Origin of the sequence: Leifsonia sp. 115AMFTsu3.1 (genome assembly GCF_004362795.1) — a bacterium.
In the GTDB taxonomy this organism is placed as follows: Bacteria; Actinomycetota; Actinomycetes; order Actinomycetales; family Microbacteriaceae; genus Leifsonia.
Window position 1 is genome coordinate 219,753 of the sequence record NZ_SNYB01000001.1, and the last position, 56,245, is coordinate 275,997.

General features: G+C 68.0%; 52 protein-coding genes and 3 rRNA genes (2 of these 55 only partly in view). 37 read left to right on the plus strand and 18 right to left on the minus strand.

Translation table 11 applies throughout. From position 1 onward, the window contains the following. Nucleotides 1–554 carry the 5' portion of a glutamyl-tRNA reductase gene (locus tag AXZ95_RS01175; protein ID WP_018189160.1) on the minus strand. It extends 751 nt beyond the left edge of the window, so 554 of the gene's 1,305 nt are visible here — the first part of the coding sequence; the start codon lies at nt 552–554; the stop codon falls past the left edge of the window. Between the two features lie 98 nt (nt 555–652). Between AXZ95_RS01175 and hemE the strand changes: the two genes are divergently transcribed. From hemE to hemL, 11 genes are all read left to right on the plus strand, one after another. Then, on the plus strand, nt 653–1,801 hold the full coding sequence (hemE, locus tag AXZ95_RS01180) for a uroporphyrinogen decarboxylase (RefSeq protein WP_018189161.1): 1,149 nt from the start codon (nt 653–655) through the stop codon (nt 1,799–1,801). Continuing rightward, nucleotides 1,786–3,447, plus strand: coding sequence for a protoporphyrinogen oxidase (hemG, locus tag AXZ95_RS01185; protein WP_018189162.1), 1,662 nt, complete (start codon nt 1,786–1,788; stop codon nt 3,445–3,447). Before hemE ends, hemG begins: the two co-directional genes overlap by 16 nt. 8 nt (nt 3,448–3,455) lie before the next feature. Next, nucleotides 3,456–3,776 carry a hypothetical protein gene (locus AXZ95_RS01190; protein WP_018189163.1) on the plus strand — a complete coding sequence of 107 codons (321 nt, stop codon included), beginning with the start codon at nt 3,456–3,458 and terminating at the stop codon, nt 3,774–3,776. A 37-nt stretch (nt 3,777–3,813) separates the two neighbouring features. Next, nucleotides 3,814–4,299: a phage holin family protein gene (locus AXZ95_RS01195; RefSeq protein WP_018189164.1), complete on the plus strand. Its 486-nt coding sequence runs from the start codon at nt 3,814–3,816 to the stop codon at nt 4,297–4,299. After that, entirely contained in the window at nt 4,289–4,504 is a 216-nt protein-coding gene (locus AXZ95_RS01200; protein WP_018189165.1) for a DUF3618 domain-containing protein, read from the plus strand. The genes AXZ95_RS01195 and AXZ95_RS01200 overlap by 11 nt, the downstream gene beginning before the upstream one ends. Before the next feature lie 49 nt (nt 4,505–4,553). Continuing rightward, complete coding sequence (gene hemQ, locus AXZ95_RS01205) at nt 4,554–5,285, plus strand: hydrogen peroxide-dependent heme synthase (protein WP_018189166.1); 732 nt, start codon at nt 4,554–4,556, stop codon at nt 5,283–5,285. Further along, nucleotides 5,282–6,463, plus strand: a complete 1,182-nt coding sequence (locus AXZ95_RS01210) for a ferrochelatase (protein WP_018189167.1) — start codon at nt 5,282–5,284, stop codon at nt 6,461–6,463. The genes hemQ and AXZ95_RS01210 overlap by 4 nt, the downstream gene beginning before the upstream one ends. After that, entirely contained in the window at nt 6,460–7,461 is a 1,002-nt protein-coding gene (gene hemC, locus AXZ95_RS01215) for a hydroxymethylbilane synthase (RefSeq protein WP_018189168.1), read from the plus strand. Before AXZ95_RS01210 ends, hemC begins: the two co-directional genes overlap by 4 nt. Continuing rightward, entirely contained in the window at nt 7,458–8,258 is an 801-nt protein-coding gene (locus tag AXZ95_RS01220) for a uroporphyrinogen-III synthase (protein ID WP_018189169.1), read from the plus strand. The genes hemC and AXZ95_RS01220 overlap by 4 nt, the downstream gene beginning before the upstream one ends. 145 nt (nt 8,259–8,403) lie before the next feature. After that, nucleotides 8,404–9,330 carry a porphobilinogen synthase gene (gene hemB / locus AXZ95_RS01225; protein ID WP_018189170.1) on the plus strand — a complete coding sequence of 309 codons (927 nt, stop codon included), beginning with the start codon at nt 8,404–8,406 and terminating at the stop codon, nt 9,328–9,330. Beyond that, nucleotides 9,327–10,634: a glutamate-1-semialdehyde 2,1-aminomutase gene (gene hemL / locus AXZ95_RS01230; protein WP_043742120.1), complete on the plus strand. Its 1,308-nt coding sequence runs from the start codon at nt 9,327–9,329 to the stop codon at nt 10,632–10,634. Before hemB ends, hemL begins: the two co-directional genes overlap by 4 nt. A gap of 116 nt (nt 10,635–10,750) precedes the next feature. Here the strand turns inward: hemL and AXZ95_RS01235 are convergent, their stop codons facing one another. From AXZ95_RS01235 to AXZ95_RS01255, 5 genes are all read right to left on the minus strand, one after another. Then, the gene (locus tag AXZ95_RS01235; RefSeq protein ID WP_018189172.1) at nt 10,751–10,987 is read right to left on the minus strand and encodes a hypothetical protein; all 237 of its coding nucleotides are present in this window, start codon (nt 10,985–10,987) and stop codon (nt 10,751–10,753) included. Nucleotides 10,988–11,031: 44 nt separating this feature from the next. After that, nucleotides 11,032–12,285, minus strand: a complete 1,254-nt coding sequence (locus tag AXZ95_RS01240; RefSeq protein ID WP_018189173.1) for a hypothetical protein — start codon at nt 12,283–12,285, stop codon at nt 11,032–11,034. Then, nucleotides 12,282–13,112, minus strand: coding sequence for an ATP-binding cassette domain-containing protein (locus AXZ95_RS01245; protein ID WP_018189174.1), 831 nt, complete (start codon nt 13,110–13,112; stop codon nt 12,282–12,284). The genes AXZ95_RS01240 and AXZ95_RS01245 overlap by 4 nt, the downstream gene beginning before the upstream one ends. Before the next feature lie 129 nt (nt 13,113–13,241). Continuing rightward, entirely contained in the window at nt 13,242–14,360 is a 1,119-nt protein-coding gene (locus AXZ95_RS01250; protein ID WP_018189175.1) for a sugar ABC transporter substrate-binding protein, read from the minus strand. Nucleotides 14,361–14,498: 138 nt separating this feature from the next. Then, nucleotides 14,499–15,680 (minus strand): ROK family transcriptional regulator, encoded by a 1,182-nt coding sequence (locus AXZ95_RS01255; RefSeq protein WP_018189176.1) that lies wholly within the window; start codon nt 15,678–15,680, stop codon nt 14,499–14,501. A gap of 108 nt (nt 15,681–15,788) precedes the next feature. Between AXZ95_RS01255 and AXZ95_RS01260 the strand changes: the two genes are divergently transcribed. Further along, nucleotides 15,789–16,175 (plus strand): hypothetical protein, encoded by a 387-nt coding sequence (locus AXZ95_RS01260; RefSeq protein WP_018189177.1) that lies wholly within the window; start codon nt 15,789–15,791, stop codon nt 16,173–16,175. 19 nt (nt 16,176–16,194) lie between these two features. Here AXZ95_RS01260 and AXZ95_RS01265 read toward each other — a convergent pair whose 3' ends face one another. Then, nucleotides 16,195–16,584: a DUF1304 domain-containing protein gene (locus tag AXZ95_RS01265; RefSeq protein WP_018189178.1), complete on the minus strand. Its 390-nt coding sequence runs from the start codon at nt 16,582–16,584 to the stop codon at nt 16,195–16,197. A gap of 23 nt (nt 16,585–16,607) precedes the next feature. Here AXZ95_RS01265 and AXZ95_RS01270 point away from each other — a divergent pair, with 23 nt between their 5' ends. Continuing rightward, nucleotides 16,608–17,891 carry an FAD-dependent oxidoreductase gene (locus AXZ95_RS01270; protein WP_018189179.1) on the plus strand — a complete coding sequence of 428 codons (1,284 nt, stop codon included), beginning with the start codon at nt 16,608–16,610 and terminating at the stop codon, nt 17,889–17,891. Nucleotides 17,892–17,936: 45 nt separating this feature from the next. Here the strand turns inward: AXZ95_RS01270 and AXZ95_RS01275 are convergent, their stop codons facing one another. Genes AXZ95_RS01275 through AXZ95_RS01285 form a run of 3 tightly spaced genes read right to left on the minus strand, consistent with a single transcriptional unit; the run spans nt 17,937 to nt 20,219 of the window. Further along, on the minus strand, nt 17,937–18,335 hold the full coding sequence (locus AXZ95_RS01275) for a DUF1304 domain-containing protein (protein ID WP_018189180.1): 399 nt from the start codon (nt 18,333–18,335) through the stop codon (nt 17,937–17,939). A gap of 28 nt (nt 18,336–18,363) precedes the next feature. After that, nucleotides 18,364–19,386 (minus strand): MDR family oxidoreductase, encoded by a 1,023-nt coding sequence (locus AXZ95_RS01280; RefSeq protein WP_018189181.1) that lies wholly within the window; start codon nt 19,384–19,386, stop codon nt 18,364–18,366. A 56-nt stretch (nt 19,387–19,442) separates the two neighbouring features. Next, nucleotides 19,443–20,219, minus strand: a complete 777-nt coding sequence (locus tag AXZ95_RS01285; protein ID WP_018189182.1) for an isocitrate lyase/phosphoenolpyruvate mutase family protein — start codon at nt 20,217–20,219, stop codon at nt 19,443–19,445. A 45-nt stretch (nt 20,220–20,264) separates the two neighbouring features. On the opposite strand from AXZ95_RS01285, the gene AXZ95_RS01290 reads away from it, so the two are divergent. Continuing rightward, nucleotides 20,265–21,743, plus strand: coding sequence for an LssY C-terminal domain-containing protein (locus tag AXZ95_RS01290; RefSeq protein ID WP_018189183.1), 1,479 nt, complete (start codon nt 20,265–20,267; stop codon nt 21,741–21,743). Here the strand turns inward: AXZ95_RS01290 and AXZ95_RS01295 are convergent. Both AXZ95_RS01295 and AXZ95_RS01300 read right to left on the minus strand, forming a co-directional pair. Further along, the gene (locus AXZ95_RS01295; RefSeq protein ID WP_231371145.1) at nt 21,736–23,322 is read right to left on the minus strand and encodes a Na+/H+ antiporter; all 1,587 of its coding nucleotides are present in this window, start codon (nt 23,320–23,322) and stop codon (nt 21,736–21,738) included. The two genes, AXZ95_RS01290 and AXZ95_RS01295, sit on opposite strands and share 8 nt — an antisense overlap. A gap of 100 nt (nt 23,323–23,422) precedes the next feature. Next, nucleotides 23,423–24,310 carry a rhodanese-related sulfurtransferase gene (locus AXZ95_RS01300; RefSeq protein ID WP_018189185.1) on the minus strand — a complete coding sequence of 296 codons (888 nt, stop codon included), beginning with the start codon at nt 24,308–24,310 and terminating at the stop codon, nt 23,423–23,425. A gap of 153 nt (nt 24,311–24,463) precedes the next feature. Between AXZ95_RS01300 and AXZ95_RS01305 the strand changes: the two genes are divergently transcribed. Beyond that, a complete protein-coding gene (locus AXZ95_RS01305; RefSeq protein WP_020076069.1) occupies nt 24,464–25,240 on the plus strand; it encodes a polyprenol monophosphomannose synthase in 777 nt (258 codons plus the stop codon). 9 nt (nt 25,241–25,249) lie between these two features. After that, a complete protein-coding gene (locus AXZ95_RS01310; RefSeq protein ID WP_018189187.1) occupies nt 25,250–25,780 on the plus strand; it encodes a YbhB/YbcL family Raf kinase inhibitor-like protein in 531 nt (176 codons plus the stop codon). A gap of 58 nt (nt 25,781–25,838) precedes the next feature. Here the strand turns inward: AXZ95_RS01310 and AXZ95_RS01315 are convergent, their stop codons facing one another. Beyond that, a complete protein-coding gene (locus AXZ95_RS01315) occupies nt 25,839–26,477 on the minus strand; it encodes a LysE family translocator (RefSeq protein WP_018189188.1) in 639 nt (212 codons plus the stop codon). Between the two features lie 31 nt (nt 26,478–26,508). Between AXZ95_RS01315 and AXZ95_RS01320 the strand changes: the two genes are divergently transcribed. Genes AXZ95_RS01320 through AXZ95_RS01330 form a run of 3 tightly spaced genes read left to right on the plus strand, consistent with a single transcriptional unit; the run spans nt 26,509 to nt 30,165 of the window. Further along, nucleotides 26,509–28,080, plus strand: coding sequence for an MmgE/PrpD family protein (locus AXZ95_RS01320; RefSeq protein ID WP_018189189.1), 1,572 nt, complete (start codon nt 26,509–26,511; stop codon nt 28,078–28,080). Further along, entirely contained in the window at nt 28,081–28,980 is a 900-nt protein-coding gene (gene prpB, locus AXZ95_RS01325; protein WP_018189190.1) for a methylisocitrate lyase, read from the plus strand. Between the two features lie 57 nt (nt 28,981–29,037). Continuing rightward, nucleotides 29,038–30,165, plus strand: coding sequence for a bifunctional 2-methylcitrate synthase/citrate synthase (locus AXZ95_RS01330; protein WP_018189191.1), 1,128 nt, complete (start codon nt 29,038–29,040; stop codon nt 30,163–30,165). A 47-nt stretch (nt 30,166–30,212) separates the two neighbouring features. On the opposite strand, the gene AXZ95_RS01335 is transcribed toward AXZ95_RS01330, so the two are convergent. Further along, on the minus strand, nt 30,213–31,397 hold the full coding sequence (locus tag AXZ95_RS01335) for an acetyl-CoA C-acetyltransferase (RefSeq protein WP_018189192.1): 1,185 nt from the start codon (nt 31,395–31,397) through the stop codon (nt 30,213–30,215). 73 nt (nt 31,398–31,470) lie between these two features. On the opposite strand from AXZ95_RS01335, the gene aspS reads away from it, so the two are divergent. Beyond that, nucleotides 31,471–32,799 (plus strand): aspartate--tRNA(Asn) ligase, encoded by a 1,329-nt coding sequence (gene aspS / locus AXZ95_RS01340; protein ID WP_043742007.1) that lies wholly within the window; start codon nt 31,471–31,473, stop codon nt 32,797–32,799. Here the strand turns inward: aspS and AXZ95_RS01345 are convergent. After that, nucleotides 32,729–33,487: a JAB domain-containing protein gene (locus tag AXZ95_RS01345; RefSeq protein ID WP_051087265.1), complete on the minus strand. Its 759-nt coding sequence runs from the start codon at nt 33,485–33,487 to the stop codon at nt 32,729–32,731. The two genes, aspS and AXZ95_RS01345, sit on opposite strands and share 71 nt — an antisense overlap. A 152-nt stretch (nt 33,488–33,639) precedes the next feature. Between AXZ95_RS01345 and AXZ95_RS01350 the strand changes: the two genes are divergently transcribed. The 10 genes from AXZ95_RS01350 to AXZ95_RS01395 all read left to right on the plus strand — a co-directional run bounded on the left by AXZ95_RS01350 (nt 33,640) and on the right by AXZ95_RS01395 (nt 47,329). Beyond that, nucleotides 33,640–34,365: a histidine phosphatase family protein gene (locus tag AXZ95_RS01350; RefSeq protein ID WP_018189195.1), complete on the plus strand. Its 726-nt coding sequence runs from the start codon at nt 33,640–33,642 to the stop codon at nt 34,363–34,365. Beyond that, the gene (locus AXZ95_RS01355; RefSeq protein WP_018189196.1) at nt 34,362–34,979 is read left to right on the plus strand and encodes a TlpA disulfide reductase family protein; all 618 of its coding nucleotides are present in this window, start codon (nt 34,362–34,364) and stop codon (nt 34,977–34,979) included. The genes AXZ95_RS01350 and AXZ95_RS01355 overlap by 4 nt, the downstream gene beginning before the upstream one ends. Before the next feature lies 1 nt (nt 34,980). Continuing rightward, a complete protein-coding gene (locus tag AXZ95_RS01360) occupies nt 34,981–35,721 on the plus strand; it encodes a cytochrome c biogenesis protein CcdA (RefSeq protein ID WP_018189197.1) in 741 nt (246 codons plus the stop codon). Next, complete coding sequence (locus tag AXZ95_RS01365; protein WP_018189198.1) at nt 35,705–37,333, plus strand: cytochrome c biogenesis protein ResB; 1,629 nt, start codon at nt 35,705–35,707, stop codon at nt 37,331–37,333. Before AXZ95_RS01360 ends, AXZ95_RS01365 begins: the two co-directional genes overlap by 17 nt. A 9-nt stretch (nt 37,334–37,342) precedes the next feature. After that, the gene (gene ccsB / locus AXZ95_RS01370) at nt 37,343–38,413 is read left to right on the plus strand and encodes a c-type cytochrome biogenesis protein CcsB (protein ID WP_018189199.1); all 1,071 of its coding nucleotides are present in this window, start codon (nt 37,343–37,345) and stop codon (nt 38,411–38,413) included. A 696-nt stretch (nt 38,414–39,109) separates the two neighbouring features. After that, nucleotides 39,110–40,633, plus strand: a 16S ribosomal RNA gene (locus AXZ95_RS01375). A gap of 413 nt (nt 40,634–41,046) precedes the next feature. Beyond that, nucleotides 41,047–44,160 (plus strand): 23S ribosomal RNA (locus tag AXZ95_RS01380). A 134-nt stretch (nt 44,161–44,294) separates the two neighbouring features. After that, a 5S ribosomal RNA gene (rrf, locus tag AXZ95_RS01385) occupies nt 44,295–44,411 on the plus strand. Together the 16S, 23S and 5S rRNA genes form the textbook arrangement of a ribosomal RNA operon. Nucleotides 44,412–45,696: 1,285 nt before the next feature. After that, on the plus strand, nt 45,697–46,335 hold the full coding sequence (locus AXZ95_RS19735; RefSeq protein ID WP_231374293.1) for a hypothetical protein: 639 nt from the start codon (nt 45,697–45,699) through the stop codon (nt 46,333–46,335). Further along, nucleotides 46,310–47,329, plus strand: a complete 1,020-nt coding sequence (locus AXZ95_RS01395) for an HAD-IIA family hydrolase (RefSeq protein WP_018189201.1) — start codon at nt 46,310–46,312, stop codon at nt 47,327–47,329. The genes AXZ95_RS19735 and AXZ95_RS01395 overlap by 26 nt, the downstream gene beginning before the upstream one ends. A gap of 7 nt (nt 47,330–47,336) precedes the next feature. On the opposite strand, the gene AXZ95_RS01400 is transcribed toward AXZ95_RS01395, so the two are convergent. Next, the gene (locus AXZ95_RS01400) at nt 47,337–48,329 is read right to left on the minus strand and encodes an o-succinylbenzoate synthase (RefSeq protein ID WP_026306998.1); all 993 of its coding nucleotides are present in this window, start codon (nt 48,327–48,329) and stop codon (nt 47,337–47,339) included. Nucleotides 48,330–48,385: 56 nt separating this feature from the next. Between AXZ95_RS01400 and AXZ95_RS01405 the strand changes: the two genes are divergently transcribed. The 3 genes from AXZ95_RS01405 to AXZ95_RS01415 all read left to right on the plus strand — a co-directional run bounded on the left by AXZ95_RS01405 (nt 48,386) and on the right by AXZ95_RS01415 (nt 51,516). Further along, nucleotides 48,386–49,297, plus strand: coding sequence for a 1,4-dihydroxy-2-naphthoyl-CoA synthase (locus tag AXZ95_RS01405; protein ID WP_018189203.1), 912 nt, complete (start codon nt 48,386–48,388; stop codon nt 49,295–49,297). Between the two features lie 186 nt (nt 49,298–49,483). Then, nucleotides 49,484–50,506 carry an AMP-binding protein gene (locus AXZ95_RS01410; RefSeq protein WP_018189204.1) on the plus strand — a complete coding sequence of 341 codons (1,023 nt, stop codon included), beginning with the start codon at nt 49,484–49,486 and terminating at the stop codon, nt 50,504–50,506. A gap of 26 nt (nt 50,507–50,532) precedes the next feature. Next, nucleotides 50,533–51,516 (plus strand): 1,4-dihydroxy-2-naphthoate polyprenyltransferase, encoded by a 984-nt coding sequence (locus AXZ95_RS01415; protein WP_018189205.1) that lies wholly within the window; start codon nt 50,533–50,535, stop codon nt 51,514–51,516. Between the two features lie 9 nt (nt 51,517–51,525). Here AXZ95_RS01415 and AXZ95_RS01420 read toward each other — a convergent pair whose 3' ends face one another. Continuing rightward, entirely contained in the window at nt 51,526–51,864 is a 339-nt protein-coding gene (locus tag AXZ95_RS01420) for a DUF4229 domain-containing protein (RefSeq protein WP_043742010.1), read from the minus strand. A 42-nt stretch (nt 51,865–51,906) separates the two neighbouring features. On the opposite strand from AXZ95_RS01420, the gene AXZ95_RS01425 reads away from it, so the two are divergent. From AXZ95_RS01425 to AXZ95_RS01440, 4 genes are all read left to right on the plus strand, one after another. Beyond that, nucleotides 51,907–52,263 (plus strand): PLD nuclease N-terminal domain-containing protein, encoded by a 357-nt coding sequence (locus AXZ95_RS01425; RefSeq protein ID WP_018189207.1) that lies wholly within the window; start codon nt 51,907–51,909, stop codon nt 52,261–52,263. Beyond that, a complete protein-coding gene (gene menD / locus AXZ95_RS01430) occupies nt 52,256–54,076 on the plus strand; it encodes a 2-succinyl-5-enolpyruvyl-6-hydroxy-3-cyclohexene-1-carboxylic-acid synthase (protein WP_018189208.1) in 1,821 nt (606 codons plus the stop codon). The genes AXZ95_RS01425 and menD overlap by 8 nt, the downstream gene beginning before the upstream one ends. A 48-nt stretch (nt 54,077–54,124) precedes the next feature. Beyond that, a complete protein-coding gene (locus tag AXZ95_RS01435; RefSeq protein ID WP_018189209.1) occupies nt 54,125–54,451 on the plus strand; it encodes a nuclear transport factor 2 family protein in 327 nt (108 codons plus the stop codon). A 109-nt stretch (nt 54,452–54,560) separates the two neighbouring features. Then, nucleotides 54,561–55,121: an acyl-CoA thioesterase gene (locus tag AXZ95_RS01440; protein ID WP_018189210.1), complete on the plus strand. Its 561-nt coding sequence runs from the start codon at nt 54,561–54,563 to the stop codon at nt 55,119–55,121. A 22-nt stretch (nt 55,122–55,143) separates the two neighbouring features. Here AXZ95_RS01440 and AXZ95_RS01445 read toward each other — a convergent pair whose 3' ends face one another. Continuing rightward, nucleotides 55,144–56,245: the 3' portion of an FAD-binding oxidoreductase gene (locus tag AXZ95_RS01445; RefSeq protein ID WP_018189211.1), read on the minus strand. 269 nt of this gene lie beyond the right edge of the window; only the last 1,102 of its 1,371 coding nucleotides appear in the window; its start codon lies off the right edge, out of view — the gene reads right to left on this strand; it ends in the stop codon at nt 55,144–55,146.

The following is a 56,245-nucleotide window of genomic DNA, read 5'->3' on the forward strand; positions in this document are numbered from 1 at the left end:
GTCTGCGCCCAGTCGCTGATCCGGCTCTCGGCGAGGTCGAGGGCGAGGCGGACGAGGGAGCGGCCGGCGGTCATGATGCCGGTTCGGTTCTTCACCCCGCGGGAGGTGCGCGATGCCACCTGGAACAGGCGCTCCAGCTCGCTCGTCACCGATCCGTCGCGGCGGGCCGACTCCAGTGCGCGTCGCACCTGGCCGGCGATCTCGCCCTCGCCGACGACGACCGACTCGAGGCCGCTGGTGACGGCGAACAGGTGCTCGGCGACCGCGTGGTCGCTGTAGACGGCGCTCGCGCCGCGGAGCAGGTCGGGGTCGATTCCGGCGGCGCTGCTCACCGCATCCAGCACGGCCTCCGTGGAGACGGCGCGGGCGGCCGGGAGCGGCTCGTCGATGTCGAGGTAGGCCTCGAAGCGGTTGCAGGTCGCGAGAACGACCGAGCCCGAGACGATGTCGCTGTGCTCCGAGAGTGCGGCGGTGATGGCCGGAGCGTGACGCTCGAGCCGTTCCAGGAGGTCGAAGTCCGCCGTCCGGTGACTCGACGAGAAGCACAGAAGCACGGAGGAAAGCCTACGCTCGCGTCGGAGCAACCTCGAATCGGGGCCCAGGTTCCCTTCAGCCGGGCGTTCTCGCGGGAGAGCCCTGGCACAATCGTGTAGTGACCACCCTCGCCTCCGACCATCCCCTCGCCGCCGGCCTCACCGCCTCCAGCCCCCTCGTCCGGGCGTACCAGGGCGAACGCCAGGAGGTGACCCCGGTCTGGTTCATGCGTCAGGCGGGGCGCTCTCTGCCCGAGTACCGCGAACTGCGGGTCGGGACGCGGATGCTCGACGCCTGCCTCGACCCGGCGATGGCGAGCGAGATCACCCTGCAGCCGGTGCGGCGCCATGGTGTCGACGCGGGCATCTTCTTCAGCGACATCGTCGTCCCGCTGAAGCTCGCGGGAGTGGATGTGGAGATCGTGCCGGGCAAGGGACCGGTGTTCGCTCAGGCTGTCCGCACGGCGGCGGATGTCGAGCGCCTGACGGCGATCGATCCGGCGTCGCTCGACGAGAGTGTCTTCGCGCCGATCCAGGAGGCCGTGCGCATCACGGTTGCCGAGCTGGGCAGCACCCCGCTGATCGGCTTCGCCGGCGCTCCGTTCACGCTGGCCGCCTACCTCGTCGAGGGCGGTCCGTCGAAGGACCACATCCGCGCACGGACGCTCATGCACGCGGACCCGGAGGCGTGGGCCCGCCTGATGGAGTGGACGGCCGACGTCTCCGGCGCGTTCCTCCGCGCCCAGGTGCTCGCCGGCGCGAGCGCCGCCCAGCTCTTCGACTCGTGGGCCGGGTCGCTCTCGCTCCACGACTACGTGACCCACGTCGCCCCCGCCTCGGCCCGGGCGCTGTCGCACGTCCGCGACCTGGCGTACGAGCTTCCCCGCACCGCGGCGGCCGGCGACGCCGAGCCCGCGCTCGACGACGTCGTGCGGAACGTCCCGCTCGTGCACTTCGGCGTCGGCACCGGCGAGCTGCTCAAGGCGATGCACGAGGTCGGGGCGGATGCCGTGGGCGTCGACTACCGCATCCCGCTCGACGAGGCCAGCCGCCGTCTCGGGCACGTCGTCCCGGTGCAGGGCAACGTCGACCCGGCGATGCTGGACGCGCCGTGGCCGGTGCTCGAAGCACACGTCCGCGACGTGCTCGACCGTGGCCGCGAGGCGCCCGCGCACATCCTGAACCTCGGTCACGGCGTCCCGCCGGAGACCGACCCCACTGTTCTGACGCGCGTCGTCGAGCTGGTGCACGGGTGGCGACCGGAGTGAGCGGCGAGGGCGACGACATCGGCGAGGAGATCCGCCACGCGGTCGAAGCGCCGCCCACGCGCATCGTCGTCGTCGGCGGTGGGATGGCCGGGCTGGTCGTCGCGCGCGAGTGCGCCCGTCCGGGGTTCGAGGTCACCCTCCTCGAGGCCTCCGACCGCGTCGGCGGGAGTGTCGCGCCGCTTCCCCTCGGCGGGATGACGCTGGATGCGGGTGCCGAGAGCTTCGCGACCCGCGGCGGCCACGTCTCCGAGCTGCTCAGCGACCTGGGTCTCGACGACGACGTGGTGCAGCCCAACCCCTCCGGCGCCTGGGTGCGCCACGGGAGCCGCTCGGTTCCTCTCCCGAAGGCCGGGCTCCTCGGCATCCCGAGCTCGCCGCTGGCCAAGGATGTCGTAGCGGCGATCGGCTGGCCAGGAGCTCTGCGCGCGTACCTCGACCGCCTGATGCCAGTGCTCAAGATCGGCAAGGAGCGTCGCCTCGGCACGCTCGTCCGCAAGCGCATGGGAAGCAGAGTGCTCGACCTCCTCGTGGCCCCGGTCGCAACCGGCGTGTACTCGGCCGCACCCGACGAGCTGGATGTCGAGGTCGTCGCCCCGGGGCTCAACTCCGCGCTCACCCGACTGGGCTCGCTGTCCGGCGCGGTCGGCGAACTGCGATCGGCGTCGAAGGCGGGAAGCGCGGTCGGCGGGATCCGCGGCGGGATGTGGCGGCTGCCGGAGGCGCTCGCCGCAGACGTCGAGGCGCGCGGCGGGACGGTTCGCACGGGCGCCGCGGTCGCGGCCATCGACCGGTGGAGCGCGCCGGACGCCGAGGAGACGGCGCGCGCTGTCATCGAGTCGGTGCTGGCCGAGTCGCTCGCGGGCGACGAGGCGACGGCGACCGTCCCGGACGCGGAGGCGTCAAGCCCGGCCCGCTGGGTCGTGCGCACGACCGACGGCCACGAACTCCCGGCCGATGTCGTGGTGCTCGCCGCTCCGGCCGACGCCTCGCTGCGGCTCCTCCCCGCACTCGAGACGGCGCCGGGCGACACGGGCGCTCTCGCCGACCTCGCGGGCCTGGACTGGCCCGCCGCCTCCAGCGTCGAGCTGGTGACCCTCGTGATCGACGACGACCGCCTCTCGACCACCCCGGTCGGGACGGGCGTGCTCGTCGCCGATGTTCCCGGCACGGATGTTCGTGCCAAGGCGATGACCCACGCCAGCGCGAAGTGGGCCTGGGTCGCGGAGGCCGCCGGACCCGGCCGCCATGTGGTCCGGCTCTCCTACGGACGCGCCGGTCGCGCGGCGGAGACGCGGGACCTGGACGACGCCGGACTGCGTGCTCTGGCGGTCGCCGACGCGTCCCGGCTGCTCAATATTCCGATCGCGGAATCCTCTGTGACCGCATTCGCCCGAACCCCCTGGACGAACGCCCTCCCGTATGCGACAGTGGGGCAGCGGGAACGCATCCAGCGGGTCCGCACCGAGGTCGACGGCGTCGAGGGTCTCGAGGTCACCGGGTCCTGGCTGACCGGTACGGGCCTCGCCTCCGTCATCCCGGATGCGCGCCGGGCTGCCGAGCGCGCGCGAGGTCTACGCTGGAGGGCCCTGACGGCCGCTCTCCAGGCGGACGCCTCAGGAACCACCGAACAGGGACTCGACACTTAGGAGACGGAATGCGCGGCAAACTCCTCTTCGTCGCCGGAGCGGCGGTGGGCTACGTGCTCGGCGCCCGCGCCGGACGCGAACGGTACGACCAGATCAAGGCCGCGGCGACGCAGGCGTGGCAGTCTCCGGGCGTGCAGAAGCAGGTGCACGCGGTGGAGGACTTCGTGTCCGCGAAGGTCGGCGAGTTCCCCGAGACCGCGTACATCACCGTGAAGAAGCTCGTCGTGCAGGCGAACCGCCGCCGCCGCGAGTCCCGGGCGCCGTATCCGTCGCCCGCCGCCGAAGCCGCCATCCGCGCGGGAGACGGCAGCAGCGACACGTCGTCCTGACGGGGGTACTGTACGGAAGCGACGAGGGGAGACGCCGATGACCGACCGTGAGCGGGGAGCCGCAGGCGCTGCCGGCGCGTCCGGACCGCAGCAGGTGCGGACACCGGGGGAGCGCGCACGCGCGGAGCGGGCGAAGGCCCGACCACTCGTCCAGCTGATCTCCGACCTTCCCCGGCTGATCGTCGAGCTGCTGAAGGCCGAGCTGAACCACCTCAAGGCCGAGTTCGCCGAGAAGGCGAAGTATGCCGGCGTCGGCATAGGGCTCCTCGCCGGGGCCGCCTTCTTCCTGTTCTTCGCGTTCGGGACACTGGTCGCCGCCGCCATCCTCGGCATCGCGGTCGCGCTGCCCGCCTGGGCGGCCGCGCTCATCGTCTTCGGCGCTCTGGTCGTGATCGCCGTGATCCTGGCGCTGGTCGGCATCCGCTCGTTCAAGAAGATGGACGGCGTCGCCCCCTCGCAGACCATCGACAGCATCAAGGAAGACGCGGACGCGCTGAAGGGACTGGGGAAGTATGACAACTGACCGCAGCGACGTCGACCGGGCGCGGGCCGAGCTCGCCGCCACGGTGGAGGCGATCGAGTACAAGCTGAACGTGCCCAAGCGCGCGGCCGAGACGATCGAGCGGCTCCGTCGGGACAACCCGCTGGGCCTCGCCGGTATCGCGGCCGGGGCGGTCGCCGCGACCGCCCTCGCCGTCTGGGGCGTCGTCCGTCTCATCCGACGGTGAGCGCCTCCCCGTTTTTGGCCTTCTCAGGTTTGAGAGGGAGACTGTGGGTATGAGTACCCCGGCTGCCGTTCCGGCAGAGTCGACCACCCCCGACACCCCCACCGACACCCCGACCGGATTCACGCTCTGGGCTGTGCTGCGCCGCGATCCCGCCCGACCGGACGACCTCGACGGCACGGACGTGCCGACCGCCGTCTCCGAGCTCGAAGGCGTGATCGCCGACATGGAGCTCCAGAACGTCACCACGCGCGGACTCTACGACGTCTCCGGCCTCCGCGCCGACGCCGACGTCATGATCTGGCTGCACGGCCCCGAGGCGGAGGCGCTGCAGTGGGGACTCCGCCAGCTGCGCCGCACGCGACTGCTGAAGGCGCTCCTCCCGACCTGGAACGCCATGGGCGTCCACCGCGACGCCGAGTTCAACAAGGCCCACGTTCCCGGATTCCTCCGGGGCAAGGGCCCGAAGGAGTGGCTCTGCGTCTACCCGTTCGTGCGCAGCTACGAGTGGTACCTGCTGCCGGACGAAGAGCGCTCGAAGATGCTCGCCGAGCACGGCCGGAAGGGCGCCGCGTTCCGGTCAGTCCTCGCGAACACGGTGGCCTCGTTCGCCCTCGGCGACTACGAGTGGATCCTGCCGCTCGAGGCCGACGAGCTCACCGACCTCGTCGACATGATGCGCGAGCTCCGCTACACGGAGGCGCGTCGCCACGTGCGCGAAGAGGTCCCGTTCTTCACCGGTCGCCGCATCCAGCCGGCCGAGGTCGTGGAGGTCCTGCAGTGACGGATGCGCAGACCGCCCAGCGCGTGCTGGGTGCGACCCCGGCTGCTGCCGCGGGTCCGGAGCACGTCACCGAGCCGACCGCGTACGACGCCATCCTGCTCGCCGGTTTCGGCGGTCCGGAGGGGCAGGACGACGTCATCCCCTTCCTGCGCAACGTCACCCGCGGTCGCGGCATCCCGGAGGAGCGGCTCGAAGAGGTCGCCCATCACTACCGACACTTCGGCGGCGTCAGCCCTATCAACGACCAGAACCGCGAGCTCAAGGCGGCCCTGGAGGCGGAGCTCGCCGAGCGCGGCATCGACCTGCCGGTGCTGTGGGGCAACCGCAACTGGGATCCGTACCTCGCCGACGCGCTCCGCGAAGCCGACGAACGCGGCTTCACCAAGCTGATCGCGATCGCGACGAGCGCGTACTCCTCGTATTCGAGCTGCCGCCAGTACCGCGAGGACTTCGCGGGCGCGCTGGAGGCCACGGGACTCGAGGGCCGCATCCAGATCGACAAGGTGCGCCAGTTCTTCGACCACCCGGGCTTCGTCGAGCCGTTCGTCGAGGGCGTGAAGAACGCCATCGACGAGCTGCAGCAGAAGCTTCCGGGCATCGACCCGGCCACCGAGGTGCGCATCCTCTTCTCGACGCACTCCATCCCGTCGACCGACGCGGCGAAGTCCGGGCCGGCCGAGCGCGGCTTCGGTGAGGGCGGCGCCTACGCGGCCCAGCACCTCGCGGTCGCCGAGGTCGTCTCGCACGCTGCGACCGGCGGCACCGTCGGCTGGGATCTGGTCTACCAGTCCCGCTCGGGACCGCCGTCGATGCCGTGGCTGGAGCCGGACATCAACGACCGCATCGCCGAGCTTCCCGCCCTGGGGATCAAGGGTGTCGTCATCGTTCCGCTCGGTTTCGTCAGCGACCACATGGAGGTCCTCTGGGACCTCGACAACGAGGCGATGGAGACCAGCGACGAGAACGGTCTGGTCGCCGTCCGCGTCCCGACCCCCGGCACCCATGCGGCGTACGTGAAGGGCCTGGTCGACCTGGTCTTGGAGCGCCGCGACGCCGTCCCCGTGGACCAGCGCCCGGCGATGACATCGCTCGGCCCCTGGTACGACGTGTGCCGCCCCGGCTGCTGCGAGAACGTCCGGCTCGGGTTCAAGCCCGCCGCTGCGGGGCTCGCGCCGTGAGCGGGACCGTGACGAGGGTCGACGGCGCCGCCGAGCGCCGCGAGGGAGTGCTGCGCATCGGCACCCGCGGCAGCGCGCTGGCGGTCGCACAGACGACGGCGGTCGCCGAGTCCATCGCGCGCGCGACCGGGCTGGATGTCGAACTCGTCACGGTGACCACCCACGGCGACACATCGCGAGAGTCTCTGGCTCAGCTCGGCGGCACGGGCGTGTTCGCGACCGCCCTGCGCGACGCGCTGCGCGCGGGCGAGGTCGACCTGGTCGTGCACTCGCTCAAGGACCTCCCGACTGCGCCCGCTCCCGGGCTCGTCATCGGCGCCGTCCCCAAGCGCGCCGATGCCCGCGACACCCTCGCCGCGCGTGACGGTCTGACGCTCGAGACCCTCCCCGAGGGTGCCCGCGTCGGAACCGGATCGCCACGCCGCGTCGCCCAGCTGAAGTCGCAGCGTCCCGACCTCGACGTCGTCGACCTGCGCGGCAACGTCGACACGCGTCTCCGCATGGTGACCGACGGCGAGCTGGATGCGGTGGTGCTCGCCGCGGCGGGCCTCAGCCGTCTCGGCCGCCTCGACGCCGTGACCGACTACTTCCCGCTGTCGCTCGTCCCGACCGCTCCGGGCCAGGGCGCGCTCGCGCTCGAGGTCCGCGCCGGAGACGAGAAGGGCCGCGGGCCGATCGCCCGGGCGCTCTCAGCGGTCGACCACGTCACCACCCACGCGTCGGTGACCGCCGAGCGCCACGTGCTCGCCGGTCTCGAGGCGGGATGCGCCGCTCCGATCGGTGCCACCGCCCTCGTCGACGACGGCCTGCTCTTCCTCACGGCGACCGTGTACCGCCCCGACGGCACGGAGAAGCTCACCGCATCCCACGCCGCCACTCCCGACTCCCTCAGCGCCGCTCACCTCGACGAGGCCGCACAGGATGTCGGCGCCCGCGTGGTCGCCGAGCTGCTGGAGGCCGGGGCCGCGTCGCTTGCTCCACTCGGGAGCGATCGATGACCACTACCGCTCCGACTCCGAAGCCGCTCGCCGGCTGGCGCGTCCTCGTGCCGCGCGGCGGCCCGTGGGGCGACTCGGTCGCCGCCGACCTGCGGGCGAAGGGCGCATCGCCGGTCGTCGCCGCGATGATCAACTTTGCGCCGACGGCGGACGCCTCGGCGCTCGAGGCCGCCCTCGCCCGGCTCGCGAACGGCGAGTTCGACTGGATGACGGTCACGAGCGCAACGACAGTGGATGTGCTCAGCGCCCAGCGCGCCGTCGTCCCGCCCACGACACGGGTCGCCGCGGTGGGCGAGACGACCGCTGCCGCACTCGCCGCCGCCGGCTATCACGTCGACCTGGTGCCCTCGGAGGACAACTCGGCCCGCGGCCTGCTCGCGGAATGGGAGGCGGCCACCCAGGGCGCCTTCCCTTTGCGCGTCCTCACCCTCCGCTCTGAGATCGCGAAGCCCCTCCTGACCGAGGGGCTGCGTCGCATCGGGCACGATGTCGAGTCGGTCGTCGCCTACCGGACCGTCGGCGTGCCGGTGCCCGAGAAGGTCATCACCGACGTGCGCGACGGGCTCGTGCAGGCGATCCTGGTCACCAGCGGCTCGGTCGCCGAGCAGGTGCAGAAGCAGCTCGGCCCCGTCCCGGAGTCGACGCTGATCGCGGCCATCGGTCCGCAGACCGCGCGCGACGCCCGTTCGTTCGGCCTCCGGGTCGATGTCATCGCGGCCGAGCGCACCGCCGCATCCCTCATCGACGCGGTCGTCCAGGTCGCGCAGGCGCGCGCCCGCGACGCCGACGACTCCTGAGTTTTTCGGCTCCCCGCAGCGCATTCGCGCGAAAAAGTCCGGAGCCGTTTGCTGGGAGGACGCTCAGTTCGCCAGGCGTAGGCTGATGTGAGTGAGTGAACTGCATCCCGTCATCCGGCCCCGACGGCTGCGGCAGTCCCCGGCGATGCGCCGGCTGACCGCCGAGACCCGCCTCCACCCCGCCGAGCTGATTCTCCCGCTCTTCGTCCGAGAAGGCGCCACCGAGGCCGTTCCGATCGCCTCGATGCCCGGTGTCTCCCAGCACAGCCTCGACTCGCTGAAGCGCGTCGCGAACGAGGCTGCTGAGGCCGGCGTCGGCGGTCTGATGCTCTTCGGCGTTCCGGAGGAGCGCGACGCCATCGGCTCCGGAGCGACCGATCCCGACGGCATCCTCAACGTCGCGACGCGGGTGCTCGCCGACGAGGTGGGCGACGCGCTCGTGGTCCAGACCGACCTGTGCCTCGACGAGTTCACCGACCACGGCCACTGCGGGGTTCTGGATGCGCGCGGTCATGTCGACAACGACGCCACCCTCCTCCGCTACCGCGACATGGCGGTCGCGCAGGCGGAGGCCGGCTCGCAGCTCCTCGGCCTCAGCGGGATGATGGACGGCCAGGTCGCCGCCGTCCGCGAGGCCCTCGACGACACCGGGCACACGGACGTCGTCATCCTGGCCTACGCGGCCAAGTACGCCTCCGGCTTCTACGGGCCCTTCCGCGAGGCCGTCGACTCGCAGCTCTCCGGCGACCGCCGCGCCTACCAGCAGGACCCGGCGAACCGCCGCGAGGGCCTGCGCGAGGCGCGTCTCGACCTGGAGGAGGGCGCCGACATCCTCATGGTGAAGCCGGCGCTCAACTACCTCGACGTTCTCAGCGATGTCGCCGCGATCAGCGATGTCCCGGTCTGGGCGTACCAGGTGTCGGGGGAGTACGCGATGGTGGAGGCCGCGGCGGCCAACGGCTGGATCGACCGCGACCGGATCATCGAGGAGACGCTGATCGGCGCACGCCGCGCCGGCGCCGACGCGATCATGACCTACTGGGCGACGGAGGTGGCCGGGTGGCTGCGATGAACGACGAGAACGAGCAGCAGTTCGAGCGGGCGCAGCGCGTCATCCCGGGCGGTGTGAACTCGCCGGTGCGCGCGTTCCGCTCGGTCGGCGGAACCCCGCGCTTCCTGGTGTCTGCTTCCGGCCCGTACGTCACCGACGCGGACGGCCGCGAGTACGTCGACCTGGTCGCGTCGTGGGGTCCGGCGATCCTCGGCCACGCGCATCCCGCCGTCGTGGATGCGGTGCAGCAGGCGGCAGCGCGCGGCCTGTCCTTCGGGGCGTCGACTCCCGCCGAGACCGAGCTCGCCGAGGCCGTGATCGGCCGTGTCCCGTTCATCGAGAAGCTGCGGCTCGTGTCCACCGGCACGGAGGCGACGATGAGCGCCATCCGGCTCGCCCGCGGATTCACGGGCCGGCCGCTGCTCATCAAGTTCGCCGGGCACTATCACGGGCACTCGGACAGCCTTCTGGCCGAGGCCGGCTCGGGCCTTGCGACCCTCGCGCTCCCCGGCTCTGCCGGCGTGACCGAGGCGACGGCTGCCCAGACGATCGTGCTCCCGTACAACGATCTGGATGCGGTGCGCGCGGTCTTCGAGGCACAGGGCCCCGACATCGCCGCCGTCATCACGGAGGCCGCCGCCGCCAACATGGGCGTCGTCCCGCCGGACCCCGGCTTCAACGCGGCGCTGACCGACCTCGCGCACGAATTCGGCGCCTTGCTCATCCTCGACGAGGTGCTGACCGGTTTCCGCGTCAGCGACGCCGGCTTCTGGGGGCTCGACCGCGGCTACACGCCCGACCTGGTGACCTTCGGGAAGGTCATCGGCGGCGGGATGCCGCTGGCGGCCCTCGGCGGACGCGCCGAGCTCATGGACTTCCTCGCGCCGGCCGGTCCGGTGTACCAGGCGGGAACGCTCTCCGGGAACCCCGTCGCGGTCGCCGCCGGTCTCGCCACGCTGGCGAACGCCGACGAGGCCGTCTACGACCGCCTCGACACGGTCGCGGAGACAGTGTCGTCGGGGGTCTCGGATGCGCTCTCGGCCGCCGGAGTCGCCCACCGGGTGCAGCACGCGGGCAACCTGTTCAGCGTCGTCTTCGGCGACTTCGACCGGGCTCCGCGGACGTACGCCGAGGTGCAGCGGCAGGAGGCGTACCGCTACCGTGCGTTCTTCCACGCGATGCTCGACCAGGGCGTCTCGCTGCCGCCGAGCGTCTTCGAGGCGTGGTTCGTCACCGCCGCGCACGACGCGGCAGCTGTCGACCGCATCCTGAACGCCCTCCCCGCCGCCGCCCGCGCAGCGGCCGCCGCCACCCCCACCACCTGACCCGCCCCTCCGCCTCCGCGATCCCCTTCGCCGAGGTGCACCTTGTTGCGCATCCCCACGGCGTGTCGACCGCAACAACGTGCACCTCGACGCCAGGGGAATCCGCGGAAAGAGGCTCAGGCGTCGGGGGCGGCGGGTTCGCGCGAGAGGGATTCCACGTAGGTGTACGTGGCGGATGCGGGCCAACCGTCCGCATCCAGCAGCGCGTAGACGTCGAAGTTGAGCGTCCCGCCTCCGCCGGCCGCGCGTCGAAGCGTGCGCGGAGGGGCGTCCGACGCGGAGCGGACGGTCACCGTCTGCGGTTCCGCGCCCGAACGCAGAAGGCGGGCGCGGAAGGTGGTGGTCCGGGTCATCCCACCACTCTCCCACGCCCGCCCGGAGGACGGGACCGGAGTCCCTAGGCTTGGCCGTGCGACGCCCTCGAGCGCCGCGACAGCGAGTCGATGATCACGGCGAGCAGCAGCACGGCGCCCGTGATCATGAAGCGGTACGACGAGTCCAGGTTGAGGAGCGTCAGACCGTTCGAGATCGACTGGATGACCAGGATGCCGAGCAGCGCCGACCACGCCGAACCGCGTCCACCGAACAGGCTCGTTCCGCCGATCACCGCCGCCGCGATCGCGTTCAGGTTGGTATCGGTTCCACCGGAGCCCGCTCCCACCGACGCCAGGCGGGCGGCGGCGAGCAGGCCGCCGACGGCCGCGAAGGTCGAACACAGGATGAACACGCTGATGAAGACGCGGTTGACGCGGATACCGGCTCGACGGGCCGCCTCCACCGAGCCGCCGACCGCGAAGACCGAGCGGCCCCAGCGGGTGCGGGTGAGGAGGAAGTTCATCACGATCACGAGCACGACGAAGAACAGGAACATCGCTCCCGTGCCGCGGTCGGTGGACAGGTACCAGACGCTGATGCACAATCCGACGAGCAGCAGGGCGGCCTTGATGGCGACCACCGCCATCGATCCCTCCGAGAGCCCGGCGTTGCGACGGCGGACGTTGCGCCGGAAGTCGGAGAAGAACATCCCGCCCGCCGCGATCACCGCCAGCGCGTACGCCGCCCACGGCGGGAGGAACCACTGCTGCGCGAACTTCACGATCCACGAGTCGTAGGGGATGTTGATCGAGCTGTTCGCGCCGAGGATCCACAGCTGGAGGCCGAGGAAGCCGAGCAGACCGGCCAGCGTGATCACGAAGCTCGGGACGCCGAACCGGGTGAACAGGAAGCCGTAGAGCAGACCGATCGCCGAACCGGCGAGGATGGCGACGATCACCGTGAGCCACAGCGGCCAGTGCAACTGGGTGAAGCCGACGCCGAGGATGGCCGCGGCGACACCGCTCACCGACCCGACCGACAGGTCGATCTGACCGAGCAGCAGCACCAGCACGATGCCGATCGAGATCGTGCCGATCGCCGCGCACTGCAGCGTCAGGTTGACCAGGTTGTTCGCGCTGAGGAAGTTGGGGTTGAGGATCTGGAACACGACCCAGATCACGACGAGTCCGATGACCACCGGCAGCGATCCGAGGTCGCCGCCGCGCACCCGACGCCCGAAGGCGCGGACCGCTCCGCCGAGCCCCTCGTCGCGGATGATCCGCTCGTCCTGGAGGTCCGCCGCCAGCTCGGCCGGCGTCTCTGGTGCCTTTGTCATGCTTCCGGGCTCCGTTCGGTGGATTCTTCGGCCTCCATGAGCCGCTCGGCGCGACGCACCACGACGTTGTCGGTCGCGCCGGTGATGGCGGAGATGATCTCCTCGTAGCTGACCTCCGGCACGCGGAAGTCGCCGTTGTTGCGGCCGAGGCGCAGCACGGCGACGCGGTCGGCGACGGCCTGCACGTCGGCCATGTTGTGGCTGATCAGGATGACGCCGAGCCCGCGCTCGCGCAGCCGCTCGATGAGGTTGAGCACCTCGGCGGTCTGCGCCACGCCCAGGGCGGCGGTCGGCTCGTCGAGGATGACGACGCGGGGGTCGCCGATCAGCGACCGGGCGATCGCGACGGTCTGCCGCTGTCCGCCGGAGAGCGACGCGACGGCGATGCGGACCGAGGGGATGCGGGCCGACAGCTGCCGGAGCAGGCTCCACGACCGCTTCTCCATCTCCTCCTCGTCGAGCGTTCCCTTGCTGATCTCGCGGCCCAGGAAGAGGTTGGAGACCACGTCGAGGTTGTCGCACAGGGCGAGGTCCTGGAAGACGGTGGCGATGCCGAGCTGCCGGGAGGCGGCGGGCGAGGGGATGTTCACCTCCTGGCCGTCGAACTCGATCGTCCCCGCATCCTGCGGGTGGACGCCGGCGAGGATCTTGACGAGCGTCGACTTGCCGGCGCCGTTGTCGCCGACCAGGGCGACGACCTCCCCAGGGTAGACGTCGAGGTGGATGTCGGTGAGCGCTTGGACGGCGCCGAACCCTTTCGAGACCCCCCGCAGGGAGAGGACGGGACGGCGGGAGGACCGCTCCTCGTCCACGATCGCGGATTCCATGGTCACGGCGTTCTCCTTCGAGCTGTGCGCTGCATGCTTCCTGTTCTCAGGGTAGAGCGGAACCCGGCCCGGGGCGCCTCCCCGTTGTTGCGGGGGAGGCGCTGTCCGGGCCGGGCATCCGTTGATCGGTTACTTGATGCCGTACTTGTCGCACGCGGCCTTGTAGTCGGCGGTGCAGATCTTGGCTGCCGAGTCCGAGCCGTAGAACTCGTCCTTGACGACCGTGCTCTCGATGTTGTCCGTCGTCACCGACACCGGGGTCAGCAGGAAGGACTGGATCGCTGCGCCGCCCGCGGTGTCGACCGTGGTGTCGCCCTTGGGCTTGTCACCCTTGGTGAGACCGACCGCGAGCTCCGCGGCCTTCTCCGCCTCCGGCTTGATGGCCTTGTACACAGTCATGTACTGGTCGCCGGCGAGGATGCGCTGGATGCCCGCGAGCTCCGCGTCCTGTCCGGTGACGGGCGGGAACGGGCTCAGGTTGGCCGCCTTCATGGCCGCGATGGCGCCACCGCCGGTGCCGTCATTCGCCGCGTAGACGCCCTTGATCTGGTCCTTGAACTGCGAGACCTGGCCGGACACCCAGTCCTGGGCCTTCGCGGGGTCCCATCCTGGTGTGTCGTACTCGGCGAGCACCTTGTAGCCGCTGGAGTCGATGACGCTGTGCGCGCCCTTCTTGAAGAGGGTCGCGTTGTTGTCGGTCGGGGATCCGTTGACCATGAGGATGCCGCTGCCCGAGGGCACGCCGTCCTTCTTGAGCTTGTCGACGAGGGCCTGGCCCTGCAGCTGGCCGACCTTCTCGTTGTCGAACGAGATGTAGTAGTCGCTGTCGGGGCTGTTGATCAGGCGGTCGTAGGAGATGACCGGAACGTTCTTGGCTTTGGCCTCACCCACGATGGATGCGGCGGCCTCGCCGTCGAACGGGTCGAGCACGAGCACCTTGACGCCCTGGGTGAGCATCGACTCCGCCTGCTGCTGCTGCTTGCTGGCGTCTCCGTCGGCGTTCGCGTAGAGGACCTTGCAGCCGGAGCAGAGCTCCTTGACCTTCGCCTCGAAGAAGGGCTTGTCGGCCGCCTCGTAACGGGCGGTGACCGAGTCCGGGAGGAGGAGGCCGATCTGGGCGTTGGCGGCGTCGCCGGTGCTGCCTCCGCCGGACCCGTTTCCGGATCCGTTCGAACACGCTGTGAGGGTGACGGCTGTGAGCAGGATCGCGGCCGACGCGATGACCGCTCTCTTGGTGGCGATCTTCATTGAAAAACCTCCGATTCGGCACCGCCTTCGTTGGCGGCTGCGTTGAGTGTGCCAGTCGGGGAGTTTGGCGTCAAGAGTTGAAGACAATGGTTTCGATAACGGTTCCCACCGTCTTCGGGGGACATCCGGTCCGCACGGTCAGAACGAGACGCCGTCTGGCGAGATCGAGACGCAGTCGACGGCGTAGGCGACGGCCCCGAGCGCGGCGGCGCGCACCCCGAGCTGGGCCTGGACGATATCCGGCATGAGGTCCGGGTTGACGATGATCGAGCGCTCGACGGCATGCCGCATCGGGCCGAGCAGCAGCTCGCCCGCGCGGGACAGCTCGCCGCCCACGATCACGCGCTCCGGATCGATCAGGTTGCAGAGGTTCGCCGTCGCCACGCCGATGTGACGGCCCGCGTCGCCGATCGCGCGGATGCAGCGCGCATCCCCGGCCATCGCCTGCAGGACGACGTCGCCGAGCTTGAGGCTGCCGAGGTGGTCGCGCAGTTCGTCGAGGATGGCGGGGCCGCCCGCCAGAGCCTCCAGGCAGCCGCGGTTCCCGCAGCGGCAGAGCGGTCCGTTCTCGCGGATCGTCGTGTGGCCGAATTCGCCGGCGACACCGTGGTTCCCGCGGAACAGCTGGCCGTTGAGCAACAGGCCGGCGCCGATCCCGTCGCCGACGTCGATCGTGATGGTGTTGCGCTTGCCGCGCCCTGCGCCGAAACGCGACTCGCCGAGAGCCGCGAGGTTGGCGGCGTTGTCCACGAAGACCGGGCGCTTGATCCGGCGTTCCATCGACTCGGCGATCACGACGCCGTCCCAGCCGCGCATGATGCCGCTGCGGGCGATCGTCCCGGTCGCCCGGTCGATCGGAGCGGGGACCGCGATCCCGACGGCGAGCAGGTCGTCGCGGGACGCATCCACCGATTCGAGCATGTCGTTCAGGAGCAGCGAGACCTTGTCGAGCTCGTTGTCGGCGCGGTGGTCACGGGCGAGGGGCATGTGGTTCTCGGCGACGACGGTGTGGGCGACGTCCGCCAGCGCGACGCGCAGGTGTCTGGTCGAGAAGTGCACGCCCACGACGAGGCCGAGCGCGTGCGCCAGCGTGACGTGCTGGGCGCGCCGACCCGAGCGGATGCTCTGCGTCGTGTGCAGGACGCCGGAGGTCGAGAGCTCCTTGACGATGTTCGAGACGGTCGCCGGGGAGAGCCCTGTCGCCCCCGCCAGCTCGACCTGCGTGAGGCCTCCGTGCTTCTTGATGGCGTCGACGATGCGGGCTCGGTTGGCTTCACGAAGTGAAGTCTGCGAACCCGGAGTTCGTCGCTGCGTTGCCACGACGAGAAGGATACATGGCCGGGGGAAGGGGGCCGATCAAAAGTGAAAGTAATGGCTTTGTGAGATTCCTATGACCATCTGGGCGGCCCGGCTTGGCAGGATAGAGCTATGGCCGACCTGCACGTTCACCCCGACCGCTTGGAGATCCACCTCACGCGGGCCGAGAAGGTGCTGGCCATGAAGCGGGAGGATCTGGTGGTGCCGCGGGACAGCATCCGTTCGGTCGCCATCACGGAGGACCCGTGGATCTGGATCCGCGGCATCCGCGCGCCGGGCGCCGCCGTCCCGCTGACGCTGTCGATCGGGACGTGGAAGTTTCACGGCGGCAAGGACTTCCTCCTCATCAAGGGCAAGCAGCGCGCAGCCGTCGTGATCGACCTCGACGGCGAGGAGTACTCCCGCATCATCGTGTCGACCCCGCACGCGGCCCGGCTGGTGGAGGCGCTGCGCGTCGATGGCAGCGAGCTGGCCGCCGACGGCGGCGTCATCGACTGACGCTCAGTCGCTCAGGCGTTCAGGCGTTCTCGGCGACCACGAACAGGATCAGCCCGACCAGCGGAATCCCGCCCTGCAGCAGCGCGGCCACCCAGAAGCGTCGGCCGATGGTGAGCAGCACCAGCGACGCGAGCACCATGCAGACGCCGCAGAAGAAGATGAGGCCGAAGCCGACGTCGTGGAGCGTCGTCCAGTAGAGCACGAGGCCGACGAGCGCTCCTCCGGCGAGGAACAGGTTGTAGAAGCCCTGGCTGTAGGCGACCGGTCGCACGACGTCCGCGTCGTGCTGGGAGCCGACACCGAACCGGCTCCACACGCCGGGCGCCGACCAGAGCACGCTCTGCATCGCGAAGAACACGAGGTGCACGAGCGCCGCCGCGGCGATGAGGACGCTCCCGATGATCGCCATGCCGGGAGGATACGCTGCCGACCATGGAGACGTTGAACACGACGTGCGTCATCGCCGGGGGCGGGCCGGCCGGGATGATGCTGGGCTTGATCCTGGCGCGCAACGGAGTCGACGTGGTGGTGCTCGAGAAGCACGCCGACTTCTTCCGCGACTTCCGCGGGGACACCATCCACCCGTCGACCATCGGCGTGCTCGGCGAACTGGGGCTGCGCGAGCGCTTCCTCGGCCTCCCGCACACCAGCGTCCGAGCCCTGGACGTGGTGGTGAACGGCAACCGCCTCCACCCGATCGACTTCAGTCGGCTCGCTCCGCCGGACGACTTCCTCGTGCTCGCGCCGCAGTGGGACTTCCTGAACTTCCTCGCCGAGGACGCCCGCCGCCACCCGAACTTCCGGTTGCTGATGCAGACGGAGGCGACGGAGCTGATCTGGGAGGAGGATGCGGTCCGCGGCGTCGTCGCCCACGGCCCGGACGGCGACCTCGAGATCCGCGCCCGGTTGACCGTCTCGGCGGACGGCCGCGCCTCCGAGCTGCGGGCGCAGGCGGGCCTTCGCCCCCGGCGCTTCGGGGTGCCGATCGACGTGCTGTGGTTCCGCATCCCGAAGCCGGACGACCTCCCCGCGCACACGCTGGCGTACGTCGGAGGAGGCGGCATGGTCGTCACGATCGAGCGTCACGACTACGTCCAGGTCGGGCTGATCATTCCGAAGGGCGGATACGGAGAGTTGCACGCCGGCGGGCTCGACGCTTTCCGTCGAGCGGTGATCGACGCGGCGCCGCACCTGCGGGAGGCGCTCGAGACGATCACCGACTGGGATGAGGTGAAGCTGCTGAGCGTGCAGATCGACCGGCTTCCGCGCTGGTACCGGCGGGGGTTCCTGGCGATCGGGGATGCCGCCCACGCGATGTCGCCGGCGTTCGGCGTCGGCGTCAACTATGCGGTTCAGGATGCGGTCGCAACGGCCAACGCGCTGACGGCGACGCTGCGCGAACTCGATCCGGTGGGGGCGGGCGACTCCGCGGCAGCGAGCGGCCCCTCGGCCGAGGTCGACTCCGCCGAGGTCGATCTGCGGCTGCTCGACGGCATCCAGCGGCGGCGGATGCCCGCGGTCGCGGCGATGCAGCGCATCCAGCTCGCCGCTCATCGGACGATCTCGCGGCCCGAGGGCGTGCGGCTGCTCCCGGAGTCGATGCCCGCGGTGCTGCGAGCGGCGCTCGCCGTGGCGACCCCCGGCATGCAGGCGGTCAGCTCCCGCCTGATCGGGCGGGGGCTCCGGCCGGAGTTGGTCTCGCCGGAGCTGCGCTGACGGTCAGCGCTGAGCGGTCAGCGCTGAACGGTCAACTCTGAATGATCAGCTCTGGCCGGTGGCGAGCCCGATGAGGAGGAGGGCCAGGCCGATCAGTGGCAGCGATCCCTGGATGAGCGCGGGGCGCAGGTATCCGCGGCCCGTCGTGACGAGCACCACGGCCGCCGCGACCATGCACGCCGTCGTGAAGATGATGAGCGCGAGCCCGGCCGCGTGCTGGCCGACGCCATAGAGGATCAGGCCGACGACCGCGCCGATCGCGAGGAAGAGGTTGTAGAACCCCTGGTTGTACGCCATCGGCCGGACGGTGTCCGCCGCCTCCTGGCTGGCCACGCCGAACCGGCGCCAGACCGTCGGACGGGTCCAGGCGACGCTCTCCATGAAGAAGATCGCGATGTGGAGGGCGGCAGCGAGGGTGACCACGACGGTGGCGACGACGATCATGGCGCCAGCATACCGAGCGTTCTGCGGGTCAGCCGCGCACGTCGACCACAGTCCGGCCGCGCAGGCGCCCGGCCAGGATGTCCTCGGCTGCCGGAATCGCCTCCGCGAGCGGCACGAAACGCGTCATCGCGGCGAGCGCCTCCTCATCGAGGTCGGTGGCGAGCCGACGCCACGCGGTCTCGCGCAACGCTGCAGGCGCATCCACCGAGTTGATCCCGACCAGCGAGACCGCTCGCAGGATGAACGGGAGCACCGTCGCCGGAAGGTCGGGGCCCTGCGCCAGGCCGCACGCGGTGACCGTGCCGCCGTAACGGGTCTGCGCGAGCACCGTCGCAAGGGTCTGGCTGCCGACGGAGTCGACCGCGCCGGCCCAGCGCTGCGACTGCAGGGGCTTGCCCGGGGCGTCGAGTTCCGACCGATCGATGATCGTCGTGGCGCCGAGGTCGGTCAGGTAGTCGCTCGCCTCTTCCACTCGGCCGGTGGATGCGGTGACCGGGTAACCCAGTTTCGCCAGGAGGGCGATGGCGACCGAGCCGACGCCTCCCGCCGCACCCGTGACGAGGACGCTGTCGCCGCGGTCGGTCACGTCCTGAGGATCCACGCCGTTCCGCTCGAGTGCGAGCACGGCCAGCATCGCCGTGAAGCCCGCCGTGCCGATGGCGGCCGCCTGCTCGGAGGTGATGGAGTCGGGGATGCGGACCAGGGCGTCGCCGTTCACGCGCGCTCTTTCCGCCATCCCGCCGTGGTGGTTCTCGCCGAGTCCGGCGCCGTTGAGGACGACCCGGTCGCCCGGACGCCACCGCGGGTCGTCGGAGAGCCGGACCGTGCCGACCACGTCGATCCCCGGGATGAGCGGCGAGACGCGGGCGACACCAGGCCGCCCGCCGATGGCCAGTCCGTCCTTGTAGTTGAGGTCGGTGAACTCGACGTCGATCGTCACATCCCCCGGCATGAGGAAGTCGTCGGTGACCCGCCGGACCTCGGCGCTGTGGGCGGTGATCCGTCCGCCGTCGACCTGCTGCTCGATCACGATCGCCCGGAAATCGCTCATGCCCTCACCCTACGCCGGGCGGTTCAGGGCCTCGGGCGGCCCTGCGGCCGCCCGCCTCAGTTGAGCTGCTCCGTGCCGAGGGGCAGCGCTCCGCCCGCGTACAGCTCGAGCGCCGTGTTCTTGAGTGCCGTGAGGGCGACCCGTTGTGTCCATGGCCCGTAGGAGACGCGGGCGACTCCCAGCTCCTCCAGCCGTGTCGGGGCTACCGATCCCGGGACGGCGATGACGCTGAGCTTGCGCGCGCCGAGGCCGCCGACCAGCTGTTCGACCGTCCGCTCGTCGAGTTTGCCGGGGACGAACACGCACGTGGCACCCTCGTCGAGGAAGGCGCGGCCCCGTCGGATCGCCTCCTCCACCTTCTCGTGGTCGGTCGGGAAGGTGTCACGGAGGAACACGTCGGTGCGCGCGTTCAGCGCGAACGGCACGCCTTCGGAGTCCGCCGCCCGGATCGCGGCCCGCACGGACGCGACAGCGTCGTCGAATGGACGGAGCTGGTCTTCGAGGTTGGCGCCGACCGCTCCGACGCCGATCGCGCGCCGGATGGTCTCGCCGGAGTCGCCGTAGCCGCCTTCGAGGTCGGCGCTCACGGGCAGGTCGGTGGCCGCGACGATGCGCCCGACCATGTCGAGCATCAGGTCGAGCGGGATCTTCTCGCCGTCCTCGTAGCCGAGGGTTGCCGCGATGGAGTGGCTCGCGGTCGCGAGGGCGCGGGTGTCGGGGAGGTCGGCGATCACGCGGGCGCTGATCGCATCCCAGACATTGACGACCTGCAGCAGCTCGGGTGCATCGTGCAGTCGGCGGAGTTCGGCGCCACGCGCCTGGATGTCTGTCATGCGCTCACCCTACGTCGCAGCGGGTCCTCGCTCTAGGATGGCGGCATGGCCCGCACGGGGGAGCCGATGGAGGTGCCGAAGAGCCGATCGGCGCCGGGCCGGCGCGCCTCGGCGAGCTCGGTCATCGACTACGCGTTCTTCGTGTTCGGCGGTGTCGCCGCGGTCTGGCTGGCGGTGCTGCTGCTTACGGACAGCTTCGAGTGGGGCTGGTTCCTCATCCTCTTCTTCGTGGTGTTCTGGGTGGTGCTCGCCTACCTGGTGCTCCCGCGGCTGCACCGCATCCTGACCGAGATCTACGTCCCCGACTATTTCATCGGCCGCGCGCGCACGAGCGACGGTTTGCTCGGCGACCCGATCAACCTGGCGCTGCTCGGGTCGGAGGCGCAGCTGGACGACGCGATGCGCGAGGCCGGCTGGACGCGCGCGGACGATGTCACCCTGCGTTCGAGCCGCCGGATCATCACGTCGACGCTGTTGCGGCGCAGCTATGACGAGGCGCCGGTGAGCCCGCTCTTCTTGTTCGGTCGTCAGCAGGATGTGGCGTACCAGCAGGAGGTGAAGGGCAACCCGGCGAAGCGGCACCACGTGCGGTTCTGGCGGTGTCCGGACGGGTGGTTGCTCCCGGGTGGCTACGGGGTGGACTGGCTGGCGGCCGGGACGTTCGACCGCTCGGTCGGCTTCTCGCTGTTCACCTTGCAGATCACGCACAAGATCGACGCGAACACCGACATCGAGCGCGACCATATCGTCTCGACGCTCCTGGCCGCGGACGTGGGGGCCGAGGTCTCCGTGATTCGTGACTTCTCGACCGGGTACCACTCGCGGAACGGCGGTGGTGACACGATCGAGACGGACGGCGACCTCCCGATCGTGGATCTGCGCGCGGTCCCGGTGGATGCGCAGGCCGCGACGGTCGCGGCCGACGCGGATGCCCGCCGCGAGGCTCTGGCGGAGCGCCGTCCCGTGCCGACGGCGCTCGGCGCGCTGCTGATGGCGTTGCGTGTGTTGGCGGGCGTCAGCTACATCGCGCTGAACCTGCTCGACTGGCAGCGCTTCGTGATGTCGGAACTGGCCGGCGAGGTGGTGACGGCGAGCGAGCGTGACGCGGTGAGCCTGGTGCTCGGCATCGCGATGGGGGCGTTCGGCGCGGGACTGGTGCTGTACTTCCTGCTCGCCCTGCTGGTGTTCTTCGGGAGCAACTGGGCCCGTATCGCCGCGATGTCGTACAGCTCGTTGATCATCATCGTTTCGGCGATCGATTACTTCAACGGCGGCCCGCAGATCTCGCTGCGCAACAATCTGCTGGGGTTGGCCCTGGACATCCTGGTGGTGCTCGCCCTGTCCTCGAAGCGCTCGCGCCTGTGGGCTCGGCGCCCGCGCGCCCGCCGGGGTCGCGGACGTCCCGCCGCTGCGCCACTCGCGACCGCCGGGCCAACGCCCGCCGGCTCTGCGTCTGCCGGCCCTGCGCCCTCCGGCTCAGCGCCCTCCGGCGCCGCGCCCGCGGACTCGACCACGCTCACATGAGCGGCTTCTTCCCGTCGGCTCCGCCCGCCTTGAGTGCGGACTCCTCCGCATCGAGGAAGGCGAGCACGGACCGCACCGCCGGCTCCTGGTAGCGCCCTTCCGCCCGCGCCTCCAGCACCGCCTGACGTTCGGCGGTGATCATGGTCCGGCGCAGGCGCCGGTACTCGAGCGGCAGGTCGGTGCGATCGTCCGGCGACGGGTTCTCCAGGGCGTCGGACAGGAACAGCGCATTGATCCGCAGCCGCTGGATGACCCGTTCGTCCTCGTCACCGGTGACCTGCGATTCCAGGTGCTCGAGCCCCGCGGACTGCGCCTCGGCGAGCAGCCGTTGCATCTCGCTGGCCTCCTGCGCGAAGTCAGGCGGCGGCAGCTTGAGTCTGCGGATCACCCAGGGCAGCGCGAGGCCTTCGAGCAGGGTGCCGACCACGACGACGAACGCCAGGAACTGCAGGAACTCCCGGTGCGGCGTGTCCTCCGGGAGGAGGAACACCGCGGCCAACGTCACCACACCACGGATACCCGCGAAGGAGACGGCGATGCCCGTAGGCCACGACCAGCCGCGCTCCCGCAGCCGCTGCGGACCGTAGCGGTAGAGCGCGGTCGTGCCGATCATCCACAGGAAGCGCGCGAGGAAGATGGCCAGCAGCACGACGATGCTGATGACGATCGTCTGCGGGACCGTGATGCCCGATGTGAAGGCCGCCGTGAGGATCGACCGCAGCTCGAGCCCGATGAAGAGGAAGACGGCGTTCTCGAGCAGGAAGCTGACCGTCCGCCAGTTGATCGTCTCCGCGATCCGAGCCTCCGCCGTCTGGATGGTGGGGGAGCGGTAACCGAGGTACAGCCCGGCGACGACCACCGCGAGAATGCCGGACCCGTGGAACAGCTGGGCCGGAATGAACGCGAGGTATGGCGTCACCAGCGCGAGCGACGTGTCGAGCACCGGCGACCTCAACTGCTTGCGGATCGCCGCGAGGACGAGCCCCACGAGGAGTCCGACACCGATGCCGACCACGACGGCGAGCACGAAGTCGACGCCGACGGCGACCGGGTTCACCACGCTGACGATCGCCGCGATGCTGGCGTTGAGCGCGACGAGGGCCGTGGCGTCGTTGAGCAGGCTCTCGCCCTCCAGCACGGTGACGAGTCGCCGCGGGAGCTTCACCCGGCCGGCGACCGCCTGTACGGCCACCGTGTCGGTCGGCGCGACCACCGCACCGAAGGCGAACGCGGCCGCGAGAGTGATGGCCGGGACCACCAGGTAGGTCGCGAATCCCACCACAACGACCGTGAACGCCACCAGCCCGACGGACAGCAGCAGGATGCCGTCGCGCCTGGCACGCACATCCACGATCGAGGTCTGGATCGCCGCCGCGAAGAGCAGGGGCGGGAGAAGGCCGAACAGGACGACCTCCGGTTCGAGCGTCACCTCCGGAACGCCCGGCACGAAGGATGCGGCCGCTCCGACGAAGACGAGCACGACGGGGGCCGACCAGCCGACCCGTCGGGACAGGCCGGTGACCGTGACCGTGACGACGACGAACGACACGATCCAGACGATGGTGGAGACCGGATCCATGCTGTTCATGATGGCGGCAACACGAAGAGGCCGCCAAGGTTTCCCGCGAGTCGGTGGAGAACGCGTTCGCCCTCGGCGATGTGGACGGTTTCGCCGTCGCTCAGGCGGCGTGGGCCTCGCAGGTCGCGATCCCGCAGTCGTCGCAGACCACGAGCTGCTCGCGACAGGCCGGGTCGGAGCAGTTCCGCATCCGGCTTGTGGCCTCGCCGCACGTGACGCACCGCCCGAGGACGGCGGCGTGGTCGCTGAAGGTGAGCGAGCCTCGCCCGTCGAAGACGTAGAGGGCACCCTCCCAGAGTCCGTCGTCACCGTACGTCTCGCCGTAGCGGGCGATCCCGCCCTCGAGCTGGTAGACCTCCTGGAATCCGCGGGAGCGCATCAGCGACGACAGCACTTCGCAGCGGATGCCGCCGGTGCAGTAGGTGACGACGGCCTTGTCTTTGAGGTGGTCATAGGCCCCGCTGTCGAGCGCTGCGACGAACTCTCGCGTGTTGGCCACATCGGGTACGACCGCGTCACGGAAGCGGCCGATCCCGGCTTCGAAGCGGTTCCGGCCGTCGAAGAAGACGAGGTCGTCGCGTTCCGCGGCGAGCGCGTGCAGTTGCTCGGGGGCGAGGCGCTCGCCGCCGCCGAGCACGCCGTTCTCGTCGACCACCAGCTCGTCGGGCGCCCCGAAGGAGACGATTTCGTCGCGCACCTTCACCGAGAGGCGCGGGAAGTCGATGCTCGCGCCGTCCGCATCAAGGCCGGAACCCTCGCTCCATTTGGCGTCGAGGCGTCGGAACGGCTCGTACTCCTTGGTGACGCGAAGGTAGCGCTTGAGGGCGTCGAGCTCGCCGCCCAGTGTCCCGTTGATCCCGTGCGGCGAGAGCAGGATGCGCCCCCGCAGTCCCAGACGTTCGCACAGTTCGCGCTGCCAGAGCCGGACGGCTTCCGGGTCGGCGAGCGGCGCGAAGACGTAGAAGAGCAGGATCTTGGGTACGGCCACCGCCTCATCGTAGGCGAGCGGTTCCGGAGTGGACCCGATCGTAGGATCGTGGAGGCTGTGAACGCCCGCAGTCTCGTTCGCCTGCCGTTCAGACTGGTAGGACAGGGTCGAATGCGTTCCTCCGGGGCGTGCCCCTGACAGAAAGGCGGGTTGTTGCGAACCCTGGTCATCATCCCGACCTATGACGAGCGAGAGAACGTCGGCTCGATCGTCGGACGCGTGCGCGCGTCCGTGCCGGACGCCGACGTGCTCATCGTCGACGACAACTCGCCGGACGGCACGGGTGAGCTGGCGGACGCGCTCGCCGCGACCGACGCCAGCGTGCACGTCCTGCACCGCACCGGGAAGGACGGCCTGGGGGCCGCCTATCGAGCGGGGATGCAGTGGGCGCTCGACGCCGGCTACGAAGTCGTGGTGGAGATGGATGCCGATGGCTCGCACCAGCCGGAGCAGCTGCCGCGTCTTCTGGAGGCGGTTCGCTCGCCTGAGCTGCCGACCGGCGCCGATGTCGTCCTGGGCTCACGCTGGGTCGACGGCGGTGGCGTGGTGAACTGGCCGGCTCGTCGTCGCCTGATCTCCCGTGGGGGCAGTACGTACTCGCGGCTGGCTCTCGGGCTGCCGATACGAGATGTCACGGGCGGCTACCGCGCGTTCACCGCGGACGCGCTGCGGCGGCTGCATTTCGACCGCACCGAGAGTCAGGGCTACTGCTTCCAGATCGACATGACGCGTCGCGCCTACGACGCGGGCCTGCGGATCGTCGAGGTGCCCATCACCTTCGTGGAGCGGGAACGCGGCGCGTCGAAGATGGGCGGCGGGATCGTCGTGGAGGCGATGCTGAGGGTGACTCTGTGGGGTCTGACCGGCCTGCCTCGACGGTTCCGCAGGCGTCCGTCGCCGGCGGAGACGGAATCCGCCGCGCGGGCGTAGCGTGGCTGTATGGCCAACGATCCTCTGGAGCGCTTCGGCGCTGTCCCCCTTTTCATCGTGTCCAGTGAGGATGTCGCCGACGGACGTCCCCTGTCCCGCGCCCAGTGGGGTGCGGGCGGTGGCGGCGGCGACGTCTCGCCCCAGCTCTCGTGGAGTGGCTTCCCTGCGGAGACCAAGAGTTTCGCGGTGACCATCCACGACCCGGATGCCCCCACGGGTTCGGGTTTCTGGCACTGGGCCGTCTATAACATCCCTGCCTCCGTCACCGAGCTTCCGGCGGGCGCCGGCGCGGAGGGCGGAGCGAACCTGCCTGCAGGCGCGTCGATGCTCTCGAATGAGATGCGGTCGAAGAGCTTCACGGGTGCCGGACCTCCTCCCGGGACGGGAACCCACCGCTACGACATCGTGGTCCACGCCCTGGACGTCGAGCACCTGGATCTCGACCCCGAGTCGACGCCGGCTGTTCTCGGCTTCAACGTGCACTTCCACACGCTCGCCCGGGCGGTGATCGCGCCCGTCGCCACCGCGGGAGACATCTGATCGGAGTTCGTGAGCGTGCCGGCGTCAGCGATCGAGCTGGCGCCGGCTCGCGGCGTTCTCAGTGCTTGACGCCGGTGAAGGCGAGCACACCGCCGAGGCCGATCATGAGGACGCCTCCCGTCGCTCCGAGCCGTTCCACGCGTTTGGGCGAGCGCCCGAACCACTGACGGGCGGTGCCGGCGGCGAGCGCCCACACGCTGTCGAACATCAGCGCGAGCACGAGGAAGATCACCCCGAGTTCGAACAGTTGCAGGGGGATCCCGCCCGCGCGGTAGTCGACGAACTGCGGGAGCACCGCGACGAAGAAGACGAGCGACTTCGGATTCGTCAGCCCGACGACGAATCCTTCGCCGAGGATGCGCATCCAGGATCGCCGGGGCGGAGCGGCCTCGTGGGTGACCGCCGTGTGCCGCCGGTGGCGGATCGCCTGGATGCCCAGGTAGACGAGGTAGGCGGCACCCGCGAACTTGATGATCGTGAACAGGACCAGGGATTGCGCGACGACCGCGCCGATCCCCAGGGCCACGGCGATCACGAGCGGGAGCATTCCCAGAGCGTTCCCCACGACGCTGAGCAGACCGCCCAGCCTTCCCAACGCCAGAGAGCGCCCGATCACGAACAGCACGCTCGGCCCGGGGATGACGATGAGGGCGATCGACGCGAGGGCGAACGCGAGCAGCGACGGGCCGGGAACCATGAGCCGAGCGTAGGGGAGGTAGGTTCGTTACGTGAAGCTCCACAACGTTCGTGTGCACAGCAGCGAGGAGAACCTCGCCCGTCAGGACCAGCTCGCGTGGAAGATCGCGCAGGTCGCGACCGACCCGGTGGAGGTGGATGCGGACGTCACCGAGATGGTCATCAACCGGGTGATCGACAACGCAGCCGTCGCCGCAGCGTCCTTGACTCGACGGCCGGTGGTCTCGGCGCGGTCGCAGGCTCTCGCGCACCCGATCCCGTCCCGCCAGTTGGAGGAACTCACCGAGTCGGTGGAGCACCCGCAGGACGGCTCGACCGTCTTCGGTGAGCAGCAGACCGTCCGCGTCTCGCCGGAGTGGGCGGCCTGGGCCAACGGAGTCGCGGTGCGGGAGCTGGACTACCACGACACGTTCCTCGCCGCCGAGTACTCGCATCCCGGTGACAACATCCCTCCGATCACCGCGGTCGCGCAGCACGCGGCGCGGGCTTATGGGCTGACCGGGCGGGACCTGGTCCGCGGCATCGCGACGGGCTACGAGATCCAGATCGACCTCGCTCGGGCGATCAGCCTGCACCGGCACAAGATCGATCACGTCGCCCACCTCGGACCGTCCGCCGCGGCGGGCATCGGCACCCTGCTCCGCCTCCCGGCCGAGACGATCTACCAGGCGATCGGACAGGCGTTGCACACGACCACGGCGACACGTCAGTCTCGCAAGGGCGAGATCTCCAGCTGGAAGGCGCACGCGCCCGCCTTCGCCGGCAAGATGGCGGTCGAGGCGATCGACAGGGCGCTGCGTGGCGAGACCAGCCCGACCCCGATCTACGAGGGCGAGGACGGCGTGATCGCCTGGCTGCTCGACGGTCCGGACGCGTCGTACGACGTGCCTCTGCCGGACGCAGGAGAGGCGAAGCGGGCGATCCTCGACTCGTACACCAAAGAGCATTCCGCTGAGTACCAGGCCCAGGCCTGGATCGACCTCGCGAGGAAGCTGCACCGCGAGCATCCGGAAGTGGCCGACCCGTCTCGTGTGGAGAGCATCGTCATCCATACGTCCCACCACACGCATTACGTGATCGGCTCGGGGGCGAACGACCCGCAGAAGTACGACCCGACCGCATCGCGCGAGACGCTCGACCACAGCATCCCTTACATCTTCACGGTTGCCCTTCAGGACGGCGGCTGGCACCACGTGGAGTCGTACCTGCCGTCGCGTGCGGCTCGCCCGGACACCGTCGCGCTGTGGGGGAAGGTGACGACATCGGAGGATCCGGAGTGGACCCGCCGCTACCACTCCACCGACCCTGCGGAGAAGGCTTTCGGTGGTCGCGTGGTGATCCGTCTGGCTGACGGCCGGGTCATCGAGGACGAGATCGCCGTGGCCGATGCTCACCCGCTGGGTGCTCGGCCCTTCGCCCGGGCGGACTACGTCGCGAAGTTCCGCATGCTCGCGGCCGACGTTCTGGAGCAGGACGAGATCGAGCGATTCCTGGCGCTGGCCGAACGCCTGCCCGAACTGAGCGCCTCCGAACTCGCCGGCCTCACCATCACCGCGCGTCCCGGACTTCTGGCCGCGACCCCCGCGCCGAAGGGACTCTTCTAAATGCTGTATTCGTCGGTTCCCGCGCACGAGAAGCGTGCAGCGTTCCGAGCCCGGCTGGCGTCGGGTGAGCTGATCCGCATGCCCGGGGCGTTCAATCCGTTGAGCGCGCGCCTGATCGAGCGCAAGGGCTTCGAGGGCGTCTATATCTCGGGCGCCGTCCTCTCCGCAGACCTCGGCCTGCCGGACATCGGCCTGACCACGCAGACGGAGGTCGCCGGCCGATCCGCGCAGATCACGCGCATGACGGACCTGCCTGCGCTCGTCGATGCGGACACCGGCTTCGGCGAGCCGATGAACGTCGCCCGCACGGTTCAGGCGTTGGAGGATGCCGGCGTCGCCGGCCTGCACATCGAGGATCAGGTCAACCCCAAGCGGTGCGGTCACCTCGACGGCAAGCAGGTTGTGGATGAGGACACCGCTCTGAAGCGGATCCGGGCTGCCGTGGATGCTCGGCGCGATAGCAACCTCCTCATCATGGCGCGGACGGACATTCGTGCTGTCGAGGGTCTCGCCGCGGCGATCGACCGCGCGAAGGCCTTGGTCGATGCCGGCGCCGACGCCTTGTTCCCCGAGGCGATGGCTGATCTGTCCGAGTTCGAGGCCGTCCGTGCAGCCGTGGACGTGCCGGTGCTGGCGAACATGACCGAGTTCGGAAAGAGCGACCTGTTCACCGTCGACCAGTTGCGTGACGTCGGCGTGAACATCGTCATCTGGCCGGTATCCCTTCTGCGCCTGGCGATGGGCGCCGCCGAGCGTGGCCTCGACCAACTGGTCGGCGAGGGGACGTTGAAGCCGATGCTGGATGACATGCAGCATCGCGCCGATCTGTACGACCTGATTGACTACGAGGGCTACAACGCCTTCGACACGTCGGTGTACAACTTCGACGTGCGGAAGTAGCGCCCTCTCTCGATGCCGCTCACCGGCGGCCATCCCGTCAGCAGCGAAGGAGCTCACATGACCGACCCCGAGATCCACAAGGGCCTCGCCGGTGTCGTCGTGGACACGACGACCATCTCTTCGGTGAACCCGCAGACGAACTCGCTGCTGTATCGCGGCTACCCGGTCCAGGAGCTGGCCGAGCACTGCTCGTTCGAAGAGGTCGCCTACCTCCTGTGGCACGGCGAACTGCCGACTGCGGATGAGCTGGTCGCCTTCGAGTCCCTGGAGCGGTCGCTGCGCCGACTGGATGACCGCACGCGCCGCGCGCTGGATGACATCCCGGTGTCGGCCCACCCGATGGACGCCCTGCGAACCGCGGTCAGCCAGCTGGGCGGCCTCGACGCCACGCTGCAGCAGCCCGACAGCATCCTTGACCCGGAACTCAACGAGGGCCGCGCCATCTACCTGTTCGCGCAGCTGCCCGCCATCGTTGCCTACATCCAGCGCCGCCGCCGCGGTCTCGATGTGGTGGAGCCTCGCGACGACCTCGACTACTCGCGCAATTTCCTCTGGATGACGTTCGGCGAGGTGCCGGACGACGTGGTCGTGGACGCGTTCCGCGTCTCGCTCGTCCTGTATGCGGAGCACTCCTTCAACGCGTCGACCTTCACGGCTCGGGTGATCGCTTCGACGCTTTCGGATGTCTACTCGGCGGTGACCGGTGCCGTTGGTGCGTTGAAGGGCCCTCTCCACGGCGGAGCAAACGAGGCCGTCATGCACGCCTTCGACGAGATCCAGAGCGCCGATCGCGCAGAGGAGTGGCTCGACGCGGCTCTCGCCGAGAAGCGCAAGATCATGGGCTTCGGCCATCGCGTGTACAAGAACGGCGACTCCCGGGTCCCGACGATGCGTGCGTCGCTGGTGGTCCTCGCGGAGCACTACGACCGTCGCGACCTCCTCGACCTGTACGACGCTCTGGAGAGCGCGATGGGCGAGCGCAAGAACATCAAGCCGAACCTGGACTACCCGTCCGGTCCGGCCTACAACCTGATGGGCTTCGACACCGAGACGTTCACTCCGCTGTTCGCGGCGGCACGGGTCACCGGCTGGACGGCGCACATCTTCGAGCAGTACGCCGCCAACTCGTTGATCCGGCCGCTGTCGCAGTACACCGGCCCGGCGGAGCGTCACCTGGAGCGCTGACCCTCCGGCCGGCACTCCGAGTGCGAACAGTCTCCGGCAGCGTCCGATCAGCGATAGAGCAGCAGCGCGTCGCCCTGCCCACCACCACCGCACAGAGCGACCGCAGCTCGCCCGGAACCACGCCGAGCCAACTCGTGCGCCGCGTGACCGGCGAGCCGGGCGCCGGACGCACCGATCGGGTGTCCGAGCGCGATTGCGCCGCCGTGCAGGTTCACTTTCTCCGGATCGAGCCCCAGGTCGGCCATCGACTGCAGCGCCACGGCCGCGAACGCTTCGTTGATCTCGATCAGGTCGAGCTCCGACGCGTCCCAGTTCGCACGCTTGAGGGCGGCGTCGATCGCGCGGGACGGCTGCGAGTGCAGCGAGTTGTCCGGGCCGGCGACCTGCCCGCTCGCCCCGACCAGCGCCAGCCACGGAAGGCCGAGGCGCTCGGCGTTCTCGCGGCTGGTCAGCACCAGCGCCGCGGCGCCGTCGCTGAGAGGGGAGGAATTGCCGGCGGTGAGGGTCCCGCCCTCCGCGAAGCTCGGTCGCAGCCGCGAGAGCGTCTCGGTCGTCGAATCCGACCGGACGCCCTCGTCCGTCCGCACGACGAGCGGCTCGCCCTTGCGCTGCGGGATGGTGACGGGCGCGATCTCGTCGTCGAAGACTCCGGCGTCGGCTGCCGCTCCCGCCCGTTGATGCGATCGCGCTGCGAAGTCGTCCTGCGCCTCCCTCGTCAGCCCGAGCTTCTCCGTGTAGCTCTCTGTCGAGGCGCCCATCGAGATACCGTCGAAGGCATCCGTGAGCCCGTCGTGAGCCGCCGAGTCGAGCGCCTGAATGGACCCGTAGTTCCAGCCCAGCCGTGAGCCGGGCAGGATGTGAGGCGCGTTCGTCATCGACTCCTGCCCTCCGGCGACGACCACCGTCGCCTCCCCGGTGCGGATCAGTCGTGCGGCGTCGATCACGGCGGCGAGGCCCGACAGGCACACCTTGTTGATCGTCGTTGCCGGCACGTCCCAGCCGATCCCCGCACCGATTGCCGTCTGGCGCGCGGGGTTCTGTCCGGCGCCGGCCTGCAGCACCTGGCCGAAGAGCACCGTGTCGACTGCCTCGGCTCCGATCCCCGACCGCTCGAGGGCTTGCTTCACGGCGATCGTTCCCAACTGCACCGCGGTCAGCGAGGCGAGCGCCCCCTTGATCTTCCCCAACGGGGTGCGGGCGGCGGACAGGATGACGACGTCGTCGGTACTCATGGGCTACTCCTTCGTGCCTTGTCCTCCCATTGTCACACCGCGCACGACGGGCGCACCGGTAGGCTTGGGGCTCGTGACTGCACGCGTTTTGATCAAGGACCTGGCCGCTCTTCCCGACGGCCCCGTGAGCGTCGCCGGATGGGTCGAGACTGTCCGCGACCAGAAGAAGGTGCAGTTCGTCGTTCTGCGCGACGAGTCGGGGGCCGTCCAGCTGGTCAACCCGCGGACCGTCGGCGACGACGGCGCGGTGATCGCGGACGAGCCTGCCACCACCATCTCCGGCCTCTCGCAGGGCAGCTTCGTTCGAGCCACCGGGGAGCTGAAGCACGACGAGCGCGTCAAGCTCGGCGGTATCGAGATCAAGCTGACCTCTCTCGAGGTGGAGACGGCCGCCATCCCTGAGACGCCGATCGCCGCCGACAGCGGTATCGACAAGCGCATGGACTGGCGTTTCCTCGACCTGCGCGACCCGCGCCACAACCTCATCTTCCGCGTGCAGACTACGTTCGAGCACGCGCTCCGCCAGTACTGGGTGGAGAACGGATTCGTCGAGATCCACACCCCCAAGCTGATGGCCTCGGCTTCCGAGTCGCGCGCCGAGCTGTTCGAGTTGCCGTACTTCGAGACCACGGCTTATCTGGCTCAGAGCCCTCAGATCTTCAAGCAGATGGCACAGGCGGCCGGATTCGGAAGCGTCTTCGAGATCGGGCCGGCGTTCCGCGCCGACCCCAGCTTCACCAGCCGGCACGCCACCGAGTTCACGAGCGTCGACACGGAGATCAGCTGGATCGACAGCCACGAAGACGTCATGAAGGTGCACGAAGACCTCCTGGTCGCCGGTTTCACCGCCGTCAAGGAGAAGCATGGCGAGGAGATCGAGCGCCTCTTCGGCGTCGAGGTCACCGTCCCGTCGACGCCGTTCCCGCGCATCCCGCTCGCTGAGGCTAAGCGCATCGTCGCCGAGCGCGGCTACGAGGTGCAGCGCGAGGACGACGACATGGACCCGGAGGGCGAGCGCCAGATCTCCGCGTACGTCAAGGAGACCTACGGACACGAGTTCGTCTTCCTGACGGACTACGCCGCGAGCATCCGCCCGTACTATCACATGCGTCATCCGGAGGACCCGTCGATCACGCGCAGCTACGACCTGATCTTCAACGGCGTCGAGATCTCGACCGGAGCTCAGCGCGAGCACCGCGTCGACATCCTCGAGAAGCAGGCCGTCGAGAAGGGCCTCTCGGTCGAGGAGCTCGAGGACGTCCTGGCGTTCTTCCGGTACGGCATCCCGCCGCACGGCGGTTTCGGCATGGGCCTGGCGCGCGTGCTGATGCTCATGCTGCACCTCTCGAACCTGCGCGAGACGACCTACCTCTTCCGTGGGCCGACCCGCCTGACGCCGTAGCGCCGGAGCCGGCGGTGGGCAGAGCCGTCCAGCTGTCGCCCGCCACCAGGACGTGGCCCAGGAAACGCAGGCCGAGCGTCGCGGCGGATTGATCGAGTCGCCGGGTGAGCATGAGGTCTGCGACGGAGGCGTCGAGCACGCCGGACGGATGGTTGTGCGCGACCGCGAATGATCGACCGCCGCGCGTGAGGACCGCCTGAAGCACGTCCGCAGGTTGGACACTGGTCTCATCCACACCGCCGTCCTGTAGGAGCACCAGCTCGAGCGGACGCGACGCACGATCGGCGACGACCACCACGAAGCGCTCCGAGTCGCGGTGGAGGAGTTCGGGGCGGACGACGTCGGCGACCGCCTTGTGGTCGGTGAGCCTGGTCCAGGCAGATGACGCTCCGGCGCGGCGCCAGATCTCGATGATCGCGACAAGCCGGCCGGCCGTAGCCGGGCCGACACCCGGCAAGCGTTCGAGCCGGGCGAAGTCCATCGTCGCCAGCCCCGGGAATCCGCCGGTCCTGCGGAGCACGGATCGAGCAAGCGCCAGAACGCTGCGTCCTGTCTGTCCGGACCCCAGCACCAGCGCGAGCACCTCGTCGTCGGTGAGGGACCCGACGCCCAGTCGCCGCATCCGCTCACGGGGGCGGTCGTGGTTCGGGATGTTCGCAAGAGCCACTTCCTCTTCTTCGTCGGCCATGAGTCGACGCTACGAAGACGGCCCACGAACCGGACGCGACGCCGGGAATCTGTGGAGAAGTACGAGTCCTCTCAGCCTGTGGACGGTTCCTGTCACGCGAGCCCCGCGGGCGCTCAGTGAATTCAAGGGAACCCCCTCCGTAGACTGGAGCGGTGGTAGCGAGCCAGGTTCACCTCGTCCGTCATGGCGAGGTGTTCAATCCCGACGGCATCCTGTACGGCAGGCTGCCGGGATTCGGCCTCTCCAAACTCGGCCACCGCATGGCCCAGGCCGCGGCCGACGACCTGCGCGAGCGGTCCCGTCCGATCAGCGCACTCCGCGTCTCGCCGCTCCAGCGCACCCGGGAGTCCGCGGCTCCGGTGGCTGCAGCCTTCGGCCTCGATCCCATCATCGACGAGCGGATCATCGAGCCGACCAACCGCTTCGAGGGAACGCGCATGAAGCGCGCGGTCCGCAACCCCAAGTACTGGCCCTATCTCGTGAACCCGCTTCGCCCGAGCTGGGGCGAGGCCTACACGAGCATCGAGCGGCGGATGCTCGCCGCCATTCATGACGCCTTCGATTCGGTCGAGTCGGGCGATGTCGTCCTGGTCAGTCACCAGCTGCCGATCTGGGTCGCTCACCTCTCCGTCGCCGGCGAGCGCTACCCGCACGATCCGCGCAAGCGCCGCTGCGCCTTGTCGAGCATCACGACGTTCGAACGGGTGACCGCCGAGTCGCCGAGCACGACCACGACATCCGCAGCCGGCGCCGAAACCACGACCGAGAACCCCATCCACCCGGGCCGGACCCCCGAAGCGCAGCGTCTCGTCGAGGTCGGCTACGTCGAACCCGCCGCAAGCCTCCAGGCCGCCGCCACCGATGTGGGGGCGGTGTGAGCACCGTGTCCCGTCTCCGTTCGCGCATCCTGCTGCCCGCCGCCGCCCTCGCTGCGGTGACCGCGCTCGCGCTCTCCGGCTGTACCGCCAACGACAGCCTCGCGAACCAGTACCGCTCCGGCAACGGCCAGAACTACATCGCGGGGGATGGCACGGTCAGCGAGTTCGCCGCCGGCAACCGCGGTGAGGCGGTCTCCTTCACGGGCACACTGCAGGACGGCAGCACGGTGTCCTCGGCCGACTACGCAGGCAAGGTCCTCGTCGTGAACTTCTGGTACGCCGGCTGCCCGCCGTGCCGGGTCGAGGCCCCCGATCTCGAATCGCTGAGCAACAAGTACAAGGCGCAGGGCGTCGGCTTCCTCGGCGTCAACCTGTACGACTCGGCGCAGACCGCGGAGAGCTTCGAGAAGGAGAAGGGCGTCACGTACCCGTCCGTGCTCGACCGCGACACCGGGTCCGTCCTGCTCGCCTTCAGCAAGACCGTCCCGCCGAAGGCCACGCCGACGACGCTGGTCGTCGACAAGAAGGGTCGCGTCGCCGCGCGCATCCTCGGAGCGATCCCCGACAAGAGCATCCTCGACTCGCTCATCTCCGACGCCGTGGCCGAGAACTGACGTGGGCGACGTCGGTCAGATCGTCTTCAGCGGTCAGCTCCTGCTGGCGCTGCCGATCGCCCTCCTCGCGGGGCTGGTCTCGTTCGCGTCCCCGTGCGTCCTCCCGTTGGTCCCGGGATATCTGGCCTATGTCGGCGGGATGAGCGATCCAGGCGCGAAGCGCGATCGGTCCCGCGTGCTGACCGGTGTGGCGCTGTTCGTCCTGGGGTTCGCCATCGTGTTCGTCGCCTACGGAGCGGCGTTCGGTGCGCTCGGCTACTGGCTGGTGCGCTGGCAGGATGTCGTCGTCCGCGTGCTCGGAGCCCTCGTCATCATCATGGGGCTGGTGTTCATCGGCCAGTTCTCCTTCCTGCAGCGGACCATCAAGCCGTCGTGGCGCCCGGCGACCGGGCTGATCGGCGCCCCACTTCTCGGAATCGTCTTCGGACTGGGATGGACGCCGTGCATCGGACCGACGCTCGCCGCCATCAGCGCATTGAGCGTCGGAAGCGGTTCGCCGTGGCGAGGCGCTCTGCTCGGGCTGTTCTACTGCATCGGCCTCGGCATCCCGTTCCTCCTCGTGGCCCTCGGCTTCGACTGGGTGGCGGGTTCCGTCGCGTTCATCAAGCGGCACATCCGTGTCATCAACATCATCGGCGGTGTCCTGCTCGTGGCCATCGGGGTCCTGATGGTCACCGGTCTCTGGAGCGAGCTCATGTCCCAGTTCTTGGCGGTGATCCAAGGTTTTGAGCCGGCCCTCTGATCACATCGACGCGCCTCCCCAGCGGGAGGACCCGGAGGTCGTCCAGCCGAAGCTGGGACCGATCGGGTGGATCCGCTGGTTCTGGCGGCAGCTCACCAGCATGCGCACGGCGTTGTTCCTGCTGCTCCTGCTGGCGATCGCGGCCGTACCCGGGTCCCTCGTCCCGCAGCGGAGCTCCGACCCCAACGGCGTCACCAAGTACTTCAGCGAGAACCCGTCTCTCGCTCCCGTGCTCGACAAGCTGCAGTTCTTCGACGTCTACACGTCCGTGTGGTTCTCGGCGATCTACCTGCTGCTTTTCGCCTCCCTGATCGGTTGCATCATCCCGCGCACGCGGCACCACTTCGAGGCGATGCGCGCGAAGCCGCCGCGGACGCCGGTGCGCCTGACACGTATGTCCGGCTTCCAGGCGCGCATCCTGCCCGCGGCTCTCCGCCCGGACGCGCCGGATCCGATCCTTACCGCCCGTGATGTGCTGAAGGCGAATCGCTATCGGGTGGCCCTGTACCAGGACGCGCGGTCGACGTCGGTCTCGGCGGAGCGCGGCTATCTGCGCGAGACCGGCAACCTGGTCTTCCACATCGCCCTGCTCGGTGTGCTGCTGGCGATCGGCGTGGGCGGCGGCTTCGGTTACACCGGCCAGAAGATCGTGGTCGAGGGACAGAGCTTCGTGAACAGCCTGCCGTCGTACAACTCGTTCAACCCGGGCCGGTTCTTCAACGACGCGTCGCTGGTCCCGTTCTCGATCGCGGTGGACAAGCTGGATGTGGCGTACGAGACCAAGAACCGGGATGCGATCGGCACGCCGCTCGACTACACGGCGCATGTGAAGACGACGGGACCGGGGGATGCGTCCTCCGACACCACGATCAAGGTGAACGAGCCGCTCGCGATCGGCGGGACGAACGTGTACCTCCTGGGCAACGGATACGCACCGACGATCACGGTGAAGGACCCGGCGGGCAAGGTGGTGTTCAACGACTCGGTCCCGTTCATCCCACAGGCGGACCCCAACCTGACGTCGCTCGGTTTCGTGAAGGTGCCGGACGGGTTGAAGCAGCAGGTGGGGATGATCGGGTTCTTCTACCCGACCGTCACGGAGAGTTCGACCGGCGGAGGCGCGTTGGCGTCGAAGTTCCCCGGTCTGAACGATCCCGTCTTGAGCCTGAATGTCTACGCGGGCGATCTCGGCGTCGATGACGGCGTCCCGCAGTCCGTCTACAGCCTCAACACCGACACTCTGGAGCAGCTGGCCGGCCCGCCGACCAAGACGAAGGCCCTTCAGCTGAAGCCGGGACAGACGGTGGAGCTGCCGAACGGGCTCGGCACGATCTCCCTCGACGGCGTCAAGCGGTTCGCGACCCTGGAGGTGCACCACGATCCGGCCCAGATCTGGGTGCTGGTGTTCGCAATCCTCATCCTCGCCGGGCTGCTCACGTCGCTGTTCGTACCCCGGCGCCGGCTCTGGGTGAAGGCGGTGGAGAACCCGGATGGTTCACTGACGCTCGAGTACGCCGGGCTCGCCCGCGGCGAGGACCCCAACCTCCTGGCGGCCGTGACCGCGGTCGCCGATCAGCACTCCCGAGCCCTGGCCGGCTCCCCGAAGACTTAGGCTTGCATTGTGACCGAGACACTCGCTCAGCTGTCGACCGTGTTCTTGTACGCGGCGATGGGACTCTACGCGGCGGCGTTCATCGCCTTCGCGCTCGACCTCGCGCGCCGTGGGGCACGAGCGACAGCGGTCGAGGCCGCCGTTGTTCCGAGCGCGGTGGCGCGCCGAGCTGAGGTGGCCGCCCCGGTGGGGGCCCCCACGACGACCGTGATCGGCGGCGGCGGAGCGAGCGATGCGCCGCCGGAGCCGTCCTCCGCGCTCGGCCGTCTGTCGTCGCGGATCAGCAGCCGGGTCGAGGACGACCTGGTGAACGGGTCGGCGAACTCGGTCTCGATGAGGTGGGCGTTCGCGCTCACGATCATTGGCTTCGCGTTCCACCTGGTCGCGGTCGTGCTAAGAGGCATCGCCGCCGCTCGCGTGCCGTGGGCCAACATGTGGGAGTTCTCGATGACGGGGACACTCGTCATCATCGGAGTGTTCCTGGTGGCCAACCTCAAGTGGCAGATCAAGTACGTCGGAACGTTCGTGCTCGGGTTGGTGCTGGTGCTGCAGGGGATCGCATTGCTGCGGTACTACGTACCCGTCGTCCCGTTGCAGCCGGCGCTCCAGTCGTACTGGCTCGTCATCCACATCATCGTGGCCGTCTTGGGTACGGCGTTCTTCGCGCTCGGGTTCGCGCTGTCGGGGTTGCAGCTGCTGCAATACCGCCGGGAACGGCAAGTCGCCGAGTCGCGCCCGCAGCAGTTCCGCTTCCTGGCCACTCTTCCGAGCTCGGTCGCTCTCGAGAACCTGGCGTACCGGATCAACATCGTCGGCTTCATCGCCTGGACCTTCACGCTCATCGCCGGTGCCATCTGGGCCGAGAAGGCGTGGGGCCGGTACTGGGGTTGGGACACCAAGGAAGTGTGGACGTTCATCATCTGGGTGATCTACGCCGGCTACATCCACGCACGCGCAACTCGTGGATGGCGCGGGTCGCGGTCCGCATGGCTCGCGATCATCGGCTTCGCGGCCGTGCTCTTCAACTTCGGGATCGTGAACGTGTTCTTCCACGGCCTGCACGCCTACTCGGGACTGTGAGCCCGAACATCCCGCCACACGGACAGAACCCCCTCGGAGCTTCGGCTTCGAGGGGGTTCTCGCGTATGGGGCCTCGACAGAGACGCCGCCGGGCAGATCCGCGGAATTCCGGGGATGTCAAGCGCGACACGCCCGGGCTGCGGGCGGAATTTGCACGTCTACGGAGGCCTGCGTAAAGTACTTACTTGTCACCCCAAAGGTGCGGGAGAGCGGAAGAGCTCCCCGGCCTCAAGCGGGACCAAATCCTTAGCCTAGCGGTAAACCTGAACTTGAATTAGTTCGGTTGCTGCGCTTAGGATTAACACCCACTCACTGAGCAGGTCTAACCGGTTCGGATCGTGTGATCGGTTGTGCCCACCACATATCGGGCCAACGAGGAACACGAAACGCCGACTTGACAAACTGACTGAGAGTGGTAAGGTAGAGAAGTTGCCTCGCAGAGAAAGCCGACAGGCTGGAAGGCGAGAGCGTCCGATCCTTGAGAACTCAACAGCGTGCACAATGTCAAATGCCAAACAACCTCGGCATTGACTGTCTAGACCTAGTCTAGTGGTCGATGCGAGATTCCTTTGGATTAGAAACAGAATGTCAGTAGATATTCGAAACTAGTCAAGACAAACTCGCAGTGCGCGGACATATTTCCTGTCCAAGCCTGCACTATGTTTCCCGGTCGCTTGCGATCGTGGAGCTAAACATTTTACGGAGAGTTTGATCCTGGCTCAGGACGAACGCTGGCGGCGTGCTTAACACATGCAAGTCGAACGATGAACCCGGAGCTTGCTCTGGGGAATTAGTGGCGAACGGGTGAGTAACACGTGAGTAACCTGCCCTTGACTCTGGGATAACCTCCGGAAACGGAAGCTAATACCGGATATGACGTACGGAGGCATCTCCTGTACGTGGAAAGAATTTCGGTCAAGGATGGACTCGCGGCCTATCAGGTAGTTGGTGAGGTAACGGCCCACCAAGCCTACGACGGGTAGCCGGCCTGAGAGGGTGACCGGCCACACTGGGACTGAGACACGGCCCAGACTCCTACGGGAGGCAGCAGTGGGGAATATTGCACAATGGGCGCAAGCCTGATGCAGCAACGCCGCGTGAGGGATGACGGCCTTCGGGTTGTAAACCTCTTTTAGTAGGGAAGAAGCGAAAGTGACGGTACCTGCAGAAAAAGCACCGGCTAACTACGTGCCAGCAGCCGCGGTAATACGTAGGGTGCGAGCGTTGTCCGGAATTATTGGGCGTAAAGAGCTCGTAGGCGGTCTGTCGCGTCTGCTGTGAAAACCCGAGGCTCAACCTCGGGCCTGCAGTGGGTACGGGCAGACTAGAGTGCGGTAGGGGAGAATGGAATTCCTGGTGTAGCGGTGGAATGCGCAGATATCAGGAGGAACACCGATGGCGAAGGCAGTTCTCTGGGCCGTAACTGACGCTGAGGAGCGAAAGCGTGGGGAGCGAACAGGATTAGATACCCTGGTAGTCCACGCCGTAAACGTTGGGCGCTAGATGTGGGGACCATTCCACGGTTTCCGTGTCGCAGCTAACGCATTAAGCGCCCCGCCTGGGGAGTACGGCCGCAAGGCTAAAACTCAAAGGAATTGACGGGGGCCCGCACAAGCGGCGGAGCATGCGGATTAATTCGATGCAACGCGAAGAACCTTACCAAGGCTTGACATATACGAGAACGGGCCAGAAATGGTCAACTCTTTGGACACTCGTAAACAGGTGGTGCATGGTTGTCGTCAGCTCGTGTCGTGAGATGTTGGGTTAAGTCCCGCAACGAGCGCAACCCTCGTTCTATGTTGCCAGCACGTAATGGTGGGAACTCATAGGAGACTGCCGGGGTCAACTCGGAGGAAGGTGGGGATGACGTCAAATCATCATGCCCCTTATGTCTTGGGCTTCACGCATGCTACAATGGCCGGTACAAAGGGCTGCAATACCGTAAGGTGGAGCGAATCCCAAAAAGCCGGTCTCAGTTCGGATTGAGGTCTGCAACTCGACCTCATGAAGTCGGAGTCGCTAGTAATCGCAGATCAGCAACGCTGCGGTGAATACGTTCCCGGGCCTTGTACACACCGCCCGTCAAGTCATGAAAGTCGGTAACACCCGAAGCCGGTGGCCCAACCCTTGTGGAGGGAGCCGTCGAAGGTGGGATCGGTGATTAGGACTAAGTCGTAACAAGGTAGCCGTACCGGAAGGTGCGGCTGGATCACCTCCTTTCTAAGGAGCAACTGGCACCCTCGGGTGTCCAGGCGCCGGATCTGAGCGAACGTCTCAGCCGGTTAGCTCATGGGTGGAACATTGACATTGGTGCGGAGCCGATCGGCTCGAACTCAGTACATCCTTCGGGATAGGAACGGTTCGGACTGCAAAGCTTCGCACATGCACGCTGTTGGGTCCTGAGGGACCGGACCTCATCGGAAAAGATGAGAACCGAATCCTCTGGACCTTTTCTTGTCGGTCATAACTCGGCCGGCGGAGAAGGTACCGCCCGTACTTTGAGAACTACACAGTGGACGCGAGCATCTTAGATTCGAACCTTCGGGTTCGGATCACAAAAGATGATCTGATTTATTAGATCATTGGTCAATCTGCTCATCTTCGGATGGGCCGATCGATTCAAACTCATGTGATTTCAAGTTTCTAAGAGCAAACGGTGGATGCCTTGGCATCTGGAGCCGAAGAAGGACGTAGCAATCTGCGATAAGCCTCGGGGAGTTGATAAGCGAACTTTGATCCGAGGATTTCCGAATGGGGAAACCCCGCTGGGCCCTTTGGGTGACCCAGTGACTCCCGCCTGAATATATAGGGCGGGTAGAGGGAACGTGGGGAAGTGAAACATCTCAGTACCCACAGGAAGAGAAAGCAAAAGCGATTCCGTTAGTAGTGGCGAGCGAACCCGGAAGAGGCTAAACCGATCATGTGTGATAGCCGGCAGGCGTTGCATGGTCGGGGTTGCGGGACTTTTCAGCAGCTTCTGCCGAACTGCAAGCGTTACAAAGGATCATAGGCGAATGGTATTGAAAGGCCAGTCATAGAGGGTGCCAACCCCGTAGCCGAAATGGTCCAATGGCGCGAAGAGTATCCCAAGTAGCACGGGGCCCGAGAAATCCCGTGTGAATCTGTCAGGACCACCTGATAAGCCTAAATACTCCCAGATGACCGATAGCGGACAAGTACCGTGAGGGAAAGGTGAAAAGTACCCCGGGAGGGGAGTGAAATAGTACCTGAAACCGTTTGCTTACAAACCGTTGGAGCCTCCTTGTAGGGGTGACAGCGTGCCTTTTGAAGAATGAGCCTGCGAGTTAGCGATATGTGGCGAGGTTAACCCGTGAGGGGTAGCCGTAGCGAAAGCGAGTCTGAATAGGGCGATTCAGTCGCATGTCCTAGACCCGAAGCGAAGTGATCTATCCATGGCCAGGTTGAAGCGACGGTAAGACGTCGTGGAGGACCGAACCCACTTAGGTTGAAAACTGAGGGGATGAGCTGTGGATAGGGGTGAAAGGCCAATCAAACTTCGTGATAGCTGGTTCTCTCCGAAATGCATTTAGGTGCAGCGTTGCGTGTTTCTTGCCGGAGGTAGAGCTACTGGATGGCCGATGGGCCCCAAAAGGTTACTGACGTCAGCCAAACTCCGAATGCCGGTAAGTGAGAGCGCAGCAGTGAGACGGTGGGGGATAAGCTTCATCGTCGAGAGGGAAACAACCCAGACCACCAACTAAGGTCCCTAAGCGCGTGCTAAGTGGGAAAGGATGTGGAGTTGCACAGACAACCAGGAGGTTGGCTTAGAAGCAGCCACCCTTGAAAGAGTGCGTAATAGCTCACTGGTCAAGTGATTCCGCGCCGACAATGTAACGGGGCTCAAGCACGCCACCGAAGTTGTGGCATTGACATTATTGGTAGGCCTTCGTGGTCCAGCCGTGTTGATGGGTAGGAGAGCGTCGTGTGGCGAGTGAAGCGGCGGTGTAAACCAGCCGTGGACGCCACACGAGTGAGAATGCAGGCATGAGTAGCGAAAGACGGGTGAGAAACCCGTCCTCCGAAAGACCAAGGGTTCCAGGGCCAGGCTAATCCGCCCTGGGTAAGTCGGGACCTAAGGCGAGGCCGACAGGCGTAGTCGATGGACAACGGGTTGATATTCCCGTACCGGCGAAGAACCGCCCAAGCTAATCCAGTGGTGCTAAGAGTCCTAATCCTGGACACGGATCCCTTCGGGGTGAAGGTCCGGGCCTAACGCTCGACCCCATGCTGGTGCGGCTAGCGTATTAACAGGTGTGACGCAGGAAGGTAGCCCAGCCGGGCGATGGTTGTCCCGGTGTAAGTGTGTAAGCCGAGGGATAGGCAAATCCGTCTCTCATATAGGCCCAGGCACGATGCGTAGTCTTCATTGACGAAATGGGTGATCCTATGCTGCCAAGAAAAGCATCGACGCGAGGTTCCAGCCGCCCGTACCCCAAACCGACTCAGGTGGTCAGGTAGAGAATACCAAGGAGATCGAGAGAATCGTGGTTAAGGAACTCGGCAAAATGCCCCCGTAACTTCGGGAGAAGGGGGGCCTGAGGCGTGAAGGGATTTACTCCTGGAGCGTTTGAAGGCCGCAGAGACCAGTGGGAAGCGACTGTTTACTAAAAACACAGGTCCGTGCCAAGTCGCAAGACGATGTATACGGACTGACGCCTGCCCGGTGCTGGAAGGTTAAGAGGAAGGGTTAGCTTCGGCGAAGCTCAGAATTTAAGCCCCAGTAAACGGCGGTGGTAACTATAACCATCCTAAGGTAGCGAAATTCCTTGTCGGGTAAGTTCCGACCTGCACGAATGGCGTAACGACTTCCCAGCTGTCTCAACCGCGAACTCGGCGAAATTGCACTACGAGTAAAGATGCTCGTTACGCGCAGCAGGACGGAAAGACCCCGTGACCTTTACTACAGCTTGGTATTGGTGTTCGGTGTGGCTTGTGTAGGATAGGTGGGAGACTTTGAAGCCGGCACGCCAGTGTCGGTGGAGTCAATGTTGAAATACCACTCTGGTCACTCTGGATATCTAACTTAGAACCGTAATCCGGTTCAGGGACAGTGCCTGGTGGGTAGTTTAACTGGGGCGGTTGCCTCCCAAAAAGTAACGGAGGCGCCCAAAGGTTCCCTCAACCTGGTTGGCAATCAGGTGTCGAGTGTAAGTGCACAAGGGAGCTTGACTGTGAGACTGACAAGTCGAGCAGGGACGAAAGTCGGGACTAGTGATCCGGCAGTGGCTTGTGGAAGCGCTGTCGCTCAACGGATAAAAGGTACCTCGGGGATAACAGGCTGATCTTGCCCAAGAGTCCATATCGACGGCATGGTTTGGCACCTCGATGTCGGCTCGTCGCATCCTGGGGCTGGAGTAGGTCCCAAGGGTTGGGCTGTTCGCCCATTAAAGCGGTACGCGAGCTGGGTTTAGAACGTCGTGAGACAGTTCGGTCCCTATCCGCTGCGCGCGTAGGAAATTTGAGAGGATCTGACCCTAGTACGAGAGGACCGGGTTGGACGAACCTCTGGTGTGCCAGTTGTTCTGCCAAGAGCACCGCTGGTTAGCTACGTTCGGGATGGATAACCGCTGAAAGCATCTAAGCGGGAAGCCGGCCTCAAGATGAGATTTCCATGCCTTCGGGCGAGAGGCTCCCAGCTAGACTACTGGGTTGATAGGCCGGATGTGGAAGTGGGGACTAAAGACCCATGGAGCTGACCGGTACTAATAAGCCGATAACTTGATAATCACCACTCTCATAAACGTTGTAAGGCAGCTATGAGGGGCCAAGATTGTTCGCGTCCACTATGTGGTTCTCGATGTACGGTCGAGAACTGATTCAAGCTAAAGCTTGATCGTTCACTTTGATACATCAATAGTGTTTCGGCGGCCATAGCGAGAGGGAAACGCCCGGTTACATTCCGAACCCGGAAGCTAAGACTCTCTGCGCCGATGGTACTGCAGGGGGGACCCTGTGGGAGAGTAGGACACCGCCGGACTTCTTTGTGAGATGGCCACCCAGTGATGGGTGGCCATTTCGCGTTAACGGGGTCAGTAGCAGCACGAAGCATAGGCTGGGCTCGACCCGCCGACTCGACAGGAGAAGCCGTGAGCGACACACCGGCAGACGAGAACGCCCGGAACGAGCGACCGCGGCGCCAGCAGCCCGACCGATCGAGTCGCGACGGCGCCGGGTACCGACCGGATCGTGGCGGCTCGGGCCAGAGCCGGCGCCCGCGCGAGGACGGCGGGTATCGCTCCTCCCGTGACGGAGATCAGGGCGGTCGCGCACCGCGGAGAGGCGACGGATACCGTCCGTCGCGCAGCGGCGACGGCGACCGTACCCGTGGCGACCGCGCAGACACTGGCCGTCCGCGGACCGGCGGAGACGGGTACCGTCCCAACCGGAACGATGGAGACCACGGCGGTCGACCCCGTGCCGGTGGCGGCGCATCCCGCGACCGTTCGGTATCGGGTGGCGGCACCTGGCGTAACAACCGCGACGGCGGCTCCAGTTCGGACGAGCGTCGTTCGGGCGGCTATCGTTCCGACCGCGGCGGCGCACCTCAGTACCGCGGAGACCGCCCGGAACGCGGTGGATCCGACCGGGACCGCGGACGTTCGCGCGACGACCGTCAGCCCCGTGCGAACGACGGGCGTCCCGCCCGCGAGTGGAAGCCGCGATCGAACGAGGCCCCTGCCCGCGAGTGGAAGCCGCGATCCAACGACGGGCGTCCCGCCCGCGAGTGGAAGCCGCGTGGTGACAACGATGGACGCTCGCGCGAGTGGAAGCCGCGTGGTGACGATCGGCAGTCGCGCGAGTGGAAGCCGCGCGGCGATGGCGGCGACCGGTACCGCGCCGGCGGAGACCGCGGCCGGAGCAACGATCGGCCGAGCCGATCCGGTGATGGGTCGCGTTCCGGTGGGTTCCGTAACGACCGTCAGGGGCGGCCTCCGCAGAAGGATGGGCTCTGGACCCGCGACGGACGGCCGGCACGAGGCGATCGAGACGCCCGGGACGAGAGCTGGCGTACGGACGAGGAGGCGCAGCTCGCACGAGAGCTGCAGTCCGTCCGTCCACGCCACGATGACCCGCTCATCCCCGAGGACATCCAGGCCCGGGATCTGCCCGGCGAGGCTCGCGTCGAACTGAAGACGCTCAGCAAGGACAACGCCGACTGGGTCGCCAAGCACCTGGTGATGGCGAGCCGCCTGATCGAGACGGACCCGGAACTCGCTCACCAGCACGCTCTTTCGGCAGCACGTCGAGCCGGGCGGGTCGCCGTGGTCCGCGAGACCCTCGCGATCACCGCGTATGCGATCAGCGATTTCGCCCTCGCGCTGCGGGAGCTGCGCACGTACCGTCGCATCTCCGGATCCAATGACCAGCTGCCGCTGATGGTGGACAGCGAGCGCGGAGTCGGTCGACCTGACCGCGCCCTCGAACTCGGACGCTCCGTCGACCGGGCCACCCTGCCGGCCGACGTGCAGGTATCGCTCGCCATTGCCATGTCCGGAGCTCGCCTCGACCTCGAACAGCCGGAAGCGGCGTTGGCCGAGTTGGAGATTCCGCAGCTCGACCCCACCCGTGCGTTCTCGTACAGCGCCGACCTTTTCCACGCCTACGCGGAAGTGCTCGAAGAACTCGGGCGGGACGCCGATGCGGCGCGGTGGCGAGAACTGGCACAGCGGGCTGAAGAGGCCTTCGAGCAGGCACACGCGACCGACGAACTCGAGACCATCGACGTCATCGAGGAGGAGGTGCTTCTCGACCCCGAGGAATTCTCCTACGAGACTCCCCTCAGCGAGGACGAGCTCGAGGTGGAAGCGCTCCTCAGCGAGGAAGACGATGTCGAGGAAGACGATCACACCGACGACGAGGAGGGTGAGCCGACCGATGGCCCTGTTTCGACGGAGCAGTGAGGGCCGGGCGCCGCTCGACGGCGTTGATCTCGTCCTCGCCGATCTGGACGGTGTCGTCTACAAAGGGCCCGACGCCATCCCCCATGCCGTCGAAAGCCTCAACGCCGTTGCTGAAACCACACGAGTAGGTTACATCACGAACAACGCCTCGCGCACAGATGCGTCCGTCGCCGAGCACCTGAATCACCTCGGCCTGCACGTCGAGCCGAGCGATGTCGTCACGTCCCCGCAGGCGGCCGTGCGACTCCTGGCGCAGCACGTGCCGGCCGGCTCCAGCATCCTGGTGGTCGGTGGGGACGGGCTGGTCGACGAGGTCGTGAAGGGGGGCTTCACGGTCACACGCTCGGCCGACGAGTCGCCGGCAGCGGTCATCCAGGGCTTCTCGCCCGAAGTGGGCTGGGCCGACCTCGCCGAGGCCGCCTTCGCCCTGCAGGGGCGCACCGACGATGAGCGCCCCTGGATCGCGACCAACACCGACTGGACGATCCCGGTCGCCCGAGGCATCGCGCCGGGCAACGGCACCCTGGTCTCGGCCGTCCACACAGCGGTCGGCCGCTTGCCCCTGGTGGCAGGCAAGCCGGAGCGGGCGATCTTCGACGAGGCGGTCGCGCGCTTCCAGGCGCAGAGCCCGCTCTTCATCGGCGATCGGCTCGACACGGACATCCTCGGTGCCAACCGGGCGGGCATCGCCTCCGTCCTCGTCCTCACCGGGATCGACGGCGGAAAGCAGTTGCTCGCTGCCGACGCGGACTCGCGGCCGACGTTCATCGTGCGCGACCTGCGCGGACTCAGCGAGCCCTATCCCGAGGTGAAGACGGCGCGGAACGGCGCGGTCAGCGTACGTGACGCAACCGTCACGATCGACGGGAACGACGTCCGCATCGTGTCCGAGGGAAACGACGAGCTCGATCTCCTTCGTGCGGCGTGTGCGGCGATCTGGAACTCGGGCCGAGCCATCTACGGGCTAGACGTGCCCGAGCGCCTCTACAGCTGACGCCGGATCAGAGTGCGATTCCGCGCTCGAGAAGGCGGTGACACCGTGCGAGGCGGTCGAGCCACCATCCGGTGCGCTCGGGGTCGGCCTGCAGCTGGTCCAGTCGCGCGGATGACACGCTCGGACGAATGACCGGGATGCTCCCGTCCACCGGAAGAAGCGGTTCGTCGGCGACATCCTGCTCGAAGAGGGCGACCGTTCCGAGCCCGCAGTCGAACTCCAGCTCGGGGAGCGCCGCCGCCAGGTGCGCTCCCATGGCGATTCCCACCGAGGTGTCGAGGGCACTGGAGACCACCGCCGGAAGCCCCGCCTCGGCGACGATGCGCTGCGCCGCATGCACCCCGCCCAAGGGCTGCGCCTTCACGATGACGATGTCGGCTGCTCCCGCCCGGGCGACCGCGAGTGGATCGGCGGCCTTCCGCACGCTCTCATCCGCCGCGATCGGAATGCCCATGTAGTGGATGCGACCTCGCAGTTCGGCGAGCTCGTCGACGGTCGCGCACGGCTGCTCCACGTATTCGAGATCGAAGGGCGCGAGGGCATGGATGGCGTGCTCGGCCTCATCGAGGTTCCAGAGCGTGTTGGCGTCGACGCGCACGCGGCCCTCGGGGCCGAGCACCTCGCGGACCGCCCGCACCCGCGCGACATCGTCGGCCAGGGTCTGGCCGCGTTCGGCGACCTTGACCTTCGCGGTCCGGGCGCCGGGGAACCGAGCGAGCACAGTCGGCACCTCGTCGGCTGCGACGGCCGGGACCGTGGCGTTCACCGGGATGCGGTCCCGGAGAGGCGTGGGCGTCGCCCTCCAGCCGAAGTCGATCGCCGCCCGCAGCCAGGAGGTCGCTTCCTCGTCGTCGTATTCGACGAACGGCGAGAACTCCGTCCACCCGAATGGGCCCTCGATGAGCACCGCCTCGCGCACCGTGATCCCGCGGAAGCGGGTGGTCATCGGGAGCGAGACCACGCGTGAAGTTGCCAACAGGTCGGCGAGGTCCGGCACCATTCCACAAGTTTTGCACGAGCCGGTCGGCGCGGGACGGCGAACCGTAGGCTGGATCCATGCAAGCGGACGTCTCAGAACTCTTCGACCCGGAGGTATGGCGCGAGGTCGCCGGCTTCGATGGCCTCACCGACATCACCTACCATCACGACGTCAGCGGGAGGATCGCACGGGTGGCGTTCGACCGCCCGGAGGTGCGGAACGCCTTCCGCCCGCGCACGGTCGACGAGCTCTACGCGGTGCTGGAAGACGCCCGCACCAATCCCCGGATCGGTGTGGTGCTCCTGACCGGCAATGGTCCGAGCCCGAAGGACGGCGGCTGGGCGTTCTGCTCGGGCGGCGACCAGCGGATCCGGGGGCGCGACGGCTACAAATACGCGGAGGGGGAGACGGCGTCCTCCATCGATGCCGCGCGCGGCGGCCGACTGCACATCCTCGAGGTGCAGCGCCTCATCCGCTTCATGCCGAAGGTCGTGATCGCGGTCGTCCCCGGGTGGGCCGCCGGCGGCGGGCACTCGCTGCATGTCGTGTGCGATCTCACGATCGCGAGCGCGGAGCACGGCCGGTTCAAGCAGACGGATGCCGATGTCGGGTCCTTCGACGCGGGTTACGGCTCCGCCTACTTCGCGCGGCAGGTCGGCCAGAAGTTCGGCCGGGAGGTGTTCTTCCTGGCGCGGGAGTACTCGGCGCAACGGGCGTATGAACGCGGCGCCGTCAACGCGGTCGTTCCGCACGAGGAGCTGGAGTCCGTTGCGGTCGAATGGGCGAACGAGATCCTGACGAAGTCGCCGACCGCCATCCGGATGCTCAAGTACGCCTTCAATGCGGTCGACGACGGGCTGGTGGGCCAGCAGCTGTTCGCGGGGGAGGCGACGCGGCTCGCGTACGGGACGGACGAGGCAGTCGAAGGCCGCGACGCGTTCCTGGAGAAGCGGGAGCCGGACTGGTCCCCGTTCCCCTGGCAGTACTGAGGCAGCGAGATGACCCGAGAGCTCCGCGTCGTCGACGCGTCGCGTCCGGAGGAGGTGTTTGTCGCCTTGCGGGAGGCGCTGACCGCCGGGGGTGCGGCGGTCGTTCCTCGCAGTGCTCCACCTGGCACTCGATCAGTGGCGGAGCCTGGGGCAGCACCGGAGCCGTGGACGAATGCGGGAGGGCGCGTGGCGCAGAACGTGGCGCTCGTGATCGAGACGTCCGGATCGACGGGAGTGCCGAAGCGGGTCGCCCTCTCTGCGGATGCCCTGCTGGCGAGCGCGGCTGCATCCGCGAGTGCTCTCGGCGGGCAAGGTCAGTGGCTGCTGGCGCTCCCCGCGCACTACGTGGCTGGCGCGCAGGTGCTCGTGAGATCGCTCGCCGCCGAGACAGAACCCATCCTCTACGGCGGAGGGCACTTCGAGGCGGAACGGTTCGCCTCTCTCGCCCAGGAGCTCGACCACGACCTGCGCTTCACGTCGCTCGTCCCGGTCCAATTGGCGCGGCTCGTGGAAGCAGCGGAAGCGGGTTCCCGCACTGTGGCGGACGCGTTGCGGCGGTTCGACGGCATCTTGGTCGGCGGACAGGCGCTCTCGACGCAGCTGCGCGAGCGAGCGGAGGCGATCGGAGCGCGCACCGTGAGCACCTACGGTTCGAGCGAGACCGCCGGCGGGTGCGTGTACGACGGGGTTCCGATCGCGACGACGGTCGTGCGCGCGGTGGACGGACAGCTGGAGATATCCGGGCCGATGCTCGCGGAAGGGTACCTGGGCGATCCCGATCGGACCGCGGCCGCATTCCACGAGGCGGACGATGCTCGCTGGTACCGGACCGGCGACCTCGGTTCCGTGGATGACGCCGGACGCGTGACGGTGCTGGGTCGAGCGGACAACGTGATCATCTCCGGCGGCGAGAAGGTGCTGCTCGACGCGGTCGAGCGGGCGGTGCGCGAACACCCGGGGCTTCACGAGGCCGTCGTGGTTGCGGCGGAGGATGCACGCTGGGGACAGGTGCCCGTGGTGGTTGTCGAGGTGAGTGGCGAGGCGACATCCTCGGCGACGCTCGAGATGCTGCGCCGTGCTGTCAGAGAGCGTCTGGGGCGTGCGGCCGCGCCGGCCCGGATCGTCGAAATGGACCGTCTTCCCCGGCTGGACAGCGGCAAGCCGGATCGGGTCGCGCTCGCGCGGCTGGCCGCTGCGCTGGAGGCATAGCCCGTGTCGTTACAATTCGCTCTGTGATGAGTCAGAACAAGCCCCGCACGGAGCGCATGGCGCCGCAGACCTCCCGCGGGCCGCGCGGCGGCCGGAGTCGACGTCCCGGAGCCGCCTCCGCTCCCGCGAAGCCCGCGACGACCGCCGACTGGATCGCCGGCGCGCGCCTCCGCACTCTTCCGCTCGCCATCGCACCGGTCCTGATCGGTGTCGGCGCCGCGAAGGTCGCCGAGGGGCCGGGCGTCTGGCACCCGGTCCGGGCGTTGCTGTGTCTCGCCGTCGCCGTCCTGCTGCAGATCGGCGTCAACTACGCCAACGACTACTCGGACGGCGTCCGGGGAACGGACGAGTTCCGGGTCGGACCGGGGCGCCTCACCGGGTCCGGTAAGGCGACGCCCCGCGCTGTGCTGACCGTCGCCCTGACATTCTTCGGGCTCGCGGCCGTCGCCGGTCTCATCCTGGTGATCCTGACGCAGTACTGGTGGGTGCTGATCGTCGGCGCCGCCGCCATCGCGGCGGCGTGGTTCTACACCGGCGGCAAGCGGCCCTACGGGTACTACGGCCTGGGCGAGGTCTTCGTCTTCGTCTTCTTCGGGCTCGTCGCCACGGCCGGGACAACCTATATGCTTGCCGGCCTCGTCAACCAGGAGGCCTGGTACGGCGGGGTGATCGCCGGTCTCATCGCGTGTGCCGTCCTCATGGTGAACAACATTCGCGACATCGAACCGGACAAGCTGGCGGGCAAGCGGACGCTCGCGGTCCTGCTCGGCCGGGTCGCATCCCGAATCGTGTTCTGCGTGCTGCTGTTGGTGCCCTTCGGCATCCTCGCGGTGCTGGCCGTGTTCTACCCGTTCGCCTGGTACGGGATGTTCGCCCTCCTGGCGGCGCTGCCCGCTTGTGTGATCACACTCTTCAGCCGTACGCCGCGCGAGCTCATCACCGCGCTGCAGTTGACGAGTCTCACGGGTCTGCTGGTGGGGATCGCCCTCGGCGCTGCGTACGCGTTCTGACGGGGGGCGTCAGTCCCGCTTGCGCTCCCGCGGCTCGGCGGCGGCGTTGTCGATCGTGGCCTCGTCGGCCTCAGCGTTGTCGACCGCCGCGTTGTCGACTGCCGCGTCCTCGACGTCGTCGTCCTCCGACCGCACCGGCTTCTCGCGGTGACGGACCGCATACAGATCGGACGACACCGCATTGCGCGGGCGGCTCAGGAAGATGTACGAGAGGCACAGTCCGATCAGCGCGGCCGCGATGACGGCGAGCCACCAGACGAGGCCCACGAGAAGCAGGATCACGAGCGGCACCGCGAACACCAGAAGGCGCAGCACGGTGTAGGTGATCCAAGAGGGAATCCGCTTCACCCTCCCAGCTTAGAGAGCGTCTCTGAGAGTTACGATTGACCCATGGTTCGCCTCTGGATAGCCCTCGGCGTCGCAGCCGTGGTGTTCTACATCTATTCGGTGGCAGACTGCGCCCTGTTCGACCGTTCTCGTGTGCGTGGCCTTCCGAAGCCCGTGTGGCTGCTCGTCATCATCCTGTTCCCGGTCATCGGCGGGATCCTCTGGTTCCTGATAGGCCGGGGCCGTCGGAAGGCGGACCTCTCGCGTCGCGTGAGCGCACCGGACGACGACCCCGAATTCCTGGGCAAGCTCCGGATGGACCACGACCAGGAGGAGCGCATCCGGCAACTCGAGAAGGAGCTCGCCGAGCTGGACGACAACGGTCCCGACAACGATCAGACCGGCCGCCGGGATGGGTGACCGCCCGCACGCGGGCGACGTCACCTCGGTCGGCACGAGTCCGGTCGATCCGGTCGCGAGCGCCGTCAGCGGCAGCGCGGTCACCGGGAATCCGGCGACGGACTTCTCGCTGGCGCTTCTGAGCGCCCTCGTACGAAACGGTGTGCGTGACCTGGTCGTGAGCCCGGGTTCCCGGTCGCAGGCGCTCGCGCTCGCCGCGGCCGAGCTCGAGCGATCCGGCTCCGCGCGGCTGCACGTGCGCATCGACGAGCGCTCCGGCGGCTTCCTCGCCCTGGGGCTGGCCCGCGAGACCGGTGCGCCCGCCGTGGTCGTCACCACGAGCGGCACCGCCACCGCGAACCTGCACCCGGCCGTCCTCGAAGCGCACGAGGCCGGCATCCCGCTGATCATCGTCACGGGCGACCGACCGGAGGAACTCCGCGGCATCCGCTCGAATCAGACCACGCAGCAGGACGGTCTCTACGCATCCGCCGTCCACTGGTCGGACGATGTGGACGCGCCGACGGGTGAGCCAGGAGAGGCCGATCGCGCGTCCACCCTCGGTGCAGCGGCGGTCCGCGCAGCAGTCGGCGCCGACACCGCGGATCCCGGGCCGGTCCACCTGAACGTGGCGTTCCGCGAACCGCTCTCCGTGGCCGTCCCGCCGCTGCCCGAACCGATCGCGGGCACGCTGCCTGCGACCGCCGGGCCGGACGCACTCGGACGCGAGGTCGTCTCGGTCGGGGGCGGACCGAAGACCGTCGTCGTCGCGGGCGCCGACGCCGGGCCGATGGCCGAGGAATTCGCCCGCGATGGCGGGTTCCCGCTCCTGGCCGAGGTCTCCAGCGGCGCCCACTTCGGACCGAACCTCGTCGTGTCGTACCGGGAGCTGCTGAGCGACGACACGTTCGGCGGTGCCGTCGAGCGGGCGATCGTGTTCGGGCATCCCACGCTCAGCAGGGAAGTGCCGGCGTTGCTCACCCGTAACGACGTGGAGGTCGTCGTCGTCGCTCCCACCGGGGCGCAGGCATACAACCCCGGGCACCGGGCGCGCATCGTCGGCGGGGTCCGGGCCGCCGAGACGATCGACGTCCGCTCGCCGGAGGTCAGGGGATGGGTCGGCCGGTGGGTGTTCGCCAGCCGGCGCATCGCCGAGCTCGCGGAACGCGAAGCGGACCCCGCCGCGGTCGCACCCGATGTGGAGAAGGCCCGCTCGTTCAATCCGGCCGACGCTCTCGCCTTCGCCTCCGCCGAACTCGCGGCCATCCGCGCTCCGATCACGCGCGCACTGCTCGCGGAGGCGGTCTGGCGCTACACCTGGCCGCACGACCGGCTGGTGCTCGGCGCATCCCGCCTCATCCGGGACGTGGACCGCATCGTGCCGGGCAAGAAGGTCGCCGTGCACGCCAACCGCGGGCTCGCCGGCATCGACGGAACCATCGCTACGGCGACCGGAATCGCGCTCGCGAGCCAGACAGCTGCACGCGCGGCCGGCACCCCGAGCGGAGTCACCCGTGTTCTGCTGGGTGACCTGGCACTGCTGCACGACGTCGGTTCATTGCTCTTTGGCGCGGGGGAGACACGCCCGCACCTGCAGGTCATCGTGGGCAACGACGGCGGCGGCACGATCTTCGACGGGCTGGAGGTCGCCGCCACCGCCAGCTCCGACGCTTTCGACCGCGTCCTCTACACGCCCCAGGCGGTCGACATCTCGGCTCTTGCGAAAGCCTATGGCTGGCACCACGCCGTCGCCCGCACCAAGGGCGAGCTCGACCAGCTGCTCTCCGCACCGCCGGCGGGCACGAGCATCGTGGAGGTTCCGCTGCCGCGCTGAACGTGTTGAGATTCTCCTCGGAACCACCGACGAAGACAGGAGACAGCCATGGCGCAGGACGGACTGCCCGAACCCATCCAGCGGTTCATCGACACTACCAACGAGGGCGATTCCGCCGCGTTCGTCGACACTTTCACCGACGACGCCTACCTGAACGACTGGGGTCGGGAGTTCCATGGCCACGCCGGTGTGCGGAGCTGGGACAGCACCGACAACATCGGCGTGAAGTCGCACTTCGAGCTCGTCGACGCCCACGAAGGCTCGCCCGGCACCTGGATCGTCACCCTGACGGTGACGGGCGACGGATTCAACGGGACGGGCCCGATGGAGTTCCAGCTGCGCGACGGTCGCATCGCCAGCCTTCGCATCAGCTGACCCCGTCCCGCCGGTGTGATGCGGAGCGCACAAGCCGCATCCACCCCGGCCGACCGGTGCTTGGAGACATCGCACAACGAATGCGCCGTTGCGGTGGCGGATCACTAACATGATCGCCGTGCACATGATCTTTCGGACGATGCTTCACGCGATCATCTCCCGATTCGGAGCGCGGCTCGGCCACTGGGATGTGGCGCGCACGAAGTTCCGCGTCCTCCCGACGGACCTCGACATCCTGAAGCACATGAACAACGGCGTGTACCTGTCCATCGCCGACATCGGCCGCTTCGACCTGTTGATGCGCAACGGCGTCTGGGCCATCTTCAAGAAGCGCGGCTGGTACCCGGTCGTCGCGTCGGAGACCATCTCCTTCCGCAAGTCGCTGGAACTGTGGCAGCCGTTCGTCGTCGAGTCGCGCATCCTCGGCTTCGACGAGAAGGCCGTCTACGTCGAGCAGAGGTTCACCGTCGACGGCGAGATCTACACGCAGGCGTTCATCCGCGGGCGCTTCCTCAAGCGCGGCGGCGGCATCGTCACGATCGACGAACTGCTGGAGGCCGTCGGCCCGTCGCCGACCGATGTCACCGTCCCCGAGTGGCTGCGCGCCTGGGGAGCGGATGCGGCCCTCCCGTCGACGCGCGTCGAGGCGCCGAGCATCTGGAGCGAGTGATGCCCGCGGACCGACCCGCCGGTCAGGCCGGCCCGAACGCGAAGACGCGGTCGGGATCCCACTGACGACGGACGACCTCGAGCCGTTCCGAGATCACCGGCGGCCACACCCTCTCGAACGCGGCGCGGTCTGAAAGGTCACCGGCGAAGTTGACGTTGGTGATCGCGGAGACCGTGTCCTGCAACGCCTCGGCGATCGCCTGGGCACGGGTGGGTGCGGCGTCGGCGAAGGTCGACGGATCGCCCGCGAGCAGGCTGAGCGTATAACCGCTGTCCCGGCCGCCGACCGAGCTGCCGTCCTCCGTGTCGCGTGCGGTCGCTCCGCCCAGCTGGCGGATCTCGGCCGCAATGAAGGGCGATCCGGACCCCGGCCCCGCGAGTTCGAGGATCACGTCGGCCGAGTCCTGGTCGAAGGAGTCGAGCATGAACCCACGGATCCAGGTCGGACCGCCCTCCTCGGGATCGCTGTGGATGCTCGCCACAGCGGTGGTCGGCATCTCGGCCACGAAGTCGAGGGAGACCGGGGCCGCCGCCCGGATGGGAGCGAAGAGCCGCTCGCCCTCGGCCGGATCACCCGGGTAGGCGAACCGGACGCTGAGGAGCGTGCGGCCGCGCAGGAAGGGAGGCGGTCCGTCCACGTCCGGCACGTTGAGGAGCACCACAGAGGTGGTCGCCTCGTCCGACAGCTCCGCCGACCAGTCCACCCAGGCGCGCAACGCCGGCTCGATCGCGCCGCCCTCGAAGAACACGCTGCCGCCGTAGAGCGAGCGCAGCTCCACCAGCTCGAGGGTCATCTCGGTGACGATGGCCAGTCCGCCCTTGCCGCCACGGAGCGCCCAGAAGAGGTCTGGATTCGTCTCGCGGTCGGCGGTGACCAGCTCGCCGTCCGCGGTGACGACACGGAACCCGCGCACCCAGTCGCTGGTGAAGCCGTAGCGGCGGACGAGCGGTCCGACTCCGCCGCCGAGGGTGTAGCCGACGGCGCCGACGCTGGTCGACGAGCCGGTGACCGGAGCCAGTCCGTGCTCGGCCGCGGCGACGATCACCGGCGCCCAGCGCAGACCTGCGCCGATGCGGGCCAGCCGGGACGCGGCCTCGATGGAGAGTCCGTCGAGGCCGCGCGTC

Bases quoted from the DNA above. Each gene is read 5' to 3' on its own strand.
- AXZ95_RS01190 (WP_018189163.1), top strand. From the start codon at position 3,456: ATGCGCGGCAAACTCCTCTTCGTCGCCGGAGCGGCGGTGGGCTACGTG.
- AXZ95_RS01195 (WP_018189164.1), top strand. From the start codon at position 3,814: ATGACCGACCGTGAGCGGGGAGCCGCAGGCGCTGCCGGCGCGTCCGGA.
- AXZ95_RS01200 (WP_018189165.1), top strand. From the start codon at position 4,289: ATGACAACTGACCGCAGCGACGTCGACCGGGCGCGGGCCGAGCTCGCC.
- hemQ (WP_018189166.1), top strand. From the start codon at position 4,554: ATGAGTACCCCGGCTGCCGTTCCGGCAGAGTCGACCACCCCCGACACC.
- AXZ95_RS01220 (WP_018189169.1), top strand. From the start codon at position 7,458: ATGACCACTACCGCTCCGACTCCGAAGCCGCTCGCCGGCTGGCGCGTC.
- hemB (WP_018189170.1), top strand. From the start codon at position 8,404: ATGCGCCGGCTGACCGCCGAGACCCGCCTCCACCCCGCCGAGCTGATT.
- hemL (WP_043742120.1), top strand. From the start codon at position 9,327: ATGAACGACGAGAACGAGCAGCAGTTCGAGCGGGCGCAGCGCGTCATC.
- AXZ95_RS01235 (WP_018189172.1), bottom strand. From the start codon at position 10,987: ATGACCCGGACCACCACCTTCCGCGCCCGCCTTCTGCGTTCGGGCGCG.
- AXZ95_RS01240 (WP_018189173.1), bottom strand. From the start codon at position 12,285: ATGACAAAGGCACCAGAGACGCCGGCCGAGCTGGCGGCGGACCTCCAG.
- AXZ95_RS01245 (WP_018189174.1), bottom strand. From the start codon at position 13,112: ATGGAATCCGCGATCGTGGACGAGGAGCGGTCCTCCCGCCGTCCCGTC.
- AXZ95_RS01250 (WP_018189175.1), bottom strand. From the start codon at position 14,360: ATGAAGATCGCCACCAAGAGAGCGGTCATCGCGTCGGCCGCGATCCTG.
- AXZ95_RS01260 (WP_018189177.1), top strand. From the start codon at position 15,789: ATGGCCGACCTGCACGTTCACCCCGACCGCTTGGAGATCCACCTCACG.
- AXZ95_RS01265 (WP_018189178.1), bottom strand. From the start codon at position 16,584: ATGGCGATCATCGGGAGCGTCCTCATCGCCGCGGCGGCGCTCGTGCAC.
- AXZ95_RS01270 (WP_018189179.1), top strand. From the start codon at position 16,608: ATGGAGACGTTGAACACGACGTGCGTCATCGCCGGGGGCGGGCCGGCC.
- AXZ95_RS01275 (WP_018189180.1), bottom strand. From the start codon at position 18,335: ATGATCGTCGTCGCCACCGTCGTGGTCACCCTCGCTGCCGCCCTCCAC.
- AXZ95_RS01280 (WP_018189181.1), bottom strand. From the start codon at position 19,386: ATGAGCGATTTCCGGGCGATCGTGATCGAGCAGCAGGTCGACGGCGGA.
- AXZ95_RS01285 (WP_018189182.1), bottom strand. From the start codon at position 20,219: ATGACAGACATCCAGGCGCGTGGCGCCGAACTCCGCCGACTGCACGAT.
- AXZ95_RS01290 (WP_018189183.1), top strand. From the start codon at position 20,265: ATGGCCCGCACGGGGGAGCCGATGGAGGTGCCGAAGAGCCGATCGGCG.
- AXZ95_RS01295 (WP_231371145.1), bottom strand. From the start codon at position 23,322: ATGGATCCGGTCTCCACCATCGTCTGGATCGTGTCGTTCGTCGTCGTC.
- AXZ95_RS01310 (WP_018189187.1), top strand. From the start codon at position 25,250: ATGGCCAACGATCCTCTGGAGCGCTTCGGCGCTGTCCCCCTTTTCATC.
- AXZ95_RS01315 (WP_018189188.1), bottom strand. From the start codon at position 26,477: ATGGTTCCCGGCCCGTCGCTGCTCGCGTTCGCCCTCGCGTCGATCGCC.
- prpB (WP_018189190.1), top strand. From the start codon at position 28,081: ATGCTGTATTCGTCGGTTCCCGCGCACGAGAAGCGTGCAGCGTTCCGA.
- AXZ95_RS01330 (WP_018189191.1), top strand. From the start codon at position 29,038: ATGACCGACCCCGAGATCCACAAGGGCCTCGCCGGTGTCGTCGTGGAC.
- AXZ95_RS01335 (WP_018189192.1), bottom strand. From the start codon at position 31,397: ATGAGTACCGACGACGTCGTCATCCTGTCCGCCGCCCGCACCCCGTTG.
- AXZ95_RS01345 (WP_051087265.1), bottom strand. From the start codon at position 33,487: ATGGCCGACGAAGAAGAGGAAGTGGCTCTTGCGAACATCCCGAACCAC.
- AXZ95_RS01395 (WP_018189201.1), top strand. From the start codon at position 46,310: ATGGCCCTGTTTCGACGGAGCAGTGAGGGCCGGGCGCCGCTCGACGGC.
- AXZ95_RS01400 (WP_026306998.1), bottom strand. From the start codon at position 48,329: ATGGTGCCGGACCTCGCCGACCTGTTGGCAACTTCACGCGTGGTCTCG.
- AXZ95_RS01405 (WP_018189203.1), top strand. From the start codon at position 48,386: ATGCAAGCGGACGTCTCAGAACTCTTCGACCCGGAGGTATGGCGCGAG.
- AXZ95_RS01415 (WP_018189205.1), top strand. From the start codon at position 50,533: ATGAGTCAGAACAAGCCCCGCACGGAGCGCATGGCGCCGCAGACCTCC.
- AXZ95_RS01425 (WP_018189207.1), top strand. From the start codon at position 51,907: ATGGTTCGCCTCTGGATAGCCCTCGGCGTCGCAGCCGTGGTGTTCTAC.
- menD (WP_018189208.1), top strand. From the start codon at position 52,256: ATGGGTGACCGCCCGCACGCGGGCGACGTCACCTCGGTCGGCACGAGT.
- AXZ95_RS01435 (WP_018189209.1), top strand. From the start codon at position 54,125: ATGGCGCAGGACGGACTGCCCGAACCCATCCAGCGGTTCATCGACACT.
- AXZ95_RS01440 (WP_018189210.1), top strand. From the start codon at position 54,561: ATGATCGCCGTGCACATGATCTTTCGGACGATGCTTCACGCGATCATC.